At 48.8% G+C, this 57,671-nt stretch carries 57 protein-coding genes (1 of these 57 only partly in view); 31 read left to right on the forward strand and 26 right to left on the reverse strand.

What is annotated here, in order from left to right:
* Window positions 1-84: 84 nt before the first annotated feature.
* The 3 genes from uvrD to OCU49_RS23035 all read left to right on the forward strand — a co-directional run bounded on the left by uvrD (window position 85) and on the right by OCU49_RS23035 (window position 5,621).
* Entirely contained in the window at window positions 85-2,307 is a 2,223-nt protein-coding gene (uvrD, locus tag OCU49_RS23025) for a DNA helicase II (RefSeq protein WP_261842852.1), read from the forward strand.
* Between the two features lie 153 nt (window positions 2,308-2,460).
* Window positions 2,461-3,690, forward strand: coding sequence for a diguanylate cyclase domain-containing protein (locus tag OCU49_RS23030; RefSeq protein ID WP_261842853.1), 1,230 nt, complete (start codon window positions 2,461-2,463; stop codon window positions 3,688-3,690).
* 242 nt (window positions 3,691-3,932) lie between these two features.
* On the forward strand, window positions 3,933-5,621 hold the full coding sequence (locus OCU49_RS23035) for a methyl-accepting chemotaxis protein (RefSeq protein ID WP_261842854.1): 1,689 nt from the start codon (window positions 3,933-3,935) through the stop codon (window positions 5,619-5,621).
* A 65-nt stretch (window positions 5,622-5,686) separates the two neighbouring features.
* Here the strand turns inward: OCU49_RS23035 and OCU49_RS23040 are convergent, their stop codons facing one another.
* Window positions 5,687-6,091, reverse strand: a complete 405-nt coding sequence (locus tag OCU49_RS23040; RefSeq protein ID WP_261842855.1) for an acyl-CoA thioesterase — start codon at window positions 6,089-6,091, stop codon at window positions 5,687-5,689.
* Between the two features lie 356 nt (window positions 6,092-6,447).
* Here OCU49_RS23040 and OCU49_RS23045 point away from each other — a divergent pair, with 356 nt between their 5' ends.
* From OCU49_RS23045 to phoU, 5 genes are all read left to right on the forward strand, one after another.
* The gene (locus OCU49_RS23045) at window positions 6,448-7,422 is read left to right on the forward strand and encodes a PstS family phosphate ABC transporter substrate-binding protein (protein ID WP_261842856.1); all 975 of its coding nucleotides are present in this window, start codon (window positions 6,448-6,450) and stop codon (window positions 7,420-7,422) included.
* A 212-nt stretch (window positions 7,423-7,634) separates the two neighbouring features.
* Window positions 7,635-9,911 (forward strand): ABC transporter permease subunit, encoded by a 2,277-nt coding sequence (locus OCU49_RS23050; protein WP_261842857.1) that lies wholly within the window; start codon window positions 7,635-7,637, stop codon window positions 9,909-9,911.
* 29 nt (window positions 9,912-9,940) lie between these two features.
* Window positions 9,941-11,629 carry a phosphate ABC transporter permease PstA gene (pstA, locus tag OCU49_RS23055; protein WP_261842858.1) on the forward strand — a complete coding sequence of 563 codons (1,689 nt, stop codon included), beginning with the start codon at window positions 9,941-9,943 and terminating at the stop codon, window positions 11,627-11,629.
* Between the two features lie 21 nt (window positions 11,630-11,650).
* On the forward strand, window positions 11,651-12,484 hold the full coding sequence (gene pstB, locus OCU49_RS23060; RefSeq protein WP_272885303.1) for a phosphate ABC transporter ATP-binding protein PstB: 834 nt from the start codon (window positions 11,651-11,653) through the stop codon (window positions 12,482-12,484).
* Window positions 12,485-12,498: 14 nt separating this feature from the next.
* On the forward strand, window positions 12,499-13,242 hold the full coding sequence (phoU, locus tag OCU49_RS23065; protein WP_261842859.1) for a phosphate signaling complex protein PhoU: 744 nt from the start codon (window positions 12,499-12,501) through the stop codon (window positions 13,240-13,242).
* Between the two features lie 57 nt (window positions 13,243-13,299).
* Here phoU and OCU49_RS23070 read toward each other — a convergent pair whose 3' ends face one another.
* On the reverse strand, window positions 13,300-13,581 hold the full coding sequence (locus OCU49_RS23070; protein ID WP_261842860.1) for a hypothetical protein: 282 nt from the start codon (window positions 13,579-13,581) through the stop codon (window positions 13,300-13,302).
* 320 nt (window positions 13,582-13,901) lie between these two features.
* Here OCU49_RS23070 and OCU49_RS23075 point away from each other — a divergent pair, with 320 nt between their 5' ends.
* Window positions 13,902-15,419: a GGDEF domain-containing protein gene (locus OCU49_RS23075; protein ID WP_261842861.1), complete on the forward strand. Its 1,518-nt coding sequence runs from the start codon at window positions 13,902-13,904 to the stop codon at window positions 15,417-15,419.
* Between the two features lie 14 nt (window positions 15,420-15,433).
* On the opposite strand, the gene OCU49_RS23080 is transcribed toward OCU49_RS23075, so the two are convergent.
* Both OCU49_RS23080 and OCU49_RS23085 read right to left on the reverse strand, forming a co-directional pair.
* Window positions 15,434-15,604 carry a DUF6500 family protein gene (locus tag OCU49_RS23080; protein ID WP_336605357.1) on the reverse strand — a complete coding sequence of 57 codons (171 nt, stop codon included), beginning with the start codon at window positions 15,602-15,604 and terminating at the stop codon, window positions 15,434-15,436.
* Window positions 15,605-15,713: 109 nt separating this feature from the next.
* Window positions 15,714-16,289 (reverse strand): DUF1415 domain-containing protein, encoded by a 576-nt coding sequence (locus OCU49_RS23085; protein WP_261842863.1) that lies wholly within the window; start codon window positions 16,287-16,289, stop codon window positions 15,714-15,716.
* A gap of 201 nt (window positions 16,290-16,490) precedes the next feature.
* Between OCU49_RS23085 and OCU49_RS23090 the strand changes: the two genes are divergently transcribed.
* The 4 genes from OCU49_RS23090 (at window position 16,491) to phoR (ending at window position 20,110) form a co-directional block, all read left to right on the forward strand.
* Complete coding sequence (locus OCU49_RS23090; RefSeq protein ID WP_261842864.1) at window positions 16,491-17,045, forward strand: chorismate--pyruvate lyase family protein; 555 nt, start codon at window positions 16,491-16,493, stop codon at window positions 17,043-17,045.
* A gap of 5 nt (window positions 17,046-17,050) precedes the next feature.
* Window positions 17,051-17,929 carry a 4-hydroxybenzoate octaprenyltransferase gene (ubiA, locus tag OCU49_RS23095; RefSeq protein WP_261842865.1) on the forward strand — a complete coding sequence of 293 codons (879 nt, stop codon included), beginning with the start codon at window positions 17,051-17,053 and terminating at the stop codon, window positions 17,927-17,929.
* A gap of 102 nt (window positions 17,930-18,031) precedes the next feature.
* Window positions 18,032-18,727 carry a phosphate regulon transcriptional regulator PhoB gene (gene phoB, locus OCU49_RS23100; protein WP_261842866.1) on the forward strand — a complete coding sequence of 232 codons (696 nt, stop codon included), beginning with the start codon at window positions 18,032-18,034 and terminating at the stop codon, window positions 18,725-18,727.
* Between the two features lie 51 nt (window positions 18,728-18,778).
* Window positions 18,779-20,110, forward strand: coding sequence for a phosphate regulon sensor histidine kinase PhoR (phoR, locus tag OCU49_RS23105; protein ID WP_261842867.1), 1,332 nt, complete (start codon window positions 18,779-18,781; stop codon window positions 20,108-20,110).
* 78 nt (window positions 20,111-20,188) lie between these two features.
* Here phoR and mltA read toward each other — a convergent pair whose 3' ends face one another.
* Genes mltA through OCU49_RS23120 form a run of 3 tightly spaced genes read right to left on the reverse strand, consistent with a single transcriptional unit; the run spans window position 20,189 to window position 22,398 of the window.
* Entirely contained in the window at window positions 20,189-21,325 is a 1,137-nt protein-coding gene (gene mltA, locus OCU49_RS23110) for a murein transglycosylase A (RefSeq protein WP_261842868.1), read from the reverse strand.
* Between the two features lie 33 nt (window positions 21,326-21,358).
* Window positions 21,359-22,150 carry a sulfate transporter CysZ gene (gene cysZ / locus OCU49_RS23115; protein ID WP_261842869.1) on the reverse strand — a complete coding sequence of 264 codons (792 nt, stop codon included), beginning with the start codon at window positions 22,148-22,150 and terminating at the stop codon, window positions 21,359-21,361.
* A 23-nt stretch (window positions 22,151-22,173) separates the two neighbouring features.
* Complete coding sequence (locus OCU49_RS23120) at window positions 22,174-22,398, reverse strand: hypothetical protein (RefSeq protein ID WP_261842870.1); 225 nt, start codon at window positions 22,396-22,398, stop codon at window positions 22,174-22,176.
* 234 nt (window positions 22,399-22,632) lie between these two features.
* Here OCU49_RS23120 and OCU49_RS23125 point away from each other — a divergent pair, with 234 nt between their 5' ends.
* Window positions 22,633-23,568: an NADP-dependent oxidoreductase gene (locus tag OCU49_RS23125; protein ID WP_261842871.1), complete on the forward strand. Its 936-nt coding sequence runs from the start codon at window positions 22,633-22,635 to the stop codon at window positions 23,566-23,568.
* Window positions 23,569-23,663: 95 nt separating this feature from the next.
* Here the strand turns inward: OCU49_RS23125 and OCU49_RS23130 are convergent, their stop codons facing one another.
* The 3 genes from OCU49_RS23130 to OCU49_RS23140 are packed head-to-tail and all read right to left on the reverse strand — an operon-like array spanning window position 23,664 to window position 24,980.
* Window positions 23,664-24,095 carry a hypothetical protein gene (locus OCU49_RS23130; protein WP_261842872.1) on the reverse strand — a complete coding sequence of 144 codons (432 nt, stop codon included), beginning with the start codon at window positions 24,093-24,095 and terminating at the stop codon, window positions 23,664-23,666.
* A 31-nt stretch (window positions 24,096-24,126) separates the two neighbouring features.
* Entirely contained in the window at window positions 24,127-24,384 is a 258-nt protein-coding gene (locus OCU49_RS23135) for a hypothetical protein (protein ID WP_261842873.1), read from the reverse strand.
* Entirely contained in the window at window positions 24,384-24,980 is a 597-nt protein-coding gene (locus tag OCU49_RS23140; RefSeq protein ID WP_261842874.1) for a YjaG family protein, read from the reverse strand. Before OCU49_RS23140 ends, OCU49_RS23135 begins: the two co-directional genes overlap by 1 nt.
* 210 nt (window positions 24,981-25,190) lie before the next feature.
* Here OCU49_RS23140 and OCU49_RS23145 point away from each other — a divergent pair, with 210 nt between their 5' ends.
* The 5 genes from OCU49_RS23145 to OCU49_RS23165 all read left to right on the forward strand — a co-directional run bounded on the left by OCU49_RS23145 (window position 25,191) and on the right by OCU49_RS23165 (window position 30,480).
* Complete coding sequence (locus OCU49_RS23145; RefSeq protein ID WP_261842875.1) at window positions 25,191-25,742, forward strand: TRAP transporter small permease subunit; 552 nt, start codon at window positions 25,191-25,193, stop codon at window positions 25,740-25,742.
* Window positions 25,742-27,121 (forward strand): TRAP transporter large permease, encoded by a 1,380-nt coding sequence (locus tag OCU49_RS23150; RefSeq protein WP_261845282.1) that lies wholly within the window; start codon window positions 25,742-25,744, stop codon window positions 27,119-27,121. The genes OCU49_RS23145 and OCU49_RS23150 overlap by 1 nt, the downstream gene beginning before the upstream one ends.
* A gap of 21 nt (window positions 27,122-27,142) precedes the next feature.
* On the forward strand, window positions 27,143-28,309 hold the full coding sequence (locus OCU49_RS23155) for a hypothetical protein (RefSeq protein ID WP_261842876.1): 1,167 nt from the start codon (window positions 27,143-27,145) through the stop codon (window positions 28,307-28,309).
* 152 nt (window positions 28,310-28,461) lie between these two features.
* Window positions 28,462-30,003, forward strand: a complete 1,542-nt coding sequence (locus OCU49_RS23160; RefSeq protein WP_261842877.1) for a hypothetical protein — start codon at window positions 28,462-28,464, stop codon at window positions 30,001-30,003.
* 21 nt (window positions 30,004-30,024) lie between these two features.
* Window positions 30,025-30,480, forward strand: a complete 456-nt coding sequence (locus OCU49_RS23165; protein WP_261842878.1) for a DMT family transporter — start codon at window positions 30,025-30,027, stop codon at window positions 30,478-30,480.
* A 53-nt stretch (window positions 30,481-30,533) separates the two neighbouring features.
* Here OCU49_RS23165 and OCU49_RS23170 read toward each other — a convergent pair whose 3' ends face one another.
* Window positions 30,534-31,664, reverse strand: coding sequence for a TRAP transporter substrate-binding protein (locus OCU49_RS23170; RefSeq protein ID WP_261842879.1), 1,131 nt, complete (start codon window positions 31,662-31,664; stop codon window positions 30,534-30,536).
* Between the two features lie 247 nt (window positions 31,665-31,911).
* On the opposite strand from OCU49_RS23170, the gene OCU49_RS23175 reads away from it, so the two are divergent.
* Entirely contained in the window at window positions 31,912-32,793 is an 882-nt protein-coding gene (locus tag OCU49_RS23175) for a MurR/RpiR family transcriptional regulator (protein ID WP_261842880.1), read from the forward strand.
* 226 nt (window positions 32,794-33,019) lie between these two features.
* Window positions 33,020-33,226 carry a PA3496 family putative envelope integrity protein gene (locus tag OCU49_RS23180; RefSeq protein ID WP_261842881.1) on the forward strand — a complete coding sequence of 69 codons (207 nt, stop codon included), beginning with the start codon at window positions 33,020-33,022 and terminating at the stop codon, window positions 33,224-33,226.
* Between the two features lie 89 nt (window positions 33,227-33,315).
* On the opposite strand, the gene OCU49_RS23185 is transcribed toward OCU49_RS23180, so the two are convergent.
* The 8 genes from OCU49_RS23185 to OCU49_RS23220 all read right to left on the reverse strand — a co-directional run bounded on the left by OCU49_RS23185 (window position 33,316) and on the right by OCU49_RS23220 (window position 41,856).
* Window positions 33,316-33,741: a GFA family protein gene (locus tag OCU49_RS23185; protein WP_261842882.1), complete on the reverse strand. Its 426-nt coding sequence runs from the start codon at window positions 33,739-33,741 to the stop codon at window positions 33,316-33,318.
* Between the two features lie 26 nt (window positions 33,742-33,767).
* Entirely contained in the window at window positions 33,768-35,258 is a 1,491-nt protein-coding gene (locus tag OCU49_RS23190) for an FMN-binding glutamate synthase family protein (protein WP_261842883.1), read from the reverse strand.
* A 299-nt stretch (window positions 35,259-35,557) separates the two neighbouring features.
* Window positions 35,558-36,739: a M24 family metallopeptidase gene (locus OCU49_RS23195; protein ID WP_261842884.1), complete on the reverse strand. Its 1,182-nt coding sequence runs from the start codon at window positions 36,737-36,739 to the stop codon at window positions 35,558-35,560.
* Window positions 36,740-36,766: 27 nt separating this feature from the next.
* Window positions 36,767-38,113 (reverse strand): TRAP transporter large permease, encoded by a 1,347-nt coding sequence (locus tag OCU49_RS23200; protein ID WP_261842885.1) that lies wholly within the window; start codon window positions 38,111-38,113, stop codon window positions 36,767-36,769.
* Window positions 38,114-38,164: 51 nt separating this feature from the next.
* Window positions 38,165-38,680 (reverse strand): TRAP transporter small permease, encoded by a 516-nt coding sequence (locus OCU49_RS23205; RefSeq protein WP_261842886.1) that lies wholly within the window; start codon window positions 38,678-38,680, stop codon window positions 38,165-38,167.
* Window positions 38,681-38,782: 102 nt separating this feature from the next.
* Window positions 38,783-39,817 (reverse strand): TRAP transporter substrate-binding protein, encoded by a 1,035-nt coding sequence (locus OCU49_RS23210; protein WP_261842887.1) that lies wholly within the window; start codon window positions 39,815-39,817, stop codon window positions 38,783-38,785.
* A 55-nt stretch (window positions 39,818-39,872) separates the two neighbouring features.
* A complete protein-coding gene (locus OCU49_RS23215) occupies window positions 39,873-41,033 on the reverse strand; it encodes a M20 aminoacylase family protein (RefSeq protein WP_261842888.1) in 1,161 nt (386 codons plus the stop codon).
* A gap of 61 nt (window positions 41,034-41,094) precedes the next feature.
* Window positions 41,095-41,856: a maleate cis-trans isomerase family protein gene (locus OCU49_RS23220; protein ID WP_261842889.1), complete on the reverse strand. Its 762-nt coding sequence runs from the start codon at window positions 41,854-41,856 to the stop codon at window positions 41,095-41,097.
* A gap of 245 nt (window positions 41,857-42,101) precedes the next feature.
* Between OCU49_RS23220 and OCU49_RS23225 the strand changes: the two genes are divergently transcribed.
* On the forward strand, window positions 42,102-42,590 hold the full coding sequence (locus tag OCU49_RS23225; protein ID WP_261842890.1) for an Lrp/AsnC family transcriptional regulator: 489 nt from the start codon (window positions 42,102-42,104) through the stop codon (window positions 42,588-42,590).
* 110 nt (window positions 42,591-42,700) lie between these two features.
* On the opposite strand, the gene OCU49_RS23230 is transcribed toward OCU49_RS23225, so the two are convergent.
* The 5 genes from OCU49_RS23230 to OCU49_RS23250 form a co-directional block, all read right to left on the reverse strand.
* The gene (locus OCU49_RS23230; RefSeq protein WP_261842891.1) at window positions 42,701-43,891 is read right to left on the reverse strand and encodes a diaminopropionate ammonia-lyase; all 1,191 of its coding nucleotides are present in this window, start codon (window positions 43,889-43,891) and stop codon (window positions 42,701-42,703) included.
* 321 nt (window positions 43,892-44,212) lie between these two features.
* Window positions 44,213-45,091 (reverse strand): AraC family transcriptional regulator, encoded by an 879-nt coding sequence (locus tag OCU49_RS23235; protein ID WP_261842892.1) that lies wholly within the window; start codon window positions 45,089-45,091, stop codon window positions 44,213-44,215.
* A 157-nt stretch (window positions 45,092-45,248) separates the two neighbouring features.
* Window positions 45,249-46,580: an MFS transporter gene (locus OCU49_RS23240; RefSeq protein WP_261842893.1), complete on the reverse strand. Its 1,332-nt coding sequence runs from the start codon at window positions 46,578-46,580 to the stop codon at window positions 45,249-45,251.
* A 223-nt stretch (window positions 46,581-46,803) separates the two neighbouring features.
* Entirely contained in the window at window positions 46,804-47,121 is a 318-nt protein-coding gene (locus OCU49_RS23245) for a hypothetical protein (RefSeq protein WP_261842894.1), read from the reverse strand.
* Window positions 47,122-47,171: 50 nt separating this feature from the next.
* Window positions 47,172-47,867, reverse strand: coding sequence for a Crp/Fnr family transcriptional regulator (locus OCU49_RS23250; RefSeq protein ID WP_261842895.1), 696 nt, complete (start codon window positions 47,865-47,867; stop codon window positions 47,172-47,174).
* 118 nt (window positions 47,868-47,985) lie between these two features.
* On the opposite strand from OCU49_RS23250, the gene OCU49_RS23255 reads away from it, so the two are divergent.
* The 5 genes from OCU49_RS23255 to OCU49_RS23275 all read left to right on the forward strand — a co-directional run bounded on the left by OCU49_RS23255 (window position 47,986) and on the right by OCU49_RS23275 (window position 51,462).
* Entirely contained in the window at window positions 47,986-48,321 is a 336-nt protein-coding gene (locus tag OCU49_RS23255) for an HdeA/HdeB family chaperone (RefSeq protein WP_261842896.1), read from the forward strand.
* Window positions 48,322-48,444: 123 nt separating this feature from the next.
* Window positions 48,445-49,200, forward strand: coding sequence for a carbonic anhydrase (locus OCU49_RS23260; RefSeq protein WP_261842897.1), 756 nt, complete (start codon window positions 48,445-48,447; stop codon window positions 49,198-49,200).
* 56 nt (window positions 49,201-49,256) lie between these two features.
* Window positions 49,257-49,643, forward strand: coding sequence for a fluoride efflux transporter FluC (locus OCU49_RS23265; protein WP_261842898.1), 387 nt, complete (start codon window positions 49,257-49,259; stop codon window positions 49,641-49,643).
* A 14-nt stretch (window positions 49,644-49,657) separates the two neighbouring features.
* A complete protein-coding gene (locus tag OCU49_RS23270) occupies window positions 49,658-50,794 on the forward strand; it encodes an Aq_097 family APC-type transporter (protein WP_261842899.1) in 1,137 nt (378 codons plus the stop codon).
* A 29-nt stretch (window positions 50,795-50,823) separates the two neighbouring features.
* Window positions 50,824-51,462 (forward strand): MarC family protein, encoded by a 639-nt coding sequence (locus OCU49_RS23275; protein ID WP_261842900.1) that lies wholly within the window; start codon window positions 50,824-50,826, stop codon window positions 51,460-51,462.
* Window positions 51,463-51,538: 76 nt separating this feature from the next.
* On the opposite strand, the gene glmS is transcribed toward OCU49_RS23275, so the two are convergent.
* The gene (gene glmS / locus OCU49_RS23280; protein WP_261842901.1) at window positions 51,539-53,377 is read right to left on the reverse strand and encodes a glutamine--fructose-6-phosphate transaminase (isomerizing); all 1,839 of its coding nucleotides are present in this window, start codon (window positions 53,375-53,377) and stop codon (window positions 51,539-51,541) included.
* A gap of 26 nt (window positions 53,378-53,403) precedes the next feature.
* Window positions 53,404-54,786: a bifunctional UDP-N-acetylglucosamine diphosphorylase/glucosamine-1-phosphate N-acetyltransferase GlmU gene (gene glmU, locus OCU49_RS23285; protein ID WP_261842902.1), complete on the reverse strand. Its 1,383-nt coding sequence runs from the start codon at window positions 54,784-54,786 to the stop codon at window positions 53,404-53,406.
* A gap of 154 nt (window positions 54,787-54,940) precedes the next feature.
* Between glmU and OCU49_RS23290 the strand changes: the two genes are divergently transcribed.
* The 4 genes from OCU49_RS23290 to OCU49_RS23305 all read left to right on the forward strand — a co-directional run.
* Entirely contained in the window at window positions 54,941-55,681 is a 741-nt protein-coding gene (locus OCU49_RS23290; protein ID WP_261842903.1) for a TrmB family transcriptional regulator, read from the forward strand.
* 396 nt (window positions 55,682-56,077) lie between these two features.
* Window positions 56,078-56,539 carry a BufA2 family periplasmic bufferin-type metallophore gene (gene bufA2, locus OCU49_RS23295; RefSeq protein ID WP_261842904.1) on the forward strand — a complete coding sequence of 154 codons (462 nt, stop codon included), beginning with the start codon at window positions 56,078-56,080 and terminating at the stop codon, window positions 56,537-56,539.
* Window positions 56,540-56,800: 261 nt separating this feature from the next.
* Entirely contained in the window at window positions 56,801-57,661 is an 861-nt protein-coding gene (gene bufB / locus OCU49_RS23300; protein ID WP_261842905.1) for an MNIO family bufferin maturase, read from the forward strand.
* Window positions 57,658-57,671: the 5' end (the start) of an HvfC/BufC N-terminal domain-containing protein gene (locus OCU49_RS23305; protein WP_261842906.1), read on the forward strand. The gene runs 778 nt beyond the window's last position; 14 of the gene's 792 nt are visible here — the first part of the coding sequence; its start codon is at window positions 57,658-57,660; its stop codon lies off the right edge, out of view. Before bufB ends, OCU49_RS23305 begins: the two co-directional genes overlap by 4 nt.

A 57,671-nucleotide genomic window follows, 5' to 3' on the forward strand; every position in this document is an offset into this window, starting at 1 on the left:
ACTCGCGCCCATTAATTGGTCTGTTATAATCCGGCACTGATTATTTATACAGCAAATTCTGCATCAGCATAGACCCGGGCGCTTATGGACGTATCACACCTGCTTGATTCACTTAACGAAGCTCAGCGCGACGCAGTTTCTGCGCCGCTTGGTAACCTGCTGGTCCTGGCCGGCGCGGGCTCAGGTAAAACCCGGGTACTGGTACACCGTATTGCCTGGCTGATTCAGACCGAAGGTTTGTCGCCTTATTCTATTATGGCGGTAACCTTTACCAACAAAGCTGCGAAAGAAATGCGTGGCCGGATTGAAGAGCTACTCGGACTGAACCCCAGTGGTATGTGGGTAGGTACATTCCACGGTCTCGCGCACCGTATTTTACGGGCACACTGGCGTGATGCAGGCTTAACTGAAAACTTCCAGATAATGGATTCGGACGATCAGCTCCGGCTGGTAAAACGCCTCAGTAAAGAAATGAATCTGGATGACAGCCGCTGGCCGGCCAAACAGTTTCAGTGGTACATCAACGCTCAGAAAGATGACGGCCTGCGCGCCGCACACATTGACCCGGGCGGCGACCCTTACGCTCAAATGATGGTAACCATGTACGGCGCTTACGAAGAAGCCTGTGAACGTGGTGGTATGGTCGATTTTGGCGAACTGATCTTACGCTCCCTGGAACTGCTGCGTGATCGTAACCCTTCCCTGCTGAACCATTATCAGGAACGCTTCCGGTATATTCTGGTCGACGAATTTCAGGATACCAACACGATTCAGTACGCCTGGCTGAAACTGCTATGCAGTGAAATGGATCCGCGTAAGCCTCAGCCTGAAAAACTAATGGCCGTTGGTGATGACGACCAGTCTATCTACGGCTGGCGTGGCGCTAAGATTGAAAACATTCAGCGCTTTAAAGACGACTACAACGACACGACTGTTGTGCGTCTGGAGCAAAACTACCGTTCTACCCGTAACATCCTCAGCGCGGCAAACGCTGTCATTGTTAACAACCAGGGGCGCTTAGGTAAAGAGCTCTGGACGGAAGGTACTGATGGCGAGCCCATCTCAGTGTATGCGGCATTTAACGAGCAGGATGAATCCCGTTTTATCGTCGACCAGATAGAAAGCTGGGTACGCGACGGCAATATGCGCAGCGAGTCAGCGATTTTATACCGCTCCAATGCCCAGTCCCGGGTACTTGAGGAAGCCCTCATCCGTGCGGGAATGCCTTACCGGATTTATGGTGGCCAGCGCTTCTACGACCGTCTCGAAATTAAAAACGCGCTCGCTTATATGCGTTTACTCAGCAACCGCGAAGATGATACTGCCATGGAACGCGTTATAAACGTTCCTACCCGCGGTATTGGCGGAAAAACAATCGAAGAAGTGCGCTTGCATGCCCGTACTGAAGGCGTATCCATGTGGCGCGCTGCTAACGAAGTGGTTGAGTTAAACAAGCTATCTGCCCGCGCTGCAAACGCCCTGCAAACCTTTATTGATCTGATCAACGAACTCGACCAGAACACCCAGCAGACAGAACTGTATGAACAGACTGAGCACGTCGTACAGTGCTCAGGCCTGATTGAGCATCACCTGAAAGAAAAAGGCGATAAAGCCCAGGCTCGGGTAGAAAACCTTGAAGAATTAGTCAGTGCGGCACGTCAGTACCTTTCCACCTGGGAGCCGGATAAAGAAGAGAACACCAATACTACGCCCCTGGCGGCCTTTCTTGATCAAGCTGCTCTGGATGCCGGTGACACTCAGGCCGATGAACATCAGGACAGCGTGCAATTAATGACACTGCACTCAGCTAAAGGTCTGGAATTTCCATTGGTGTTTCTGGCCGGTATGGAAGAAGGTCTGTTCCCGCATAATATGTCGATTGAAGAACCAGGCCGCCTGGAAGAAGAACGACGCCTTTGCTATGTCGGCATTACCCGCGCAATGCAACAGCTGTATCTGACCTATGCAGAATCCCGTCGCCTGCATGGCAATGAAACCTTTAACCGGCCATCACGCTTTATTCGCGAAATTCCAGAAGAGTTTCTGCAGGAAGTACGCCTGAATGCCAGTATTCGTCGCCCGGTTACCGCGCAACGTACACCTCAGCAAACGGCTTATTCGCAGGCACAACCGGATCAGGACATCCCCGCTATTGTGCTGGGTCAGCGTGTATCCCATCCAATTTTTGGTGATGGTATCGTCGTTAACTATGAAGGCCAGGGACCAAAAGCCCGGGTCCAGATTAACTTTGATTACGAAGGCAATAAATGGCTGGTTGTCGGTTACGCAAACCTCCAGCCACTCTAAGCTAACAATCCCAGCCGGCAATTCTGCCGGCTTTTTTATACATAGATTCCCTTATTCGCCATTAGTCGTAGTTTTTTTGTCTTTTCCCCTTTATTTTTTGTGGGTAATCAGGCAAAAAGGTATTAACTGAAACTGAATACTGGCAAAGGGAACATGGCCTCTTTCTTTCGTGGCTCCATATATGCAGCAACAGCAATGACCGGGTTACTCTGGTCAGCACTGCTGTGTATCTACAGCATGCTGATATGCCCTTTCCTGGCGGGCATGCAGGCGCCGGTATTATTCTGCCTCTATACCACCAGTATCGCCGCCGCCCTTTGCATTCAACCTGCCATTCATCAAGCTATTACCAACAGAACACGCCAATACTCTTCTACCATCCGATTCGGTCTCCAGCTGTTTTCATGGATAACGCTGGGGGCTGGCCTAGCTTTGTTTAACTATCTGGCATTCGATCTGCCATCCGGCAGTGGTGAAAAAGTAATACTAGGATTTGGCTTTTTAGGCGTCTACAGCAGCATCAGCCATTTACTGAAGCAACCGCTACCTCCCCTTAAACCAAAGCAGCTTCAGCGATACCGCAACCTGCTAGTCAGCGGGATATATTGCTTACCGGTTATCCTTGCCGGCATTACTATCTGGATTATCGCTACCCAACTGTCAGTAAACTGGTCAGGCCATCAACTGCCTGCGCGCTCCCTGGAGCAGATTATGCTGAACAGCGTGCTATTTATGTTACTGATAGCCCTTCTTATCAGTCAGAGCCTGTTCCAACTCGGTTTCAGTATGCTCAATACCCAAGCCCAACAATGGCTGGCAAACATAGATCAGCGCTCTCATCAGCTAAATCCCGCACATAATTGTGAGTTTAAATGTATCAGGCAACCCAAAGTCCAGATCCTCAACAATCCGGCATATCAGCAAAAAATCATCCACCGTTTAAGAACTCTCAAATATCAGGACCCGGTTACAGGCACACATAACACACGCTTTGTTAAAGACTTTCTGCATAGCCGCTGGCAGAAAGAACCAACCCTGCAGCTACCCTTTTTATTGATTCAGATCAAAGCAACGCACTCCATAGACAAGCTAAGCTGTCGTTGCGATTCAGATGAACTGCAATCAGAAGTAGCGCGGCGTATTCATCAGTTTTTAATGCCTGAGGATATTCTGGCCCGGCTCGATAACAATTGCTTTGCCGTTATACCCGCGAATCCCGACTTGCTGGTGGAGCGCACTATCACTCAGCATCTGAATCAGAACCTGCAAAAGGAACCACTGCTGCATTACAGCCATTCAGGTTACATTCAGTGTAAAATCAGTAGGGAAAACTTCCTTTCTAGTGCCACTTCAAGCAAGTTTTTATACGCCATTCCAGGCTAAATCAGCACTCTGATCCCCATTTTATGTACTTTTCTTATTCGTTTTAATTTTTAGCTAAGACCCTTATTTTACAAGCAACAAAAATCAATCAACCGTTTAAGTAGACTTAAAAAAGCCACATTTCGAACATAATCCCCACCACCTTCTGTAGCACGAGGGTTCCATTCTGCTGAATTCCAGGTGTAAGGTTGTCTGGCTGTTTCAAACAAGTTCCCCCGGCGAATAATCCAAGGAGTATATTCGTGTTAACTTCCTTACGTATATCATCGCGAATTTATCTTTTCGCCGCCCTTCAGCTGCTTTTACTGCTACTTATTGGCGGTATTTCCCTAACTCAAATGCAAAAAATTGGTGTCGAATTAATCGATATCGCAGAAGTAGACATTCCGATTACTAACGGACTCACCCACATTACTGAAATTCAGCTAGAACAGGCTATTATGTTTGAACGTTCGCTGGCCTTCGGTCTTGCAGTCGAAAGCGGTCTTGGCCAAAAAGCATCACTGCAAAAATCTGTAGCTAAGTTCACTCAACTAGCCAATAAAGCTGAAAAAGAGTTTCTTGAACTGGAGCACATGATTCAGGATGCAATCCAAAAAGCGCATTCTAAAGAAGCACAACAAAAATTCTCTGCTCTGCTAACTTCTCTGAAAAAGGTTGATGCTGAGCATCTTCAGTATAATCAGGAAGCCAAAAAAATTCTTAAACAAATGTCCAACGGTAATTCGGCTGAAGCTTTTAGCAAAGCTGAGGGTATTATCACACTGGAAGAAAACATCGACCATGCGTTAATCCGCATGCTAAATGATGTACAAGAGTTTACGCTTAAATCCGCACTGAAAGCAGAGCATGATGAGATTGCCGGACAGCAACTCATCACAGCTGTTTTTGCGATCAGCATAATCCTGGCCATTATTTTGTCAGTGATAGTTGCCCGCTCGATTACCAGCCCAATTAATAATATGCGTGATCGTCTGCAAGATCTTGCTAGCGCGGATGCCGACCTGACCGTTAAACTGCCAATAAATAAAACAGAAACAGGTGAAGCTGCCGAAGCATTTAATACGCTCATGGAAAAGCTGCGCGGTATGATCATTAGTATCTCCGACACCTCTAACGAACTATGTGAGCACTCCCGCGCCAACATTGAAGTCATGGCTAATGCTCAGAACAGCATTGAATCACAGCAGCAACAAACCGTAATGGTTGCAGCCGCCGCTGAAGAAATGTCCGCATCCATACAAGAAGTATCCGGCAGTACTAACCGCGCCGCCGAGCTGGGAGACGTGATCAAAGATAAAGTGGCTTCCGGCATGACTGTCGCTCAGGAAAGCCAGGATATTATTCAGCGCCTGAGCGAAAATGTTGCAACTGCTGCTACTGACATTGAATCTCTGGCAACAGAAACAGATAAAATTGGCGAAGTTCTCGGCAGCATCCGCGGTATTGCAGAACAAACTAACTTGCTAGCACTGAACGCCGCAATTGAAGCAGCACGTGCAGGAGAATCCGGACGTGGATTTGCAGTAGTAGCTGACGAAGTACGGGCACTGGCACAGCGTACCCAAACTTCAACACAGGATATTCAGTCTTTACTGGAACGGCTGCAGCAAGAAGTCTCTCACGCTGTTAGTACTATGCAAATCGGTCAGGAAAATGCTGATATTTGTATCAATAAAGCAACAGAAACCGCAGACGCTCTTAACGAAGCAACGTCAGCGGTTCTTGAAATTGCAGCGCTGAACACACAAATTGCATCTGCAACCGATGAGCAAACTATCGTTGTTCAAGAGGTAAACCAAAATCTGAACAGCATTTCTGACGCAGCAGCAGAAACCGCTGATGGTGCAAGAATGACCACTAAAGCCAGCCAGGAAATCACTGAAGAGTTAATAGAGCTACACAGCTTTGTAAACCAGCTGAAAACCTGAGCATTTTTCTCCGCACAAAAAAAGGGCTTCATTACGAAGCCCTTTTTTTATATCTGTAATAACGCTTACTGACGCCCGAAGTCCAGCGCCCGGATATGGCCATGACCGTCGATCGCGACCTGTACGCATTCAGTTTCGCTCACTTTACGCATCTCACGGGTGTCCGGGGAAACGCCCCACACTTCGACCTTAATACGTAACGAGCTGGTGCCCTGCTCAAGCACCTGAGTGTAGAACCCAAGCACAGTGCCCTGTAATACCGGGGCCATGAAAGACATCGCACCGATAGATACCGTAGCCATTCGCCCTTCTGCCGCTTCTGCGGCACGAATCTCTGACGCTAATACCGCTTTAGAAGCAACCCAGCCGCCATAGATATCACCAAACATATTGGTCGCAGTGGCATCTGCCGGACAGCGAAGGCTTAACTCACCTTCAGGTTTAAGCACCTGGTCTTCTGCTGTAATCATGAACTAAATCCGCACTCAAAATTGATGTTATATTGGCCGCTATTCTACCAACCAAGCCTGCCGCGTCCAGTCACCTGAACGATAAATTATTCACTCCTGGTTGCACCCCGTCATCCTGACAGGCAATCTTCAACGGCCCTCTATTAAGCATATACCTAATAAGCCAGCTTGCTGCATATGAAGCGATATGAATATGTAACACACTGAACAATTTTCATACAGCTTATAACCGGATAAAAAGATTACAGGCTGTCATATTAGTGTCACACAGCCCATCTATAGTGCCCATCATCGAAATACAAATCAGCCACTCTGGCTTAAACGAATAAGACTCACACTCTTTTATGGAGCTAGTTATGAAACCAATGAAAAAGCTTTTTGCTGCCGTTGCAATGACCGCTACTTGCATGACTGCCAGTGCAAGTGACCTGCTTGATCCAAACCTGCCAACTTACACCAAAGCATCTGGTGTATCCGGCAACCTGTCCAGCGTTGGTTCTGACACTCTGGCAAACCTCATGACACTGTGGGCTGAAGAGTTCAAACGTAGCTACCCGAACGTTAACGTTCAGATTCAGGCGGCAGGTTCTTCTACTGCGCCACCAGCTCTGACTGAAGGTACTTCTAACCTGGGGCCAATGAGCCGTAAGATGAAGGACAAGGAACTGGAAGCTTTCGAAAAGAAATTCGGTTACAAGCCTACTCCTGTTGCAGTTGCTATCGATGCACTGGCTGTTTATGTACACAAAGACAATAATGTTACTGGCCTGACTATCCCACAGGTTGACGCTATCTTCTCTGCTACCCGTAAATGCGGCCTGCCAAGCGAAGTAAACAACTGGGGTGATGCCGGTGTTACTGGTTCATTGTCCGGTCAGGGTTTCCAAATCTTCGGTCGTAACTCTGTATCCGGTACTTACGGTTACTTCAAAAAGAAAGCACTGTGTAAAGGTGATTTCCGTAACAACGTGAACGAGCAGCCTGGTTCTGCGTCAGTTGTTCAGTCTGTTTCTACTTCCCTGAACAGCATCGGTTACTCCGGTATCGGTTACAAGACTTCTTCTGTACGTGCACTGCCACTGGCGAAGAAAGACGGTCAGCCATTCGTTGAAGCCACGCCTGAAAGCGCTCTGAACGGCACTTACCCTCTGGCCCGTGCACTGTACGTTTACATCAACAAGAAGCCTGGTCAGGCTCTGCCACCAATGGAGCGTGAATTCCTGAAGATGGTAATGTCACGTGTAGGCCAGGAAGTTGTTGTTAAAGACGGTTACATCCCTCTGCCAGCTAAAATGGTTGAGAAGCAGATGAAGAGCCTGGGCCTGAACTAAGCCCTTACAACTTCAGACCTAGAGGTCTGACTGATAAAAAAGGAGTCTTATGACTCCTTTTTTTGTCTCTGAAGGTCCAGAAAAATATGCCGATAAGATGAAACTTATTCGTTAGATTTTATATGTAACAGCTTTATGACAGCTCTGTAACATTACTGTAATAGAGCTGGTATATCTTAGCCGCCATTAATTCCGATAGTGCTGATAGAACCATGACTACAGATAATAGTTCTGCGATTCCAGACCTTGATTTCAATACGGCCTCTGCCAAGCGCAGCCGTAAATTTCGTGCGCTCAAAGACAAGCTGGCTTCCAGCCTGATTGGCTTTGGCGGCGTCAGTGTAATCATTGCCATTCTGCTGATCTTCTTTTACCTGCTGTATGAAGTACAGCCTCTGTTCAACTCTGCCAAGATCCACCAATGGCAGGACAATGAACAGGTAATAGAAGCTTACCCTGCCCCCGGTGAAGGTGAGACTCTCTACCTGACCATGGAAGAACAGGCTGAGATAGGCTTGCGGGTAACCGATCTGGGTCAGCTAAACTTCTTTGACAGCCGTACCGGCACAATGATGGAACAGGTTCAGGCAGATATTCCTGCCGACACCAGCGTTACCAGCTTTGCACTGGCGTCAGAAAGCAGCCGAATGTTTGCGTTGGGCCTGAGCAACGGTCAGGCACTGGTCTTCAAGCACGAGTACAGATCTGACTATCCGGACGGTAAGCGGGTTATTACGCCTTCTATCAGCTACCCACTGGGCGAAGCACCCATCGATGTTGCTGATGTCTCTCTGGACTTACTGGCAATTAACGGTGAAGAAAGCGACTTTCTGATCGTTGGCGGCGAGAAAAACAACCTGAATGCGGCAGCACTTTCGCTTTCAGAAAGCCTGTTCGGCGACGATGTTGAAATTGAAGTCAGCAGCCAGCACTTACCAGAACTGAATATCGACGCCACTAAAGTCCTGCTGATGCCGGATCGCCGCTGGATCCTGATTGCCGGTAACAATGGCAAAGTAGCCGTCCTGGACTTACAGAACAGCGAAGGGCCTGCAGTCAGCCAGCTGCTGGACGCTACCGACGGTAACATCACTACTTTTGATTTACTGCTGGGCGGTAACGCACTGCTGCTGGGCAACGACCTGGGTACTATCTCTCAGTGGTTCCTGGTACGTGACGACCAGAACCTGTGGCAGCTGACCAAAATCCGCGAATTTGAAGGTGCCGATGCTCCGCTGACTGACCTGACGACAGAACACCGTCGTAAAGGTTTCGCGACAATAGATACCGACAATACGCTGCGCATCTACAACTCTACTGCACACCGCACAGCCCTGTCGGAGAAACTGTCTGACACGCCAATCGACATGATTGCATTTGCGCCGCGGGCTAACGCGTTGCTGACAGAGCAGAACAAAACCCTGACGCTATACAAAGTTGAAAACGAGCACCCGGATGTTTCCTGGAGCGCGCTATGGGAAGAAGTTTGGTACGAAGGCTACGACGAAGCTAAGTACATCTGGCAGTCATCTGCTGCCAACAACGACTTCGAACCAAAATATAGCCTGATGCCTCTGGCATTCGGAACGCTGAAAGCAGCCTTCTATGCAATGCTGCTGGCAACGCCACTGGCTATCTGTGGTGCTATCTATACCGCTTACTTCATGGTGCCGTCACTGCGCCGTAAGGTGAAGCCGTTTATCGAATTGATGGAAGCACTGCCGACTGTAATTCTGGGCTTTCTTGCTGGTCTTTGGCTGGCGCCATTTATGGAAGATAACCTGCCGGGAATTTTCACTTGCCTGTTGTTAGTGCCCTTGGTAGTCGTTGCTTTCGGTTTCACCTGGGCGCAACTGCCACAAAAAATTCGCTTCATGATTCCGGACGGCTGGGACGCACTGTTACTGATCCCGGTGATTATTCTCACCACTCTGTTTGGCCTGTCCATCAGTACCGGTGTGGAAAGCCTGCTGTTCGGTGGCGACATGCGTACCTGGATCACTGATGACCTTGGCATCAGCTACGACCAGCGTAATGCTCTGGTTGTCGGTATCGCGATGGGGTTTGCGGTTATCCCAACAATATTCTCGATCACCGAAGATGCCATATTCGCTGTCCCTAAGCACCTGAGCTTCGGTTCACTGGCACTGGGTGCCTCACCATGGCAGACCCTGACCCGTGTCGTACTGCCAACAGCCAGCCCGGGTATCTTTTCGGCGGTAATGATAGGTATGGGCCGTGCAGTCGGTGAAACCATGATCGTATTGATGGCGACCGGTAATACGCCAATCATGGATATGAACATCTTTGAAGGTATGCGTACCCTGGCGGCTAACATCGCTGTGGAAATGCCGGAATCTGAAGTAGGTAGCTCTCACTACCGAATTCTGTTCCTGGCGGCCTTTGTACTCTTCCTGTTTACCTTTGCTGTAAACACCCTTGCAGAGCTGGTCCGCCAGAGTTTGCGTAAAAAATACGGTTCACTGTAACCCGAGTGTGACTGAGGATTTGAAGAAAAATGAACATCTCCTTTCGTGAATGGACAAAATCCGGCTCACCATGGGTATGGTTAAATGCCGGTGCTGTTGCCATCTGTATCATCATGGTTGTCGGCCTTCTGGCACTGATCGCTGTGCGTGGTCTGAGCCACTTCTGGCCAGCAGACATTATGCAGGCTAACAGCACAGTTAACGGCTCACAGACCCAGCTAATAGGTGAAGTCGTTCAGTCTGAAGACGTACCGACTATCCAGCTACGTGAAGCCGGTAATGACCTGCCAGGCGACCAGGAATTTATGCTTCGCAGCCTGATTAAGATTGGTAACCGTGACGTTAACCGCGCCGACTTTACCTGGGCTATCGACTATTACCTGTCTGACCGTGAATATCCGGAAATGCTGTTCGCTGCTGAACGTCGCGAATGGGGTAACTTCTATGGTTACCTGCGCGCACTGAAAGAAAACGGCGAAGTTGTTGGCAGTTATGACGGCTACGATAAGACAGCTGAGTACGAAGCACTGTGGACTGACTTTGAAAACCGGGTAGACCGCGCGCTGGATATTCAGGAAGACATTTACCAGATCGAAAAGCACCGTATCGGCGCAATTAACTACGAACTGGAACGCCTGCGTCTGAAAGGCCGCTCGCTGGAACTGGACGGTGTTACCGATCAGTCCCAATATGATCAGCTTGAAACTCGCCGTAACGAATTGAACGCAGAATACGAAGGCTTACAGCAGGAACTGCTGGACCTGTATACCCTGTTTAACCGTGACAGCTATGTTGCTGAAGTGGCTAATGGCCAGCAGGTTGAGATTGCACTGTCTAAAGTTGTACGCATCTTCCGTCCAAATAACATGGGCATAATTGAGAAAATCGGTCACTATTTCGCAAAACTGTGGGAATTCGTCAGCGAAGATCCACGGGAAGCAAACACCGAAGGCGGGATTTTCCCGGCAATCTTCGGTACCGTGATGATGGTTATCCTGATGTCTATTCTGGTAACCCCGTTCGGTGTTGTCGCTGCTGTCTACCTGCGTGAATACGCCAAGCAGGGTTTCGTTACCCGCCTGATCCGTATCGCAGTAAACAACCTGGCCGGTGTACCTTCTATCGTATACGGTGTATTTGGTCTGGGCTTCTTCGTTTACTTCCTGGGCGGCAATATTGATGACCTGTTCTTCGCGGAAGCTAAGCCATCTCCGACCTTTGGTACACCAGGTCTGATGTGGGCATCACTGACTCTGGCTCTGCTAACGGTACCTGTTGTTATCGTTGCTACTGAAGAAGGCCTGAGCCGGATTCCACGGGCCGTTCGTGAAGGTAGCCTGGCACTGGGCGCGACAAAATTTGAAACACTGTGGCGTGTTGTACTGCCAATGGCCAGCCCGGCAATGATGACCGGTGTTATCCTGGCAATTGCCCGTGCTGCCGGTGAAGTAGCGCCGCTGATGCTAGTTGGTGTCGTTAAGCTTGCACCAAGTCTGCCTCTTGACGGCAACTACCCATATATCCACCTGGATCAGAAGTTTATGCACCTGGGCTTCCACATCTATGATGTCGGTTTCCAAAGCCCGAACGTTGAAGCGGCACGTCCGCTGGTATACGCAACTGCTCTGCTGCTGGTTGTTGTAATTGCCTTGCTGAACCTTTCAGCCATTGCGATTCGCAATCACTTACGCGAAAAATATAAAGCACTGGAAATGTAAGCCGAACAGAGAATATTGACTATGACTACTGAAGTAAAAACCCACGCGATCGATATTTCGGCTATGCAGCGTCAAAACCAGACGCTGCGTCTGGAAGACGAAACAGTTGCCCTGACAGTTAACGATCTGGAGCTGTACTACGGCGACAAACGCGCGCTCCACGGCGTTAACATGACTATTCCTAAAAACCGGGTTACGGCTTTCATCGGCCCTTCCGGGTGCGGTAAGTCAACGCTGCTGCGTTGCTTCAACCGTATGAATGACCTGGTAGACACCTGCCAGATCAACGGCGAAATCATTCTGGATAACCAGAATATCTATGAACGTGCAGTTGACGTTGCTGAACTGCGTCGCCGCGTTGGCATGGTGTTCCAGAAGCCGAACCCGTTTCCAAAAAGCATTTATGAAAACGTTGCATACGGCTTACGTATTCAGGGCGTTACCAAGAAACGTGTTATCGACGAAACCGTTGAATGGGCACTGAAAGCATCAGCTCTTTGGGACGAAGTAAAAGACCGTTTGCACGAAAGTGCACTGGGTATGTCTGGTGGTCAGCAACAGCGTTTGGTTATTGCCCGTACAATCGCGGTAAAACCAGAAGTGCTACTGCTGGATGAGCCTGCTTCAGCACTGGATCCGATCTCCACTCTGAAGATCGAAGAACTGATTCATGAACTGAAGAAGGACTTCACCATTGTAATCGTTACGCACAACATGCAGCAGGCAGCACGTGTATCTGATTACACCGCCTTCATGTATATGGGCGATTTGATTGAGTTTGGTGTCACAGATACTCTGTTCACCAATCCGGAGAAGAAACAGACTGAAGATTACATCACCGGTCGTTACGGATAACAGAGGAATTCACCATGACATACGAACAGGATCACCACAGCACGCATATTTCCCAGCAGTTCAACGATGAACTGGAGCAGGTCCGTACCGAACTGCTGACAATGGGTGGCATTGTTGAGCGTCAGGTTACTGACGCGATTGAAGCACTGATCGAGGGCGATGCCGAACTGGCTGAGCAAGCCCGTAAGAATGATCAGATCATCAATGATATGGAACTGATGATCGATGAACAGTGCACCCGGATCATCGCCCGTCGCCAGCCAGCCGCTGCCGATCTGCGACTTATCATTGCTATCAGCAAAACCATCAGCGATCTGGAACGCATGGGTGACGAAGCTAGCCGTATTTGCCGCCATGCAATCGAACTGGCTGATGAAAACGGTAAAGGCCGTGGTTATCAGGAAGTTCGCCACATTGGCAATCTGGTTCGCCAGATGCTTCAGGACTGCCTGACGGCGTTTGCCCGCAGCGACGCGGAAATGGCCTACAAAGTCGCCAAGAAAGATAAGTCCGTGGATCAGGAATACCGCACAGCTATGCGTACTCTGGTAACTTTCATGATGGAAGATCCACGCTCAATCTCAAACGTCATGAACGTGATCTGGGTTCTGCGTAGCCTGGAGCGTATTGGCGATCACACCTGTAACATGGCGGAGCATCTGATTTATCTGGTAAGCGGCACCGACGTACGTCACAGCAGCCTCAGTGATATCAAGAAAACCGTACGTCAGCACGATGCTGACGAGAAAAACAGCTAACGTCAGCCATACTAAAAAAGGCAGCCAAAAGGCTGCCTTTTTTGTATCTGTTGGGGCTTAATCTTTTTCGATATGCAGAAAAATACGCCCGTTATTTTTCGGTTCGGCACGCATAATAAAGCCTTCAGCCTGAAAATGGCCGTAGTTCTTCAGGTCCTGCATCACATTCTCCGGTACCGAGCCGCCACACCAGCCTTGCACCATTTCCTTCATATAGCCAAGAAATAACGCGTCCAGTTCCCAAAGGTCACCCTGCATATCGCAGGTGGCAATGCCTTTCTTATCTGTCGCTCTCCGGTTTTGTTTTCCGGTTGCCTTCCCTCTGCGTTCGATCAGCACAGTATATTTCCTTCCCCTGTTAGTTGTCAGTCAGGTACAACTCAACTCCTGTTCCCCAGTATTCCGATACTGAGAAATTGTGCGAAAATTAATTCTAGCTTAATAATTCTCTATCTTGTAGTACGTTTATATCGAGACACACAAATAAGACGCACAGAAAACATAACGGATCTATTTGAAACATATAGCTTTCTGACAAAATGCTATTAAGTATGTGAAAAAGCTGGATTTTCTACCCAGCAGCCGATATAGATTAGAACTGAATGGCAATTTTGGCATTTAGTAACGGCAACCCTTCAATTTGAACGGCGGAAACATCCATGGCTGACTATATCGTTTACGGCGACTTAAACTGTCCTTTCAGCTATGCACTGCATGAATTACTCAGTAGCCACAATCTGTTGTCTCAGGTTGAATGGCGGCTGGTCGAGCACACCGCCAATATCAGCAGCTATGCCAGTGCCACAGAAAGCATGTCGGAAACGGCCAGCGACATCTTTGACATCCGTAACCGCATCCCGGATATATCCATCACCTTACCCCCTAACCGCAGCGACAGTTATTTTCCAAGCTTGTGCGTGATTGCGATTGAGCAAATGAAACCCAACGGGGTGTCCTGCTTTCGGCAGGCTCTGTACCGCAACCTGTGGATTGAAGGTAAGGACATTGCAGATACGCCAGTGATATTCAATGCGCTGGAAAGCTGTAACCTGACCACCGAGATTGAAGCGAACGAGGCCTGTGAAGCTATCCTGCAGGACTGGCAGGCACAGTGGGAAGCCGGTAACTTCGGACTGCGTACTCCGGCAATTCTCAGCAGCGATGGCCGGCGTATGGTGGGCTTACAAAACTACCAGAATATTATCGAATTCTTTCAGGGTCAGACCGTCGAAAGCCCTGATCACCAGCCGACATCACAACACAAAGAGCGCCAGACTATTGCCGTCTATGGACAGGAAGCCTGTAACAAGCTCTGGAATGTATTGTCGATGCTGCGGGATAACTACAATTTGCTATTGCCGCAGTCATGGCCGGCACTCAAAGAACAGCTGATATCGACCGACCACTGCCCGGATTTAGTCCTGATTCATCAGCCAGTAGAAGATAACAACCTGGCGGAACGCTGCCTCGAGCTGAACCACTACCTGCGGGAAAAACAGATTCCACTAGCCTGTATAGGCCCGGAACTGGACGACACTCTGGAAGCGTCTCTGTATGACGCCGGTACTGCAGACTATCTGCTTGAACATCGTAACCCGGCCATCATTCAGGCGCGTATCGGCATTCTGCTACAGCTGAAACGTTCTCATGATCTGCTCGCCCGCGCGGCCAGCATCGATAATCTGACCCAGGTATATAACCGGCGTGAATTCGAACGTACTCTGGAAATGGAATGGCGACGCAGCCAGCGCTCTAAACAGAGTCTGTCCCTGATCCTGCTGGATATCGATTACTTCAAAGCCTATAACGATCACTACGGGCACCTGAACGGTGACAACTGCCTGCGTCAGGTTGCTAAAGCTATTAAAGATTCAGCCCGGCGGGTACAGGATATTGTCAGCCGTTACGGCGGGGAAGAATTTTGTATTCTGCTACCGGAAACAGACCTGGCTGGCGCCCAAAAACTGGCTGAAAATATTCGCGATAACATTAACCGGTTGGCCATCCCTCACACCGGCGACCTCGCCGATAAAGTAACTGCCAGTTTAGGAATTTCGACGTTATTACCGGCGAATGGCAGCTCCCCCAGAGCCTTAATCGAACAGGCGGACCAGGCGCTATACAAGGCTAAATCTGCAGGTCGTAATCAGGTAATGGTGTTTAACCAGCGTCGTTAAGCCTGGTCACCAGCTCAGAGCGATTGTTCTACCATTGCTTTAATCTTGTGGGCTTTTTCAAAATGATCCAGCTGATGGCGCTGAATCCACCAGGTTGCGGCTTCCATCAGCAACTCAGGATCATCATTTTTATTGGCAAAAAATGCATAAAAAGACAGCCCTACATCTGTACCTTTTGACTGCATTTTTTTATTACATACCGCGATTATCTTCTGTCTTAACTCTGGTCGCATCGTTAAATACTGTCCCTGTTTTTCAATCTATATGCTTTAAGCCTCTCGACCTCAGCAAACTTCAGCAATAATCAGCAAAGGGCGGAAAACGTTTTATAAGCCCGTCCCGGCCAAGCTTTTCCAGCCGCTGGATATTTCGCTCAGGAATATCTTCAGGATTTTTAAAGCTGGTTAACGCCCGGCTCATTTGCGCCTCACGGATAATATGAAAAGTCGGATACGGCGCCCGGTTAGTCCAGTGACTGATATCATCAGCAGGCACCCCACCAAACAGATACCCCGGATGAAAGCTGGCCAGCTGCAATACACCTTCCAGTTCAGCTCTTTCTAACAGAATTTCGAACTCTGTCAGCATATCTAGATAATCGTAGAAATCAGCCAGCATATAAGGCGCGATGAGTAAGGTCGTGGAAATATCTTTTTCATCCGCCTGCATTAAGTTATCCAGCTCCTGCAGATAGTCCACCGTCAGCTGTTTCTCAGTGGTGGCTTCAGAAACAAAGAAACGCAAGCTCTGATCTTTTAGGACAGGAGCCGCAAAAGGGCATAAATTCAGTCCGACAACCATGCTGCGGACCCAGTCTTCGGTCAGCTGACGCACATCGTCAGGACGCTTATCTTGAAAAGTAGTATTCATAACCTACATGGTACCCAAAGCTGCGAACCAGCCCAATCCCCGGCGCATAAATTCCTGCGTCAGCGCAATGAAAAAACTGGCTTTAACAGATCAAGTCTATGATTCCGCGAGGTAAGTGATAACATAGCGGCTGTTTTAAAAGCGCAACTTACGTAACCTTCTTACGCAGCGCCAGTGAGACAAAGCCTTTGAGATTTTGCCGTGCCAATACCTTCAGCCCTGAATGACAACAGCTTCGACGTTCGCTGGTATACCCTGCGCCGTCCAGCCAGTACCGACGCACCTTTGTGCTGGCGCAAATGGTTGCTGGATCCGGGTTCGCTGACTCAGCGGCTGGTCAGTCTCAGCCAGGGCGATTTCCGGGTAGAAGTTATCCGCCAGGGCTGGTATCACCCCACCCGCTCAGAAGCTAAAGCACTTGGTATGCGGCCACGCCAGCTAGCTATTATTCGGGAAGTCCAGTTAATCGGTAATGGTCAGCCATGGGTATTTGCCCGCTCTGTCATACCGGCAACCACTCTTACCGGCAAACAACGGGAACTCAATTTTATTGGTAGCCGTTCACTGGGCACAATTCTGTTCCGGGATCCGACAATGCAACGGGGCCCTTTAAAAGTCAGCCGGCTCAAAATTCAGGATGGCGACTCAACCTGGGCACGCCGCTCCCTGTTTTATCTGAGTAATAAGCCGCTACTGGTATCCGAAGTATTCCTGCCAGCGCTACTTGAAGCACAAAATACAAATCCACAGGCCTAAGCGTTATGAGCAAACAGTTTTTCAGCAAAGACCGCCTCAATGCCTACGGCCAACTTATGCGGGTCGAAAAACCGATTGGCACTTATCTGCTCTTATGGCCGGCACTCTGGGCACTGTGGATTGCCGCTGAAGGTGTACCAAGCCTGCATCTACTGGTAATTTTTTGCCTGGGTACATTCCTGATGCGCTCGGCAGGCTGTGTGATTAATGATTTTGCTGACCGGAAAATTGATGGCCACGTAAAACGTACCGCCCTACGGCCGATTCCTGCTGGCAGAGCCACCGCTAAAGAAGCCTTAGCGCTGTTCTTTGTGCTTATTGGCCTGGCCTTTGTATTAGTCCTGTTTACCAATACTCAAACCATACTGCTATCTTTCGGCGGCGCTTTTCTAGCCGCCCTGTATCCCTTTATGAAACGCTATACTCACCTGCCACAAATTGTGCTGGGTATGGCTTTTGCCTGGGCAGTCCCTATGGCGTTCAGCGCCACCAGCGAGACTGTTCCACCTTATGCCTGGCTGATTTACACCGCTACTGTGCTCTGGACAACCGCCTACGATACTAAATATGCCATGGTAGACCGGGACGATGATTTGAAGATAGGCGTGAAATCCACTGCTATTCTGTTCGGTGATGCCGACAAATTTATTGTCGGCATTCTGCAGGTATTGACCCTGCTAACCTTTATTTTGCTGGGCCAGCAATTAGAGATGGGTAAATACTACTTCCTGAGTTTGCTGGTCATGACAGGTTGTTTTATCTGGCAACAATGGCTCATCAGACACCGCCAGCGGGATAAATGTTTTCAGGCTTTTTTAAACAATCACTATGCCGGCATGGCACTCTTTATCGGCATCGCACTAGACTATTGGCTAACAGTCTAATAATAACAGTGACATAAAGCTGTATTTGTCATATTTCTGTAACAGTTTAATAATCTAATATGCTCGTCTAAAGAAATGTCAAAACGAATAAGGTGATCGAGCATGTCATCCAATAAGCGAATACTGATCGTCGATGATGAAGCCCCTATCCGGGAAATGATAGCGGTTGCATTAGAAATGGCCGGCTACGAATGCATTGAAGCGGAATCCGCTCAGGCTGCCCACAGCATCGTTCTGGATGATAAGCCAGATATGGTTCTGCTGGACTGGATGATGCCAGGCATCAGCGGTGTAGAATTTGCCCGCCGGTTGCGCAAAGATGAAGTAACAGCCGATATTCCTATTATCATGCTAACCGCCAAAGGCGACGAGGATCACAAGATTAAAGGTCTTGAATCCGGTATTGATGATTACATTACTAAGCCTTTCTCACCCCGTGAACTGGTTGCACGTCTGAAAACAGTACTGCGCCGTGCAACGCCAAAAGGCATCGAAGAGCCTATCACTGTCGACAGCCTGACACTCGACCCTGTTTCTCACCGGGTAAGCTCTGAACTGAAACCTCTTGAACTCGGCCCTACCGAATTCCGCCTGTTACAGTTTTTCATGACCCATCAGGACCGCGCTTATTCGCGCAGCCAGCTGTTGGATATGGTCTGGGGTGGCAATGTTTACGTAGAGGAACGTACCGTCGATGTACATATCCGTCGGCTACGTAAAGCTCTGGGCGACCGTCATGAGTACCTGATCCAAACCGTGCGCGGCACCGGTTACAGATTCTCATCGCAAGTTGCTTAAGCCAAAGTATCCACGCTAAGCTGCCCACAGGCACCATTTAGGTTCGGTAGAATGTACAACAGTAACCATTCAATCTCTGGCAGTTTATTTTTAACCACCCTGATCGGCGTAGTGCTCGGTCTGGTGATTGGTTATCCGGGCTGGACAGTCGCGATTCTGTTGTTCGGCTGGGGGCTGGTACAGGTTAAAGAATTCGCCCGCCTGCAAGAATGGCTGACAAAAGGTGACCGTTCTGATGTACCGGAAAGCAACGGCCACTGGGGTGAGCTGTTTGACGAAATGGCCCGGGAGCAGAAACGTAATCAGTCCCGCAATCAGTCACTGCGTAACATCATAACCCGCTTTCAGCAGTCCTCAGCGGCACTGGGAGACGGTATTGTCATCATCGACAGGGATAACAACCTGGAATGGTGGAACCGTTCAGCAGACCGTTTGCTGGGCCTTAAGGTACAAACAGACCGTGGCCGTTCAGTCATGAACTTGCTACGAGACCCCCGTTTTATCCGTTATTACCGCAAAGAAAACTACGAAGAGCCACTGCAGTTATCGTCACCAATCGACGATCAGGTTGCGCTCGAGTACCAACTGACCAAATTCGGATTCGGCGACCGGATCCTGGTCGCCCGGGATATCACCCGTATTAACCAGCTGGAACAAACCCGGCAGGACTTTGTGGCAAACGCATCCCACGAACTGCGGACCCCTTTAACGGTTATCCGCGGTTATCTCGAAACCTATCTCGATCAGGATCTGCCGGCACCTCTGCGACGTGGTCTGAACCAGATGGCCAAGCAGTCTAAACGGATGGAGAATCTGGTATCAGGCCTGTTATTGCTATCCCGCCTGGAAGCCAGCCCACACATCTCTGACGAGCTGCCGTTACCTATACAGTCAATAATTAACAAAATCGCTGACGATGCCCGTAGCCTTGGCAAAGATAAAAATCAGACCATTAAGCTGGAAGTTGATCCTGACCATAATCTGCTGGGGCAGGAATCAGAGATTTACAGTGCTTTCTCGAATCTGGTATTTAACGCCGTTCGTTATACACCGGCAGATGGCAATATTACGATTCGCTGGTGGGTCGATAAAAATGGCGCCCACTTTGCAGTTAAAGATAACGGACCGGGAATCGACAGCATTCATATCGACCGATTGTCCGAGCGCTTCTACCGGGTAGATGAAAGCCGTTCATCAGATAGCGGCGGCACGGGACTTGGTCTGGCAATCGTTAAACACGTACTCAACCGTCACGGTGGCAAGCTGGCAATTAAGAGTACACTGGGTAAAGGCAGTACGTTTAGTTGTCATTTCCCTAAAGAGCTTATCAATCAGGTTAAACATACGGTTGCTGAAGAAATAGACGAGCTGGACGACGACTAAAACCGCTAATCCAGCGCATAAAAAAACCTGTCCGATGACAGGTTTTTTTATGCTCAAAACTGGACAGCTAACGTCTGACTATCGCGGCTTAGGTAACAGCGCAAATAACTCACCGGACTGCTTCATATGCCCCGCCAGTCGTTTTGCCCTTTCACCCCGGCCAAAGAATACATCAGCCCGTACCGGGCCTTTAATCGCTCCGCCGGTGTCCTGTGCCAGCACCAGCCGCTGATAATCAGAGTTATCAAACAGTGTCGTGCTCAACCATAACGGCGTGCCCAACGGTATAATTTTACGGTCAACCGCCACACTGCGTTCATTCGTCAGCGGCACATTCAGAGAACCCCGCGGGCCACTTTCAGTCTTGTCCGACAAATAAAAGAACACATAACTTGGATTTTGATTTTTCAGCCAGTCGGCCCGCTGTGGATTTGTCTCTAACCACTGATTAATCGAATCCAGAGAAATATCTTCCCGGGCGACTTCTCCGTTATCAACCAAAACCCGGCCAATCGGCTTATAGGCATGGCCATTCTGATCTTTATAACCAACACTCACCAGCTCTCCGGTATCCAGCTGAATCACACCTGAGCCCTGAATATGCAGAAAGAATGCCGCATTCGGATCATCAACCCAAAGCAACTCCTGGCCCGCCAAAGGCTGCCCAGGCCCGTCAATTTCCGCACGGCTGTAATAAGGCATAACCTGATCGCCAATTACCCTGCCACGACAACGGGCAGAACGGTCCGCACAACTCTTAACCTGAATACCCAGCATATCCGCAGGCTTCTGATAGAGAGGATATGAATAACGCTCCGATTTTTGCAGGCTGCCATATAATAGCGGCGTGTAATACCCGGTAATCAGACCATCTTTACGGCCTTCGGTACCGTTAATCCGGTACACCTGAAAGTGCTTTTCAAAGAACACCCGTGCCTGCTGATTGTTCGGGTTATCAAGCTGATCCGCCGCCGTACATATACGCTGCCAGTCAGCGGATTTCTTACGCAGTTTATTACATTGCAATAACAGCCCTGGCCAGACCTCGGCCTGCTGATCTTTTTGCCAACCGTCCAGTGACTGCCAGCTGACAGCCTCACCTATACCGGCTTCTTTAGGTGCAAAACTGCACCCAGCCAATGCGGTTAAAGCAACCAAAGCGGTCAGGCGTAATGCCTGCTGAACACGGTGTCTGAATACGATGCTTACTGCCATCGGTAATACCTGCTTATATTTGATTTATGCTTGTTAGGTTAGTCGCGGATCATTACCGGAGGAACGGCCCTGCTGTAACCCCAAAGGCTCATCGGCATACTCTTCAACCCAGTAGATAGTCGCACCAATAACCGCAGCCGGCATAATTAACAGGTTAACCAGCGGAATCATCATTCCCAGTGACACCAGACCACCAAAGCCTAACGACGTAAAACGCTTTTGTTTCAGCGCAACACGCATATCAGTAAAGCTGACCTTATTGTTATCCATCGGGTAATCACAGTACTGAATAGCCATCATCCAGCAACCGAACAGGAACCAGAGTATCGGGGCAACCAAACCCACCACCGGAATCATGGCAATTACGAGCAGTAATAAAAACCGTGGCAGGTAATACATCAGTTTCGAGATTTCCCGGCCAACTGCCTGCGGCACCATAGCAATAATCGCCGCCCAGCCAGTATCGGTGACCACCACACCCCGTAAACGTTGCTCGACTTTTTCTGACAGAATCCCATTAAAAGGTGCCGCGATAATATTCGCCACTACGCTGAAACTGAAATACACAATCACCAGCACTGAACCGGCCACCAGTGGCCAGAGCAAATAACGCAGGAAATCCAGCCATGCCCAGTCGGGCAGCATGGTGGACAGTAAGTAATCAATCCAGACACTCATCTGATCAAATAACAGCCAGATAGCCCCGGCAAACAGAAAAATATTGATCAGTAACGGCACCAGCACAAATTGCCGAATACCTTTTTCCGGTAACATACTGACACCGCGAATAAAGTAACCTGCACCGCGGAAAGGATTGCCCTTCATTCATTTACCTCTGATTAGATCGGTCATGCCATGAAATAGATGTAGAAGCGTATCAAGACCGCCGCTACCATCATAGATAAACCCGCCCGATTTATAATAAATTCACGTTTACTAAACGAAATCGTTGCCTGCCAGAAAACCAGTACCGATTTAAAATCGCCACTGCGCACGACATACATGCCAAGTGACACCAGAAACACAACGATGCCCGCCAGCATCAATATCTGTTCAGCAATTGCCAGGTACATTCAGACCTCCACAGTCCTTAGCCGTTCCTACTTATCAGCTAAATTATAAATTAAAATTTTTGCACATCTGAGTATATCTGACGGACACGCAGGGCTAACTTAACCAAAGGTCTTGGTCCCGACTGTTAAATCCGATGGAATCCCTGTGACAGTCACTGGTCTAAACTATAGGTTTATGGGACGGATTGTGGGAATATCCCGTTAGTTTAATTCAGGCAGCCAAAGGAGCACATCATGCAGGCATTTGTTATTCATCAGTTCGGCGGTCCAGAAGTATTACAGTACCAGCCCTTACCGGTACCTGAACTCAAGCCCGGTGAAGTACTGGTTAAAACAGCAGCAGCCGGCATCAACCCTATTGACTGGAAAACCTGTTCTGGTGGTGGTGCAAGCGCATTTATCGGTAACCTGCCTTTTGTACCTGGCTGGGAGTTTTCCGGCACTATCGTCAATGGGAATGGCACCCAGTGGCAAGCCGCAGACCCTGTATTTGGCATGATTCGCTTCCCTGAGCCTGCAGGTTGCTATGCCGAATACATCGCCGTACCGGCAGATCAGATAGCCCGCGTACCGGATATAGTCGAGCTTGAAGAAGCAGGCGGTCTGGCCACGGCCAGCCTCACTGCATGGCAGGCGTTATTCGATAAAGGTGAACTGAAATCCGGCCAGTGTGTACTGGTTCTGGGTGCCGCCGGTGGCGTTGGCCATCTGGCTGTTCAGCTTGCTAAATGGGCAGGCGCGCACGTTCTGGGCACTGCCTCAATGCACAATCACGAATTTCTTGGCGACTTAGGTGTCGACCGTGTCATTGATTACCAGCACAAACGCCTGCCGGAACACGCGAAAGACGTCGATCTTATAATTGACTGTATCGGCGGCGAAACAGGCATTGAAGCACTCCAGTGTCTGAAGCCAGATGGCAGACTGGTAACTCTGCCATCAGTGACAAAAGACATCGTCGCTGAAGCAGGCAAAGCACAGAACCGGTACGTTGAAGCTATTCGGGTTGCCCCGAGCGCCGCACAGCTGGAACAGATTATCGGTCTTTATGCGGATGATATTCTGCACTTGCAGATGAGTGGCAGCTACCGGCCAGATCAGCTGGATGAAGCTTTTGAACTGAGCGCCACCGGACATGTATGTGGCAAACTGGTACTAAGTTTTACATAAACGCAGCAAGTTGAAGCACTAGAACTAAAAACAACAAAGCCGCGTCAGGCTAAACCTGACGCGGCTTTTTTATACTGCAAGCTGTTTCTAAAACTTTAACTGCTACAAAGCTGCTGTTTTTGACGCATTAGCAAGCGACAACCGGCAGCATTCACCCCGGCAGCAAAGCAACTGTCTTTCATCCAGGCTTTGTCATCTTCACTTGGTTTTTCTGCGAATGCAGGTACTGCATCACAGAAGCCTTCACTTGGCAGGCTTTTCTGCCAACAGGCTTTAAGCAAAATGCCGTTATTCACGGTGCACTTGTATTCTGAGTCTTGGCATTGATCAAATGATTGCAACGCAGCTTCAAAACAGCCCTGTTGATCAGTATTTCCGCCAAGACTGGCACCTCGCTGCTGAAATGCCTGCTGCTCTACCTGACTTGCCTGATTCCATTCAGCCAGCCACTGCGGCCCTGCCAGCCAGGCCCAAAGCAGCCCAGCTACAATAGCCAGCAAGATCCCCAGCCAGATTTTTTTAGCCATTAATCATCCTTTATCGTCAGTGCGAAAAATCTTATCGGGCCTTTACGTACAGACCGTATAAACAGCAAGCGAGGCCAAGCACCGACAACAACATCACTGAATTCACCAGCGTTGGATTACGCTGACCAAAAGGCACAAATGATTGCTCAGTTTCGCTACATGTCTGTGCATATGCATCAAATGAAAGCCCCTGTGCCATGCACTCACGCATCAGCGTCAGGTCTTGCCAGAACAAAGTCATTAACACCACACCGGGCAAAATAAGTAATGCCAGTCCCAGCTTAAGCATTAGTCGTCGCTCACGCCGATATTACTGACACCTTCATTAGCGGCCAGTTCACGCAGTTCTGCTATGAATTTAGCATTCGGCTGTTTAACACTTTGCAATCTACGAATGACTTCTTCCTGGAAAGCGTCTTCCTGCAGGATCATGTCGTGATTGCTGATCAGACGCATCACTTCTTCATCAGAAAGCTGAGGCTCGGCCGTCACTTCAACAAAGGTCGCCACACATTCCAGCGACAGGTTACCAATATTTGCCGCTTCAGCACTGCTGTTATCCAGCAGACAGCTAACACATGAAAAGAGCGCAACCATGGCATCCAGCGCCGGAGAGGCACCGTACATATCGAATTCATCCAGATCAGGCATATTCGCTTCGATATTGCCAAGTTGAACTTCAAAATTCATCTTCGCGCCGGTATTACCAAGGTGATTCCAGACACCATCGAGAATTTGCCGTACCTGATCCCGGTCGCCAAACTCCAGTAAGCGGGAAAACAACGCAAAATTCGGATACATACGCTCAGTCAGCGCAACAGAAAAGGCCGTCAGCTGCCAGCTTTCCAGTGCCTTAATCTCTTTTTCCAGCATCCACTGTGACATAGCAGAATTCTCTTTGATTTAAAGTCACCTATTGTACGGGTATTGGTAAATTTTGCAGCTTTTCAACGCTAAAACAGCGACATTTCCATCCTCTAATTGCGAATTTTATCCACCACTGGCAACCACTTCTTTTAATAACCAAGATGCTTAATATTATTCAGTTTTTTCTTGTTATACTGGCCCGTAAATTTCCCAAAAGATGCGCACCCTATGAATAATAACTTCATGGTTAAAGCCATAAACTGTCTCGACGGTCTGAGTGAATGCATCGGCCGTACTATTTCCTGGCTGACACTGGCGATGGTGCTAGTCACCTTTGTTGTCGTTGTTATGCGTTATGTGTTCGAAACCGGCAACATCCAGTTACAGGAATCTGTGATCTACATGCACAGTTTTGTTTTCCTGCTGGCGGCTGGCTATACCCTGAAGCATGACGGCCATGTCCGGGTGGACATTTTTTACCGACCGCTGGGCGAACGCGGTAAAGCAATTATCAACATCATAGGTACCCTGCTACTGCTATTCCCGGTAGCAGGGTTTATTTTATGGATCTCCTGGGATTACGTAGCCTTCTCCTGGAAAAACCTGGAAGGTTCGCAGGAAGCTGGCGGAATTGAAGCACTGTTTATCCTCAAAACCACGCTTATTATCATGCCGACACTCATGCTTTTACAGGGACTTGCAGAGCTGATGCGCAGCATTTTGGTTCTTACCGGCGACGGCCACCTGCTAGAAACAGATGATCTGGAGCACCCGTTATGATCGTTGAATTACTGCCTTTACTGTTATTTCTGGGCGCTATTATTGTTCTGCTACTGGGCTATTCGGTTGCTTTCTCTCTAGCGGGTACCGGCTTAATATTTGCGGCTATCGGCATTATGACCGGCACCTTTGAACCACAATTCCTTGAAGCAGTACCCAACCGTATATTCGGCATCATGAACAACACAGTGCTAATTGCTGTACCGCTGTTTGTCTTCATGGGGGTCATGCTTGAACGATCTAAAATCGCCGAAGACCTGCTGGACACTATGGCTGCCCTGTTCGGCCCACTGCGCGGCGGTTTAGGAATCTCCGTTACGGTCGTTGGTATGTTACTGGCCGCCAGCACCGGTATTGTCGGTGCAACGGTAGTTACTATGGGCTTACTGTCCCTGCCAACAATGCTCCGCCGGGGTTACGACCCGGGCGTTGCTACGGGCACAATCTGTGCGTCCGGTACCCTTGGACAAATCATTCCGCCATCCATCGTACTGGTATTACTCGGCGACGTTATTTCATCCGCTTATCAGCAATCTCAGCTGGATCGTGGCATCTTTTCACCGGACACAGTCACCGTTGGCGATTTATTTCTCGGCGCGCTGATTCCGGGTCTGATGCTAGTTGGCGCTTATATTTTGTATCTGGTAGGTAAAGCTATCTTCCAGCCACATACCGTACCGGCTATTCCCAAAGAAGAGCGTGCCGCCATGGACAACATGCTCAAACGGGTATGTTCAGCACTATTGCCACCGATACTGCTGGTAGGCTTGGTATTGGGCTCGATTCTGGCGGGCTGGGCAACACCTACTGAAGCTGCTTCTGTTGGCGCAGTTGGCGCGATGGCTCTGGCACTGATGAGACGTTGCCTGACACTGGGTATTCTGCGTGAAGTCATGCAGACCACTACTCAGGTAAGCTCGATGGTATTCATTATTCTGGTGGGCGCATCGATCTTTTCACTGGTATTCCGTGGTTACGGTGGTGATGATCTGGTACGGGAATTTCTGACCGACTTACCTGGCGGTGTTTTCGGCGCTGTTCTGTTGGTTATGCTGGTTATTTTCCTACTCGGCTTCTTCCTGGACTTTATTGAAATCACCTTTGTTGTTGTACCAATTGTCGCGCCAATTCTGTTATCGATGGGTCTGGACCCTATTTGGCTGGGCATTATGATTGCAATTAACCTGCAAACATCGTTCCTTACCCCGCCATTTGGCTTTGCCTTGTTCTATTTACGTGGCGTGGCACCAGCAAGTATCACGACTATGCAGATTTATCGCGGGGTAATCCCGTTTATAATGATTCAGTTACTGGCACTGATGGCTATTGCACAGTGGCCGGCACTGGCAACCTGGCTACCAACGCTTGTTTACGGATAAAAACGTCTGAGGGAAAAGGACATGACTTCTAAAGCTACCGGCATTTGTATACTTTTCGGCCTGTGTTTCAGTCTGATGAGCCACGCGGCTAACACCGATGCCTGCTTAAGCAGTTTTAAAGCTGGCCAGCTGGATGAAGCACGCTTGCAGTGCGAAACACTGGCCAATCAGGGTTACCCTGAGGCGAATTTCATCATGGCCCGCGTTCTGACAAATACGCCGCCGGTAGATTTCGCTAAAGTTATTTACTGGCTGCAGCGGGCAACTGAACTTGACCATGCAGAAGCCGCTTATAATCTTGGCATTGCATATCAGACAGGTACAGGAATTCCCAAAGACCTGCCTCTGGCAGTCGAAACCTATCAGCGCTCAGCGGCACTGGGCAATGCGAAGGCACAACGTAATCTGGGCCTGATGTATAGCGCCGGTATTGGCATTAAGCAGGATTATCAAAAAGCATTTCAGTTTTTCACCGATTCTGCCAATGCTAATGAAGCAACCAGTCAGTACAACCTTGGCATTATGTACCTTCAGGGTACAGGTACCGAGAGAAACACTAACCAGGCACGCCATTGGCTGACCAAAGCGGCAAATAACGGTGACAGTAATGCCCAAATGACACTCGGCGTGTTGTTGCAGGAAGCCGATATCAACGCCAGCCTGCGCTGGTATAACCAGGCAGCAGAACAGAATAATCCTTACGCACTCTACAACCTGGCAATTCTCTATTGGCAGGGAGAACAACTTCCGCAAGATCTGGAAAGAGCCGGCTACTTTGCCCGACTTGCGAATCAGCAGGGTCATGAAAAAAGCGCTGAACTGCTTAGCCAGATTAATGACCAGACAGCACTCACAGCACAAACACCGACACAAGTATCCACGAATACAGGCTTACGCAATACCGCCTGGATTATGCAGCAACCGAAGCGGGAATACTTTGCGCAGTTAACTCAGCTCAAAACACGGCAGGAAATTCAGCCCTATATTCGCAGCAACAGACTGACTGGGCTGGTGGATTATTTTCCGGCAAAAACTAAACTGGGCGAAGTGTTTATCATTATTTTCCGGGGTGGCTTTGATGGTGTTGAAAGTACCAAAGCGGGCCTGAGCGCTAAAATTCCCGCTAAAATCGGCAAACATGCATGGATACGCACCTTTGAATCCTTACAAAACGGCATAAAACAATAAACACGGATTTCTTACCGGGGTATAATGCCCCGGCTTGATCTGCAGGGACGCGATACAAGGCGTCATGGCACCAGACGTGATTTCCTGCAGTTTATCCTCCTTGCTGCTTCATCTTCTGGCCCTAAACATAGGTTTTCTGGAGTAGCGCAATTATGCGTCTTTTAAGGTCTCTTGTTGCAGTCATTGCCCTGCTTCCGGCACTTTGCACCGCAACAACACCGCCGTCTCAGGAAGCCTGCAGGGAAGCTTTTCAAACCAACGCCATCATTGATGCTCTGGCAATCTGCGAGCCGCTGGCCGAACAGGGCGATGGCGAAGCAGCATTTTTTGCCGCCCGTACTTACAGCCTGCATTTTGATGATTTTCAGAGCCAAACCAAAGCGCTGAAATGGCTGCAAGTCGCCCGTAATGCGGGTTTAGCTGAAGCCGGTTATTATCTTGGCATGGCCTACCAGCACGGTCAGGGCACGTATATTGATCTCGAAAAAGCCATCAGTGCTTATCAGTTTGCAGCCGACAGAAATAACCCCAATGCCCAGCGCAATCTCGGAATGCTCTACAAAGAAGGCAACGGCGTCGCCAAAAATGGTGCAAAAGCATTCGACCTGATCAGCCGCTCTGCAAAAGCAGGCATCATTGACAGCCAGCTAACGGCCGGGGTTATGTTACTCCGCGGTGAAGGTGTCGAAAAAGATGAACGCCTGGGGCATAGCTGGATTAAACAGGCAGCAGTTGCCGGTAATCAGGATGCTCAGTTGGCATTAGGTATTATGTATTCAGATCTGGATATCGCCGCCAGCATCAACTGGTATGAACAGGCCGCCGCACAGGATAATCCGTACGCATTATATCATCTGGCAATCCTCTATCTGAAAGGCATGCGCGTCCCTCAGGATTTGTATAAGGCCCGTGAATATGCCCGTCAATCGGCAGAACTGGGTCATCTTTCCAGCTCAACATTACTTCAGTCTATTGATGAGCGTCTGGCACATACTTCTCCGGAAGAAACCGCAAAAGCAGCGCAGGAAGCCGCCCGGCCGGTATTAACTGAAAAGCTTAAATCTGAACTGATTCCGCACAGCCAGAAAACGCCGAAAGCGAAAGTTATCCAGCAACCAAAAGTTGCTGTCAAAACCATAGCCGCACCAACTCCGGCCAAAGCCCCTAAACCAGCAACAGCCGCGAAGCCTGCCAAGGCTTCAACATCCCCGACACAAACACTGCCTGCAACTGCAAAAATCACAATCAAAAAACAGAACTCTGCCAAAGTAGCTGAAACCCAGGTAGCAGCCGATACATCGCCTAAAGTCTCCACCAGCAATCTTACCTCCGGCAAACGCATTACCAGTATTACCAAGGCACCGGTCACTGCTACACCACGCAGATACGGCTTACAGAGCCTCGACTGGATATTGCTACAGCCCGCCAAGGAATACCTGACGCAGCTGGTACAGTTAGCAACACTCGCTGAAGTTGAAGCCTATATTCGTCAGTACAAACTGTCCGGTAAAGTCATTTACTTCCCTGCCCGCACACAGCTGGGAGATGTTTACATAGTGCTGTTCAGAACCGGCGTTACCCGTATTAAACAGGCACGTATTATTACCCGGGATGTATTACCGGCAAGCATCGTTAAGAATGCCTGGATTCGCCCTTTCGAATCACTGCAAAAGGCCGTCAAACCTACAGAGTAAGCCTTAGGATAAGGATCGCATATGCAATACGGATTGTTACTACTCGCCATTGCCGCAGGCTTCATGCTACCGATTCAAGGAGCACTTAATGCCCGTTTAGGCGGTTTAATGGCGCATCCCATGCAAGCCACTCTGATTTCTTATATCGGTGGCCTCATTGCCTGTTTACTGGTGCTGTTCTTTGTACAGCGCAGTGTTCCGGAAATTCGTAAACTGACAGAGATAAACTGGTACCTCTATTGCGGTGGTTTTCTCGGGGCAGTATTTGTCAGCTCAATGCTCTACCTGATGCCAAAAATTGGCATCGCAAACATGCTCGCGGCAGCAATTGTCGGGCAGCTGATCATGTCGACACTACTGGATCACTTCGGCGTCTTAGGTAATCCGCAAATCCCTGCGAACGTATCACGCATTATTGGCATTCTTCTGCTGTTACTGGGCCTCTACTTCATTCAGCGTTCTAAAGCCGTCATTTAACTTACAGACACAAAAAAGGCCGCGTATGCGGCCTTTTTCTTTAGGGTCATAAATTACAGTGAACGTGCATTCAGATATGCCTGCTCAGAAACGGCATGCCATTTCTTCGCCTGATCACGGAATTTAACGAACGAATCAAAGACTTTCTTCGACATTGGATCTTTCGCTGCTTCTTCAGCAACGACCTGATCAGAAAGGTCTTTCATCTGCTTCAGAACTTCATCCGGGAACTTACGCAATTCAACATTATGCTCATTCACCAGTTGTTCCAGCGCATGGTTGTTCTTCGCAGTGAAGTCAGCCAGCATATCCTGGTTAGCCACTCGAATAGCATTACGTACGATAGACTGCAGATCAGCTGGCAGTTTCTCAAATGCTTCCTGGTTGATGAATGTTTCCAGCGTTGTACCTGGCTCATGCCAGCCTGGGTAGTAGTAGAATTTCGCTGCTTTATGCAGGCCAAACGCCAGATCGTTATACGGACCTACCCACTCAGTCGCATCAATTGCACCAGATTGCAGTGACGGGAAGATTTCTCCGCCTGGCAGCAGTACAGGAGTACCACCGGCACGCTTAAGTACTTCGCCGCCCAGACCCGGAATACGCATCTTCAGGCCTTTCAGGTCTTCTACGCTATTGATCTCACGGTTAAACCAACCGCCCATCTGAACGCCAGTGTTACCTGCAGCGCCCGGAATCAGACCAAACTCAGCATACACTTCTTCCCACAGCTCCATTCCGCCGCCGTGATACAACCAGGAATTCATTTCCTGAGCAGTCAGACCAAAAGGCACTGCAGCAAAGAATTGTGCTGCTGTAGATTTACCCTTCCAGTAGTAAGAAGCGCCGTGACCAAGTTCAGCAGTACCACGGGAGACCGCATCAAAAATTTCCAATGCGCCAACCAACTCTTTCGCACCGTATACTTTTACAGTAATACGGCCGCCGGACATTTCACCGATCAGTTCTGCCAGTTTATTAGCACCGGTACCCAGACCCGGGAAGTTCTTTGGCCAGGTTGTCACCATTTTCCATTCAATTGGAGCAGGCTTTTCAGCCATTGCCGGCGCTGGCGCAGCTTCCGGTTTGCAGTCAGCAACCGGTGCTTTTTCTTCAGTACAGGCTGCTAAACCAACCGCTGCAGCGCCCAGACCAAGGACTTTAACTATCTCACGACGTTTCACATTGTTCTCCCTTTCGATGTCAGTCTGCACAGCTGACCAAACACACCAGTCACACAGCTGCAGGCAGACCAAATTATGCAGTTATTATTATTCACCCAAGGAAAATAGCACGCAGCCATATTTGCTGCAATTTCAATCAGTAACCAAAGTACGAGCAGACCTTCTGGGGTTTTTCACCGATAGATTATAGAATTACGTTTTTATTGATATACTCCCTGAACACCCATCATCCTGACGAGGTCGGACGTTGCAGTCTCTGAATCTTTTAAAATCGATCGCTGATGCCAAAAGCAATCTGCGTAAATCAGAACAGAAAGTTGCTGATTACGTACTAGAGAACCCTTCAGAGGTTATCCATATGCGCATCGTCGACCTGGCTTCAGAAGCGAATGTCAGTGAGCCCACCGTTGTACGTTTTTGCCGTGCCTTAAACTATGACGGCTTTCAGGACTTTAAGCTGACACTTGCGCAGGGGCTGGCCAGCAACGCCAATTTCGAGCAGTTCTCCCTGAACAGCAAAGATACTGTTAGCGAATTTAAGCAAAAGATTTTTGATTCAACGGTCGGCAACATGATGCGGGTCCGTGAAGAACTGGACTCTGACACGCTGGAATCAGCCATCAATGCGATTGCCAAGGCTGGCCGGGTAGAACTTTATGGTTTCGGTGCATCCGCGCCGGTATGCGATGATGCTCAGCATAAATTTCATCGTCTGAAAATCTCATCATCTGCTTATTCCGATCCGCATATGCAGATGATCTCTGCGACCACACTGAGCACCGATGATGTGGTTATCGCTATTTCCCAGACAGGCCGTACGAAAGACTTGTTGCATGCAATCAAGCTGGTAAAAGCCGCTGGCGCGACAGTTATCTCGCTCTGTCCAAGCAATACTCCGCTGTCGGCACTGGCCAACATTTCTATCCATATTGATCTTGAAGAAGACAAAGACCTCAGCACACTGATGTCTTCGCGGGTAGTTCACCTGGTTGTTATTGATGTACTCGCGGTGGGCGTTGCCATGAAACTTGGCCCTGGCTTACTGGATCATCTTAAGACTATCAAACGCAGCCTGAAAAGCCTGCGTCAGAATGATAAACGCCTGCCTATTCGAAAGCCCGGACTGTAACTGTACAGCCATCTGCGCGTCATAATACTTTCACTTCACCTTGCTAACCTGCCGGAAGCTAATGAGCACCGGCTTTCAGTACGCCTGAGAACTGGTGTTTGAAAACTGTACAATAATCGTATTAAACTATTGCCGTGCATGTCAGCAAACCTTTCTCTGGTACCTGATCTATACAATCACACCAGAGGGCTGGGTTGCTTAGAAAAAGAGTATAGGAGCGAGTGCTATGCAGATACGTAAGAGTCAGGATCTGAACGAACTGCAAACGGAAATCTTCGACCTGATGGTAGGTATTGAAGAAGAAGAGCAACAGGAGCGACAGAAAGTCGCCAGTAAAAAATCACTTCTTGCGCGTCGCGCAATCGAACATCACCGCGAACAAAAAATATTAGTCGGTGAAATAGACGACGAACACTGGTTTGACGATTTGTAACCAGGTCAGTTTTAAGCCGCTGTATACTGCGCGCTCAAAAAATCACAGCCCCGTTACTGCGGGGCTGCTCTCTCATATGATAAAGCCAATTAGTTACTCTCTGGAGCAAACATTGCAATAACTTCAGCTTCAGTCATGCACTTAGTGTCATTCGAAAAGCCATAATAATCAGGCTTCTTATCGATAAAGATCTGATGATCCAGCACTAACCCTTCGGTCTCTGCAAATAATCCCGCCGGCATAATATACTGACCGGTTTGACGCATCCGCCAGAACAAATGTGTACCGCATCGCTGGCAGAATCCCCGCTCCGCCCACTCAGACGACGCAAAAGTAGCCAGACTGTCGCCTTTTACCTCAACATCAGTACCACAATCGACAGCCAGTAACGGGCCACCACCCCATTTCCGGCACATACCGCAGTGACACACGCCTACCTGAGCATCCAGCTGGGCAACTTTCACGGTTAGCTCACCGCATAAACAACTGCCGTGCTGATCAGTTAACTTCGACATACCTATCTCCCTGTTCGCTGACGGGTTCAGTTTTCAGGATAGAGAATATTTAACGGCACCGAGCGGCCACCTTCCAGTACGACAGCAGCATGTTCGCGCTTTAATTCCCGTGGCTCTGATACCCCACAAGAATGTGCGATCATTGCCACCTGATGAACCAGATTGTCATGATAATTACGCACCCGTACCGCCTTATCTGTCGGCACCAGCCCGCGTTGCAGGTCTTTATTATGGGTGGTAATCCCGGTTGGGCAACTGTTCTTATTACATTGCAGGGCCTGAATACAGCCCAGCGCAAACATAAATCCACGGGCACCGACAACAAAATCCGCCCCCAGACATAGCGCTGCGCCAACATCTGTCGGATTTATACACTTACCCGAGGCGACAATCCGAATCCGTTCACGCAAACCATGCATCACCAGTTTGTTAACCAGCAAAGGTAAGCTTTCTTTTAGTGGTAAGCCAACACTGTCCATCAATGGCATAGGTGCCGCACCGGTACCACCGTCACTGCTGTCGATCGTAATAAAGTCAGGAGCTTGCTCTACACCTCTGGTAATTACCGCATCACAGAACTCATCCAGCCAAGTAGTGGAACCTAATACCAGCTTAAAACCAACCGGTTTACCGGTTACTTCGCGGATATGATTGACCATATCCAGTAAGTCATCAATAGATGCAATGTCCGGATGGCGGTTAGGACTGATTGACGCTTCCCCTTCAGGAATACCACGAATAGCTGCAATTTCAGCGCTGACCTTTTCAGCAGGTAACATACCGCCTTTACCGGGCTTGGCCCCCTGACTCAGCTTTATTTCAAACATTCGGACCTGTTCAACCGCCGCCTTTTCGCGGAGCTTTTCATCACTCAAACGACCGTCCAGATCCCGTACACCGTACTTTGCAGTACCAATCTGGCAAACGATGTCACAGCCACCTTCTAAATGGTAAGGCGAAATACCGCCCTCGCCGGTATTCATCCAGCAACCTGCCTCGCGGGCACCATTGGCAAGTGCCAGTACCGCTGGTTTAGATAGCGCACCAAAGCTCATACCGGAAATGTTGAAAAATGATTTGGCATCATAAGGCGTCGTACAATGAGGCCCTATCCGCAATGACCGGGTCGTCACCGCATCTTCTGTCAGCGTTGGGAAAGGACAATTCAGGAAATAATAAGTACCGGGAATACGCAGATCACGGGTTGAGCCGAAGGCGATGGTATCCTCAACATTCTTAGCCGCACGATACACCCAGCTACGCTGAGCACGGTTAAACGGCATTTCTTCCCGGTCCTGGGCAAAGAAATACTGCCTGAAAAACTCACCTAAATGCTCAAAAACATAACGAAAACGGCCAAACAGAGGGTAGTTACGGCGGATTGTCTGGGTCGTCTGATGTTTATCAATCTGATAAATAACCACACAAGCAATTAAACCCGCGATAAAAATAAATAACAGGATACCACCCAGGATTGCGACAAAGTTGATCGCAAAACTACTTATCGGATCAAGCATAGAAAGTCCTCACCTTATTATTTTTCTAACTGGCGTTTTATTTTTTACCTTACTCTTTTTTACCCACTTGAGCGCTCTATCACAAGGCTTATCAGCCACTTATGCCTCTCAAGCTGTGTAAACCATTGTCTTCTACCTTTCCGAAACCAAGCTGAAAATCGCTGCTAAACCCCAAATATTACTGCGGTCTTAAACATACTTTCCCACTTTCATGACTAACAGCAATGGCTGACGCTAAAAATCCTACAGACAAAAAAATGGCCCTGTATTACAGAGCCATTCTTGTTTTGCCGTTCCGCTTAGCGATCAATGACCGGTAAGGTTGGCCAGGCACGTTTATGTAACATTTCACAGCCATCAGCCGTAATCAGAATATTCTCTTCGTGCACCATCATTTTACCCGGCGCAAAGGTCATACCCGGCTCCAGCGTCAGAATCATGCCTTCTTTGAGTTCGACATCTCCGCCCTCAACATTTGATGGCCACTCTGTCAGCTGCATACCTAAGCCATGGCCCATACGGCCAACATCATTGCCCAGCGCACCGGCTCCTTCCAGAACACTCCACATTGCCTTCCAGACATCACCGGTGGTTCTCCCCGGAGCAGCTGTACGCAAACCGGCTTCCGTCGACTCATAAACCGCTTCGTATGCCATATGCGTATCCTGATCAACCTGACCAAACGCAAAGTTACGATCGTAATCGCTGAAATACCCGTCGAAATTGGCGCCGGTATCGATGATCAGTACATCACCACGTTCCAGCAAGCGGTCTGTTGGTCCCATAATGATATTGTCATAGCCCCCCTGACCAGATGCAGATATCAGATACGGGCAGGCATCCGCACCCAGACGCAACATTTCGATATGCATGGCCTTGCAGGCTTCCCGCTCAGTCATACCCGCTCTCAGGTTAGCGTACAGATAATCAAAACCTGCCGCTGTGACTTCGCAGGCAAAACGGGTTTTAGCGATCTCCGCCGGAGACTTAACGCTGCGAACTTCCCGAACCAGCTTCGCAACATCAACCATTTCATGCTGGCTGAGCATGTCCTGGAGCATCTTAAAGTTTGCCGCAGGCATGCGCAGGTGGGTTTCCGGTCCAAGCATCGCACCAATCTTCATGGACCGCTTAGATACATCAGCTAATGCACCTGCCAGCTGACTGATACCATCGTCTTCCGGACGTGGTGCCGGCCAGCTACGTACATCTTCCACCCAGGTATCATCAAAACCTGCCACGCCGATTTCAGGTACAACCGCGATAGGTAAACCTTCAGCCGGAACAACCAGAAACCATGGTCGCGTCGGACTTTCCCAAAACTGTGATTTAAAACCACTGAAATAACGAAACTCAGGTTCCGTGGATAAAAATACCGCATCAACACCTTGCTCATTCATTAACTGTTGCAGCTTGGCAGTACGGTTTTCAAACTCACTACGCTCAAAGCCGCGTGGTGGTGCAATCAAAGTATTGGTCATAAAAGTCTTCTCAAAATACCGACTAAATCAGTCGCCAAATGCCAGATCACGCAGTAACAGCGCAATTTCCGGGAAAAATATCAGCAAAGCAGACATAAAAAACAAAATCAAAATAAACGGCAAAGTACCGCGAATCACTTCCAGATAAGGCTTATTAAAAATAGCAATTGCGGTAAAAATGTCACAGCCAAAAGGTGGTGTCGCTGAACCAATCGCCATTTGCAGTGTGATCATGACACCGACTAAAACCGGGTCTAATCCAACATCACCAATAATTGGCACAAAAATCGGCGTCAGAATAACCAGAACTACCAGTGAATCGACGAACATACAGCCGACAAAAAACGCCAGAGCAATGACAAAGAGCACATACTCTTTAGACGCATCTTCCAGATTCAGCGGTGCCAACAGCTCCTGAGGAATCTGTTCAAAAGAAATGTACCAGGAGAAAGCCTGCCCCATGCCTACCAGAATAAATACTACCGCAGTGATCAGACCAGTGCTCAGTGCAGCATCAATAACATCCCGGTGGTCAAGCTCCCGGTATATAAAGCACTCAACGATGATCGCATACAACACAGAGAAGGACGCCGCTTCAGTAGGCGTGACAGCTCCGGAATAAATGCCGCCAACAATCAGCGCCGGAAAACCCAGGGGTAATAATGCTTTCTTAATAGACTGAAACTTTTCACTCCAGCTGGTCTTTTCGACCAGAGCGATAGTATCAGCGTGATACACGCTGTATGCGTAACAATACGTTGAGAACAGTATCGCCAGCACAATGCCAGGACCAATACCGGCAATAAACAACTCACCGACACTGGTATTAGCCAGGGTGCCGTAAAGGATCAAACCAATACTGGGTGGAATTAAAAACGCTATGTCGCTGGCATTAATGATCAGGGCCATAACAAAGCTGTCTTTGTAGCCAGCCTGCAGCAGTTTCGGTCGCATAATCTGACCAACCGACACTACCGTTGCCTGCGTAGAACCGGATACTGAACCGAACAGCGTACAGCTGATACAGGTAGTAATAGGTAAACCACCACGGCGATGGCCAACAAAAGCTTCAATCAGCCCCAACAGGTTATGGGCCGTATGGCCACGGGTCATAATGTCTGCAGCCAGAATAAACATCGGTACAGCAATCAACGCATTCGGTGATATACCAGTCACCATTTGCTGAATAATTACGCCGGTATCTATACCGGAAAAGTGTACCAAACCAATCAATGCACCCACTGCCAGCGGCACAACCATCGGGAAACTCAGAAATAACAGGATTACCATTGCCGACACCAGCGCAAAGGTAACTACATAGATGTCCAGCTCACCGGCTATCACATCAGATAAAAACTCAAAAATCCCACTCATATCATTCACCAGCTCTACATATTCAGCGCTTAAATTCAGAAACGGCAGTGATCAGTTATCCATCACTTCGTGCGACAGATAGATCTCTGCATGGGTCAGATTCATAAAGAAGGCGATCAGATACTGAATGCCTGCAATACTCAGTCCCAAAGGAATTACCGAATAAATGATATAAACAGGAAATTGCAGGGCCGGGCTTAAGCGATTGATATCCTTAAGATCCTGCACATAAAACACCGCTTTGTAAGCCAGATAGAACATCAGCGAAGCGGTAACGATAGAAATGAGAATGATGAGCGCTTTTTTGGCTTTAAAGCCCAGCGAATCATAAAGCGCCGTCATGCGAATATTCCGGCCTTTACGGACCGCATACGCAAAGCCAATAAAGGTAATAGCAACAATCAGAAACTGATTTAGCTCTTCAGCAAAGAACAGGCTCTTACCAAAAAAATATCGTCCAATAGCATTAGAGACAGAGTTAGCCATCATCAGCAGAATTGCTCCACTGACAACCCACTTCTCTATCGACTCAGTCAGAATACTGACATTATGAAATATCTTTTTCATAAGCACACACCCTTGCAACTGTCCGGCCTTCCCTTCCCGGGCACATCTTTAAACGCATCCCGCCGGAATACTTTGCACTCCGGCGGGCTGAAGAACGACCGATTAAGAAGCGTCTTTCACTTCCTGAATCAGGTTTTGCAGAATTTTCTTCGCACCGTCACGGGCAGAAGCTTTATCCGCATCGTCATACGCGTTTTCAACAACGTTGTAGTAAGTCTCGTGCAGAGAAGTACTCAGATCTTTGAAGCGGCTACGTTCTTCCGCTGTAAGAGTTACAACTTTGATGTCAGGACGTTCAGCCAGGATCTTATCCATGTTTTCCTGGTTGATCTTCAGCTGGTAATCATGTGCAGCCTGTTCAGCAGCAGCAATCGCTGTGTGAACCATTTCCTGCTTCTCAGCAGACAGACCGTTAAACCACTCGCTGTTAGTAGATACAGTACCTACGTAAGGCTGCTGGCCAGGGAACATCAGGTAATCCTGAACTTCATGCCATTTAGCGTTGTAGATGAAGTAGATAGGGTTAACCATGCCATCAACTGTTTTCAACTGCAGCGAACCGTATACTTCACCCCAGGACAGTGGTGTTGGTGTAGCACCGAAAGTCTTGTAGGTTTCAACTGGAATAGTAGAAGTGAAAGTACGGATTTTCTGACCAGCAAAATCTTCAGGGCTACGGATTGCTTTGTTAGCACCCCATACCATTTCACCTTCAGAAATCATGGTTAACAGCTTCAGGTTTACGTTTTCAAAACGGTCTGCCAAGTCGTTATAAATAGTCTTGCTGCCCGTCAGTACTTTACGTACTACATCAGTATCAGTACCCATTACGTACGGTACGCTGATCGCCTGTACTTCAGGTACATAAGAACCCAGGTGGCCAGTACCTACAGATACAAACTGCACAGTGCCTTTAGCTGTCAGCTCTACGATATCGTTTTCGGTACCCAGCTGGCCATAGTAATAAACCTTAACGCGGATATCGCCGTCAGATTCTTTTTTAATCGTGTCAGCAAACGTTTGTGCGAAGATATCCTGAACGTCTTTCTTGTCTTCTTCAGACGCGAATTTCCAGGTTTCTGCACTTACACCAAAGCTGATGCCCAGCGCCAATAGAGCCGTTAATAATTTTTTCATGCTTATATCCTCAAATTTTATTCTTAGAGTTAAGGTAAAGGTTTGGAAGAAAGAGTTATTTCAAACGGTCATTCACCAGCTGGATCCAGTACTGCGCGCCATCGCCAAGAATACGGTCATTAAAATCGTACTCTGGGTTGTGCAGCGCACAGCCACCCACTGACTCCACGCCATTGCCCATCAGCGCGTAACAGCCGGGCTTCACCCGAAGCATGCTGGAAAAATCTTCTGAAATAGTTAGGGGTAAACAATCTGTTTCTACATTCTCAGTGCCCAGAACGGTGCGGGCCGCCTGAATAGCGTACTGAGTCTGTTCAGGATTATTTACGGTGGGGTAAAAGGTATTGATCAGTTCGAATTTATAACTGGCACCTGCCGCCTGGCAGATACCGGCAACGATACGTTCCATGCTCTGTTCAATACGTTTCAAAGTATCTTCTGTAAAGCAGCGGCAATCGCCTTTAATCACCACCTGTGAAGGTATAACGTTGACCGTGCCATTGGTCACAAACTCAGTGGCAGACACCACTGCGGTTTCTTCAATCGCACTAAGGTTACGGGACACAATCGTCTGTAAGCCCAGAATCACTTGCGAACCAACCACAATCGGATCAACTCCACGGTGTGGCATCGCCGCATGGCCACCCACACCGTCAATCACAATTTCAAAGCTGCTTTCGCTGGCCATTAACGAACCAGGACGAACGGTAAAGCTGCCTTCTGGCAAGCCCGGCATATTGTGCAGACCGTATACTTCATCAATCTGAAAGCGTTCAAACAGGCCATCATCAATCATTGCCTGCGCACCACGGCCATGCTCTTCATCCGGCTGGAAAATAAAATGTACGGTGCCGTTAAAATTACGGTGCTCTGCCAGATAGCAGGCAGCGCCCAGCAGCATTGCCGAATGACCATCATGCCCACAGGCGTGCATCTGGCCATCATGCTGGGAACGGTGCGAGAACTGATTTTCTTCATGAATGAACAGCGCATCCATATCCGCCCGCAGGCCAATGCTGGCGGAGCCGTCACCGCACTTCAACACACCAACAATGCCCTGTTGCCCGACATTACGGGTCACTTCAATGCCAAACCCTGCCAGCTTTTCGGCAATGAAATCTGCGGTTAATGGCAGATCAAATCCACACTCCGGAAAGCGATGCATATGCTGACGCCATTCGGTCATCCGGGAAATCAGGTTCTGATCTAAAGACATGTTAAAAACTCCAAAAACAAAAACGTATTACAGTAAAAAACTAAAGATTCTCAGCAAATTCTTACTTCAGATGCTCGCCCAGTAAGCGTCCAAATCCGGGGACGCCTGCGTCATAGCCAGCCAGCTTCAGACTGTGCCAGGCCAGCGCCTGATTACTGCTGACAACAGGAATACCCAACGCCTGCTCAACGGTTTCCAACACCAGAGAAGCACGCAGTGCGGTACAGGAAATAAACATCAGATCAGCATCAGGGTCACAGTTTTCAATCGCGGCATCGGCAATATCCTGAGGTGTGATATAGGTCATCGCGGTATCGTCTTCAAAACCAAACCCTGCGATATTCAGCACGTCACAACCCTGATCACTGAAGAAGGCTGCAACTTCAGCATTTACCGCTTCGGTATAGGGAGTGAGAATAGAAATGCGTTTAGCAGAAAAGCATTCGAAAGCCGCCAGCGCGGCAGTAACCGGATTGGTCACCGGCACACCCGGACGGGTTTCATGTATTAGCTGAGTAATTTTGTCGACCCCGATAGCAACCGTACCGGAGGTGCAGGCATAGATAATGGCATCCAGCTCAGTACCCGGCAGAATCTGATCGGCTGCAGCACTGATACCTGGCGCCATAGTGCGCAAATTTTCAATCGTCAGCGGATTAACATTACGTACCCGGGTCGTAAAAAAGCCAACATCCTGCGGATACATTCGCTGTAAGTCCGCTTCAATGTTGAAGTCCGTTGCCAAAGAAATAACCCCAATGCGCCCGGCGGGCGAAAGAGTTTCCAATGGCAGACGGGGATTTACCCTGGTCGATTTAAGCATCTTGTTACCGCAGCTTCGGATCAGACTGTTACACCTAAATCCGGGTTATTTTTATTGTTCAGGCTATACATCCATATTACGGCTCCAGGCTGCATAATTTCCTGTAATAGCAGTATTTCAATGAGGCTTCACCGCAAAATCTTCCAAATATTGCTGAAATTCACCACTTTCCTGATTCCATAGTTTTCGCTTCCCCGCTGGAGTCTGTATCCTTAGGTAGAACGCAAAGTAAGCGGAAACACGATATGACCAAAACAGCCCTGGCCAGCAACATAGACAGTTTCGATCGTAAAATTCTGGAGATTATTCAGATATCCAACCGCACCACTTCTGATCAGATAGCCGAACAGGTCGGCCTTTCACCTGCTGCAGTTCAAAGACGCATGAAGCGAATGCGTGAGCAAAACATCATCAAAGCAGACATTGCAGTCATTAACCCGAAGGCAGTTGGTCGCGGTGTAACACTGCTGGTTCAGGTGACTCTTGAACGGGAACGGGCTGATTTACTGGATGCATTTAAGAAAGAGATGAAGGTAAATCCTGCGGTTCAGCAGTGCTATTACGTCACTGGCAGCGCCGACTTCATATTAGTCATCACCGCCGTGGATATGGAAGATTACGAAGCCTTTACCCGGGAAGTCTTTTTCGACAACCACAACATCCGTAACTTTCAGACCAATGTTGTGATGGATGCCGTTAAAACCGGGCTATCCGTACCAATGCTCGAAGAATAAGCCGTTTAAGACACATAAAAAAGCCCGGATACCTAAGGTATCCGGGCTTTTGAGTGCTTCATAAGGCAAGCTGATAAAAGACTTCTACTGCCTTCCAGCCTGCTAAAAACTTAGCCTACTAACTGCTGATACAACTCTGGATCTGTCGCACCTTCAGTACCGATCACCAGTACCTTACTCTGTGCATTCAGCCCTGTTGCCTCAGCCATATCTGCCTGCTGACGTGCAATAATTGCTGTCGCCAAACCTGGTACCGCAGACTCACCCGCTTCAATTGCCGGATCAGTCTCATAGCCTTTTGCCAGCATACGCATAGTTTCTGCAACGGCTTCTTCACTCAGTGTCATGAAGTCATCAGCACCGTTACACAGAATCTGCCAACCCAGTGCAGACACTTCACCGCAAGCCAGACCGGCCATCAACGTATCCAGATCACCATCAACCACAACTGGCTCACCTGCTTCTGCACTCAGCTGCAAACAATTAGCCTGCTCTGGCTCAACAATGATGAAACGTGGACGACGCTCGCCCCACAAATCCCAGAAATAACCAGCAACAGCTGACGCCAGACCACCTACACCACCCTGTACAAATACATGGGTAGGAATATCACCCTTCAGCTGCTCAACGATTTCAGACAGCATCACTGTATAGCCCAGTGCTACGTCCTTAGGAATTTCCATGTAGCCTTCATAGCTAGTATCAGACACGATAATCCGGTCATTCGCTTTAGCATCGCTGTCAGCCTGACGTACAGACTCATCATAGTTACCGGTAATACGGATCACTTCAGCACCGAATGCTTCCATTGCCTGTTTACGGCCTTCAGATACATCGCGGTGAATGTAAATCACACAACCACAACCAAACATCTGCGAACCCCAGGCAACTGAACGCCCGTGGTTACCGTCTGTTGCGCAGCTCACAACAATTTCTGCCAACTCTTCTTTTAAGTGGCCACCCAGCAAATCACTGATGCTTGGGCGTTTGCCTAAGCGTGCTTCCAGTACGTTCTGTAACTGACGGGCAACCGCATAAGCACCGCCCAACGCTTTGAAGCTTTTCAAACCAAAACGCTGTGACTCATCTTTATACCAGACAGACTCAACACCGATAGCCGCGGCCATAGCACTCAGAGAATGCAGTGGCGTTTCTGCATAAGCAGGCCAGGTTTTAATGTCTGCAATTGCTTCTTCAGCGCGGGCAACGCTGATCACATCGCGCTGCTCTGCAGAATAAACGTTTTCGCTGCTGGCGGCCGGGTTAGCAAAATGGCTCAGGGTACCGTTGAGTTGTAACATAATCGTCGCTGCCTTTTTGTTGCAGTAGCTTCCTGAATGACACAGCCAATAGCATTATATTCAGGACGTCACTGCTGATCTTATATTTACCGGTTGTACCGGATGACAAATTCACCCGCTCACCAAATCCAATTTATGTAAAAACCGGTACGGGGAAATGATTATGAAAAGTTTACGGAACAACAGTGCGGAGATTCCTATCATTTAATCCACAAAGAGAAGGATTTCAGCGCAATACTTAGATTAGTGAGGTGAAACCTCATTAAGACAGAAAAGGCTACCGGTACTACAGAAACACCGGCAGCGAGTGGAAAAAGTCATTTATGCTGGCTGTAAGGGTACAAAAATATCCGTTAACAACTCTGTAGGAGCAACATCCCGGGGGTTATTCAGATACTCTTCAAAGCATGGCTGATCCGCCGGTAAGCGACCTGACTGGGGTAGCCAGACGCCATATAACCACTGATATGCACTGGCCATATTCGAATAAGGCCCTTTATGACGCAGTACCGCATAGTCGCCGGCAACCAGAGTCTGACGGGAGAAGCCTGCCGGCAACGCCACATCTTCCAAGCCACTCAGGCAAGCCATAGAACGTAAATCCGCTTCGTTCACACTGGAAGGATCATCAAAGTAAATCCCCAGCATCCGTACCGGCATCCGCTCAGCATGTTGCATAAAAAACCAGCCAAACAGCTTCTCAAAGGCGTTACCTATATTCATATACGATCCGTGATGTTGCAGACCCGTGAGTACAACTGTTGGCTGTTGAGTAATAGTTACATCGTGCATATTCATTGTATCGGTCTCCATTACGATACCTGCCACAGCCTGTGAAGCCGCAGCAAAAGCCGTATGGCTGCCGTCCTGCCGGTAACGGGCCGGAGGCATACCATACACCTCGCTGAAAGCACGATTAAATGAAGATAAGCCCGCATAACCTGAGCCAGCAACTATCTGTTCCATCGTTTGATCAGAATTTACCAGCTCGCCCGCAGCCCGGTGCAAACGTAACCGTTTCACCGTAACAGCCATGGTTTCGCCATACACACTCTGATACAGCCGATGCCAGTGATACGGCGACAAACAGGCAACATCTGCCAACTGATATAAATCCAGCGGCTCATCTAAATGCGCATAAATATAGTCAAACACTTTGGCAAAGCGTTGTTGATACAGCTCATCCCGGCGTTGGTTCATCTACGCATATCCTCATTAACCGCTGGCTGCAGGATGCAGCTTTAACTGTCTTTCAGCGACCGGCTCAATCTAGCACCACCCGGTTTTGCAATTCTTGCGGTTTTAGCACAACAGGACGAATCAATGCGCATCTATAGAAAAAAATAAAAGCACAAAGCTACTCAAAACGGTCCGGGGGTGTTGGTTTTACCCCCGCAGACGTATCTTCTTCAGATTCTGCGACGAGATCTTCAGCGGCTATTTCAACCGGCTGAGACTCAGCCTGTACCGCCCGATAAAGCTCACCGGAGGTATAGTAAGATCCAGGGCGTGGAACAAACTGTGGCTTGGCACGTTTACGCTGATAATGCTGTGCAGATACTCTGCCCAGGGTAAACAAAGACAGCAAACCCGCAGCAATTGCCATAAAGATAAACAGGCCCTGAGGCCCAAACCAGCTGATGCCATTACTGCTTAACAACGGACCTGCAATCGCGCCTATGCTGTACCCCACCATCAGAGCACCGGCTGTTTGCATACGCCTTTCAGGCTTGGCCCAGTCATTCGCGTGTGCCGCCGCCAGTGAGTAAATCGTAAACGCCAAGCTGCCATATAAAAAGCTGCTCGCCAGCAATAGCTCCGGCCGCAGGTAAAACTGTACCTGCGCAGCAATGGCCCCGCAGATCAGTACCACCAGCCCGGCAACAACAGCTATTACTTTGCGCCGCTCAATACGGTCAGAGAGTTTCCCGATTGGCGTCTGCAGCACCAGGCCCCCACAAATCCCTAACGCCATAAACCAGGAGATTTGCTGCGAGCTTAAGTCAACCTGTAAGGCAAACAAAGGCCCCATGGTATTAAACGAGGCACTAAGAAATCCGGCACAGGCAGCCCCCAAAAAACCTACAGGGGTAGTACGCAAAGTCGGCATGATTTTCAGTGGTTCAGGGGGATCCGGCTGAGGTTCCGCAGTGCGGGTCAGCGCTACAGGCACCAAACAAAACGAAAAACAAATTGAAGCCATCACAAACAGCTGATAACCACTGGGATCCTGTAATAGCAAAAATAGCTGAGCACCGCCGGCTCCCAGATAGTTAACGATCATGTAGATCGCCAGTAAGCCACCCCGGTGCTGATTGCTGACACCGGCATTTAGCCAGCTTTCGGTGACCATCAGTAAGCCGGCCATCGCAAAGCCTGATACGAGTCGTAAACCGAACCAGAATACCGGATCGGTCCAGAGCATGTGCGCCAGCGGAATAATAGAAATGATGGAAGCAAATACACTGAAGGTACGAATATACCCCACCCGGTCAACCAGATAACCGGTATACCGCGCACCAAAGAACAGCCCGACAAAGTAGCCACTCATGATGATACCGGTCAGCTCGGTGGAAAAACCTTCCAGATTACTACGCAAGCTCAGCAGCGTCATGAACAAACCGTTGCCAATCAGCAAGCAGCCGTGACTCAACAGTAATGCAGAAACCCGCTTCAGTAACTCGCCCATGATGGCCTCAGTTTTGTCGGTGCAAAATCATCCTTTGACCGGGCTATTCTGGCTCAGCCATTCTGGTTTAACCAGTACTTTTTAATAAGATGCTTGCCTTTCCGGGCCGGTCTTTTCGCGGCTATCTACTCCCCTTCATAGACATTCTGAAACAGCATTAACGAGAGACAAAAGCCGCCCGTTAGCGACACTTATCAGCAGTTCGCTATAGACGGCTTACTCTTCAGAAAACTAAGGGTATTGCCTGCTGTTCGGCACTCAGTGTAAAGCCTGCACAGGCTTCATCGTGGGGAATAATCTGTACCAGTTCAGCCTTATGTAAACCTGCTTTACGACAAATATCATAGGCCTGAGTAATGTTTTTACAGGTCAGTGCGTCACCATGAGAGTTCTCCAGCAAACCTTTCATAGGTACGTGATTATCATCACCGGGATATTCATACTGACACTCAATTACCATAGGGCTGCAACCGGACTCAATAAACCTCAGATTAGTAATAGCACCGGCATGCGCCAGACGGGTAAATTCGGATAATTGCATAATAGCCTCCTTTTGACAGTGTCTACGTTGGAGGCAAGTTGCCGGATCAGTCAGCGCAAATCTTTACAGGCAATCTGCTGTAATGCATCACGGTTCATGATTTCAAAGACCCCGGCATGCTGCTCAACCAGACTGTCATCTTCCAGCTCACCAAGGGCGATACTCGCCGTTGGCCGGGACATACCTGTCAGTTTAGCTAAATCTGCGTGGGTCAGCTTCAGCAAATTTACCGCTGCAGCATTGCTCGCTGCCGCGGCACGGTTTTTATCATCCAGCTCTAATAATTTACGTGCCAGACGGCTGCGGGCATCTTTAAAGACTAAATCTTCAATACTAAATCTGGCCCGGTCTGAGCGCTTTTCAACCTGCTGACTAACTTCCAGGCTGAATTCGCCGGAACGGTGCATCACTTCCAGAAAGACATCTCTGGATACTTTCAGAACTAACCCGGCCTCAACTACTTCCGCAAAGCTACGCCGCTGACGTTCTCCCAGCACTGCCAACTCGCCAAAGATCTCCCCCGGCTTAATAAAACCAAAGGTAAACTCGCCGCCATTCGAAGAGGTTCTGAAAATTCTCACCAGCCCCTGCTCAAGCAAATACACAGCGTCCGCTTCCAGGTTCGGTGTGAATACCATCTCTCGCGGGGAAAATTCCAACACTCTTGATGCACAACGCAAGGCTTCCTGATCCTCTGCCGATAAACGGTCCAGCCAGTTGAGTGATTCCAGATGCCAGTGACTCAATTTATTTCTCCGTGTTAGCTATCTAACAGATTGCTGAATAACGCCAGCCTAGGATAGCGCCTCAGGCATCAGAATGTGAATACAAACTGATGCTATCCAATGTAAAACGCTATATGGAATGAGTGAGATTGTGATGAACCTGAAAAGTTTTGCTGCCCCACTGACTGCTGTTTTGCTCAGCACCGGTGCAACTGTAGTAATGGCCGGCGAAGAAGAAACCGTAAGTATTGTTGATACTTATACCTGTGAACAACTGGTTGACCTGGAATATGAAAATGTTCCAACTGCCGTTTACTACATAGAAGGCTTCTCCGATTCCGGCGATGTGCCGGTTGAAGAAATAACCGAAGAAGACTTTACCTCTGTACCTGTCGAGCAAGTCTACAACTACTGCTACGCAAATCCGACGATTGTTGTCAGCGATGTCATCGACCAGTTTGACGACGAAGCTTAATCAACAAAACGTCTAACCCCGTTTGCCTGTCAGGCGCGATCCCCGGATACAGGGGAATTCGTATCCGGAACCTCTTCACCCCGAGTGCGTTCTGACAGGCACCTAGCTATTAAAAGGTATTCCATGACAGCTTTCAGAAAATCCCTGCAAATATGCAGTATCAGTCTTTGTAGTGCAGGCCTGTTAAGCACGCCTGTCCTGGCCAGTGAGGCTGTACAGTGGGATTATGGTAAAGAACGCGGACCAGACCAGTGGGCAGTGTTGGACAACGCTTATCAAGCCTGTGGCAATGGTAAAAATCAGTCACCGGTTAATCTGCAAAACAGTTTAGAAACTGATCTCCCTGCACTTACATTCAACTATCAGCCAGGTGCAGAGAAAGTCTTCAACAACGGTCATACCGTCGAAGCTGATTACATGCCCGGCAGCCAGTTAACCTTGAACGGTAATAGCTATACACTGCGCCAGTTCCACTTTCACAGTCCCAGTGAGAACACGCTTAACGGTCAGGACTTCCCAATGGAAGCCCACCTGGTACACAGCGATAAAAACGGCAATCTGGCAGTTGTCGCGGTAATGTTTGAAGTCGGCGCAACCAATCCAGTCTTATCACAAATTTGGCAACAGCCACTCACCGCCGGTGAAATCAGTGAAATGGAAGCCGCGGTTAATGCCACAGGTTTGCTACCGGCACCAAAGGATTACTTCCGCTACAACGGCTCCCTTACCACGCCCCCCTGTACTGAAGGTGTCCGCTGGTTGGTAATGAAACAACCTATGACACTGTCTCAGCAACAACTGAGCAGTTTTCAGGGCATGCTAAGTGGACCTAACAATCGTCCAGTTCAGCCGCTAAACGCCCGTCAGATTCTCAAATAACTACACCCTCACCGCCGGACTTAAAAACCGGCGGTGAACCTATACCGGTCACTCTCATGAATCCAGCTATGCTCTTCAGTCTCGCTTCCGGTGCAACCCTGGGAGCATTACTGCGCTGGTGGCTAAGCATTAAGTTCAACCATTTCAATGAGCAGCTGATTATCGGGACGCTTCTGGCAAACATGGCCGCCTGCTTACTGCTTGGTTTTTATCTTGGCAGCGGTACAGAAAAAAGCTTTATATCTCCATTGCTAAAGCTGGCATTTGTCAGTGGCTTCCTTGGCTCTCTTTCGACATTCTCCACGTTTATTGGCGAAACCCATCAACACCTGATACTTAGAGACTGGTTCAAATTCTGGCTGAACTTTAACCTTCAAATCGGTCTAGGTATTGGTATGTTGCAGCTGGGTAAAAGCCTCGGTAGCCTATGGCGATGGACCTGAACGGATAATCAACCATGCAATTATTTTCTCGCCTTCCCTTCGAACTTTTGGCAACACCGCTGGCGTCAATTTTTGGCAGTGGTTTTCTGGTCATAGTGCCGGTGCTAGCGCAGAGTGCCGGACCTTACATGCCAGTGGCAATGGCCGCGGTCTGTTTACTGGCCTATCTGGTGGGTAGCATTATCCGTCACAACATCCGTGTTGCTGAACCGCTTCTCGCTGAAGGGTCCGACCAGGTACTCAAAGTGATCGAGCGCAGTGCGGATATCAGTATTGTTATCGCCTACGTCATTTCCATCACCCTCTACCTGCATATACTCGCTTCTTTTGTACTCGCTGGTATTGGTCAGGACACTCCCTTATATAACAACCTGCTGACCTCAGCGGTGATTATCTTAATTGCAGGTGTAGGTATATGGCGCGGCCTGGGGGTGCTCGGCTTTATGGAAAAATGGGCACTTTATGTCACCTTTCTGCTCATTGCGCTGGTGTTGGCAGGATTCGGGCTGTTTGATTTTCAAGCCTGGCAACAAAACAACTTACAGCTGCCGACGGTCGATTTTTCAAACCTATGGTATACCTGCAGTATCATTGCCGGCACCCTGATTGTGGTGCAGGGTTTTGAAACGCCACGCTATCTGGGCCAGCAATATGCCGCAGACTTACGGATACAGGCATCACGACAGTCACAAATTATATCCAGCATTATCTATATCCTGTTTGTATCCTTGGCAATGCCGCTGGTTCCTTCACTTAATGGCATCTTCGACGACCATAGCCTGATTACTCTGGCAGGCTTATCGGTATTCGGTTTTCTTCCCGCCGCAGTGATCTTCGCAGCAGTACTGAGTCAGTTTTCAGCCGCCGTCGCAGACACGCTGGCTGCCAGTGGCAACCTGGATGAAATTTCTGCCAAGCGCATCAGTGCGCCGGTCAGTTATCTGCTCATCGCTGGCTTTGCATTACTGCTCACCTGGAGCGCCGATACCTTTGAAATTCTTGCGCTGGCCTCCAGAGCCTTTGCCGCCTATTACGGCTTGCAATGCCTGGTTGCCTGGCGAGCGAGTGAATCAGCACAGGTAAAAGCAGCCAGCCTTATACTCGCGGCAATCATGCTTTATATTGTTATTTTTGCCGTACCCGTTGGTTAAAATCACCAGATCTAATAAGAGAATGTTTTATGGAAAACATAGTGTTACACGCAGCTACGGTCTTCATGGGCTTTTTTGCCATCATGAATCCAATTGCCAATGTTCCGGTCTTTCTGGGGCTGACCAGCAATGATGACACCAAGACAACCCGGGCGGTTGCATTCCGTTCGTTGTTAATTGCTTTCATCGTAATTGCAGTCTTTTCTGTTGCAGGCAAATATATCTTCCAACTGTTTGGCCTGAGCCTGCCTGCTTTTCGTATTACCGGTGGCATTCTGGTATTTCTGATCGGCTTTCATATGCTGCAGGGCAACCAGTCTAAAGTGCAGCAGCCTAATGAATGTAAAGATGAGTCAAAGGCCAAAGAAGCAGCACTTGGTGTTGCCGTCTCGCCATTAGCCATGCCCATTCTGGCAGGCCCGGGCACTATAGCGACAGCAATGAACTTCGCTTCGGGTGGCGGTGTAACCGAATTAATCACCACCATCGGCATGTTCGCTGTACTCTGCATTATTACTTATGTTTTCTTTGTTTCAGGTGAAAGATTAGTTCGCTTCATTGGTGAAAACGCTCTGCAAGTCGTTACCCGTATGATGGGTCTGATTCTCGCGGTAATCGGTACGCAAATGGCGATTGAAGGTATTCAGGGCGCCTTTAAGCTCACCTAAATTATTAGTATCTGAAAACAAAAATGCCGGCTATATAAGCCGGCATTTTTATGACTGCTAAATACACTTAACAGCTTTATTCCACCGTCACCGATTTCGCCAGATTTCGCGGCTGATCAACATCAGTACCTTTCAGAACTGCTACGTAATAAGACAGCAATTGTAATGGAATCGAATACACAATCGGTGCCATGTCTTTGCAAACATCAGGAAGGGTCAGCAGATAACAGCTGTCATCACCATCTTCAATCTGTATCCGGCTATCGGCAAACAGGAATAACTGGCCGCCACGGGCGCGGACTTCTTCCAGATTAGCCTGCAGTTTTTCCAGCAAAGAGTTATTTGGCGCAACCGCAACAATCGGCATATCTTCATCTACCAGTGCCAGCGGGCCATGCTTAAGCTCACCGGCAGGATAGGCTTCAGCATGAATATAAGAGATTTCCTTTAGCTTCAGCGCACCTTCTACTGCTACCGGAAACATAGTACCGCGCCCCAGAAACAGAGAATGGTTTTTATCGACGAAACGCTCTGCCATCTGCTGAATATCCGCATCCATCTTCAGCACTTCATCACACAATGCAGACAAACCTTCCAGCTTTTCGATCATATCCGCTTCAGCTGCTTCGCTAAAACCAGTACGACGCGCCAGAATAAGAGTAGTCAGCATCAGGGCAACCAGTTGACTGGTAAAAGCCTTAGTTGAAGCCACACCAATTTCAGGCCCCGCATTGGTCATCAGACACAAATCTGACTCACGTACTAAAGAGCTGCCAGGTACGTTACAGATGACCAGCGACGCCAGGTAGCCCTGTGTTTTAGCATCCCGCAGTGCGGCCAGCGTATCTGCCGTTTCACCGGACTGAGAAATAGTCAGGAACAGAGTTCCCGGCAAACAAACCGTGCGGCGATAACGGAATTCACTGGCTACATCTACCATGCAAGGAATTCCCGCATGCCGTTCAATCCAGTATTTCGCCACCATACCTGCATTAAAGCTGGTACCGCAGGCAACGATCTGAATACATTTAACCTGATCAAATAGCTCGCTGGAATCAGCACCGAACACCTGTTCCAGCACTTTACCTTTACTGATACGGCCTTCCAGAACAGCGTCAATTACCTTTGGCTGTTCGTAAATTTCTTTCAGCATGTAATGACGATATTCACCTTTATCGGCAACATCATGGCCATGCTCAAACTGCTGTACTTCACGGGCAACGTTCTGACCATCAGTATCTTCAACTGCAATTTCATGCAGACTGATAACCGCCAGATCACCTTCTTCCAGATAAATAAAACGGTCCGTAACCTGGAGCAGTGCCAGCGGATCGGAGGCTATGAAGTTTTCTTCCACGCCAACGCCAATCACCAACGGGCTGCCCATACGGGTAGCAATCAGACGATCAGGCTGTTGCTGATCAATAACAGCCAGTGCATACGCGCCATGCAGACGTTTAACCGTGCTTTTAACAGCAGCAAGTAAGTTATCGCCCTTGCTGACAGCACGGTGAATCAGATGGGTCACAACTTCAGTATCAGTGTCCGACAAAAACTCATAGCCGTCTGCCTGTAGCTCTGTACGTAATGCGGCATGATTTTCAATGATGCCGTTATGCACGATAGCAATGCGGTCACCGGATAAATGCGGGTGCGCATTTCGCTGTTCCGGCTTACCATGAGTGGCCCAACGGGTATGCGCGATACCCAGAGTTCCCGGCAGCGACTGCTGTTGCAAGGCATTATCCAGTTCAGCAACTTTACCCAGGCGCTTCAGCGCCGCCAGGCTATCATCAGCTGCGTTATACACTGCCATACCGGCTGAATCATACCCCCGGTACTCAAGACGTTTCAGGCCTTCCAGCAGGATAGCCGCTATATTTCGACTGGCAATTGCGCCAACGATTCCACACATATCATCTATTCCTTTTGATGCAGTTATTACTGGTCTTTAGCGGCTTTCTGGTCCACCGGACGCTGCCAGTTTTTAATATTTGTCTGACGGGCACGGGTCACCGCCAACTCTGCATCATTTACATTTTTACTCACTGTTGAACCGGCACCTACGGTGGCGTTTTCACCGATTTTAACCGGCGCTACCAACGCGGTATTTGAGCCAATAAAGGCACCGGCACCAATCTCAGTCTTAAATTTATTTACACCGTCGTAATTGCAGGTAATGGTACCGGCACCAATATTGGCACCAGGTCCAACATCCGCATCACCCACATAACTAAGGTGATTTACTTTACTGCCTTCACCAATGTTGGCTTTCTTCGTTTCAACAAAGTTGCCAACTTTAGCACCCAGTGCCAAACGGCTACCAGGACGCAGGCGGGCAAATGGCCCGATATCAGAATTACCAGCCAGCTCAGCCTGCTCCAGTATCGAGTTCGCCTTAATATGGCAACCATCGCCGATCACTGAGTCTTCAATGACACAGCCAGACTCGATTGTGACCTTATTACCCAGGATAACCTTGCCTTTAAACACAACGTTGATATCCAGACTGACATCCGTGCCAACGGTCAGTTCACCACGCACATCCAGGCGCGCCGGATCTGCCAGAGTAACCCCCTGCTCCATCAGCGCACGGGACTGCTGTAACTGATACCAACGCTCCAGTTCAGCCTGTTGCATGCGGTTATTAATGCCCTGTACTTCCTGCTCAGTGTCTGGCTGGATAGTTTTGACATTCATACCCGAGGCCGCTGCCATCGCGATTACATCCGTCAGATAATATTCGCCCTGCGCATTATCGGAAGATAACTGAGGCAGCCATTCATGCAGTTTGCTGGCTGCAACTGCCAGAATACCGGTATTTACTTCAGTAATTTCCAACTGATCCGGATTTGCATCTTTATGTTCAACAATCGCGCTCACACGGGCCTGTTCATCACGTACGATACGGCCGTAGCCTGTCGGATCATCCAGCTTCACCGTCAGCAAGGCAAAATCACCCTGCTCAGCAATTTCTACCAGACGTGCCATTGTTTCAGCTTTTGTCAGCGGCACATCGCCATACAGAATCAGCGCCACTGAATCCGCAGCAATATTTGGCATCGCCTGGGCCACAGCATGGCCAGTGCCTAACTGTTCAGCCTGAACCGCAAATGTCAGTTCCTGACCAGACAGTTCTGCTTTTAAATGCTCTGCACCATGACCAATCACCACATGGGCATTATTCGCAGGTAACTGGTTCGCTGCATCTATTACCCACTGCACCATCGGCTTGCCGGCAATCTTATGCAGAACTTTAGGTAATGAAGACTTCATGCGGCTGCCCTGACCGGCAGCAAGAATAATAGTATTGAGGGTTGTCAAAACAGAGGCATCCTTGAAAGAATTTTTTTACTGGGCCAGGTCAATTCCAATTGACATAACCTTATGAATGATTGCACTTTAAGCGATACAGAAACAGATGCAATACAAATTGTCACAAAAAAAATGACAAATAAACTGGCAGATAATACCGGCTATGAATGATCACATCTTCGAACTGCTCGACCTTTCCAAACGGGAAGTCAAAATTTACCGGGCCCTGTTAGCACTGGGGCCCAGCTCAATTCGGGTAATTGCTGAGAAATCCGGCATCAACCGCGGCACCACTTACGAATGCCTGAAAGCATTACAAAGCAAAGGTGTCATTAGCTATCTGCCAAAGGGTAAACGACGTCTGTTCTCCCCGCGGGAGCCTGACGTACTGTTGCAGCTGGCTCAGGATAAACAACGTAACCTGGATCAGGCCATTGATCAGCTGAAGACCCGGGTAATTCCTGACATGCATCATCTGATGCCTGATTTTAACGCTGCCAACGTCAGCTATTATGAAGGCGATGCCGGAATAGAATGGGTATTACGGGACATTCTCAGCACTGTTTCTGCACAGGAAAACAAACAATATTCGATTTTTTCATCCAAGCCTATCCGGGCACATCTTTACCGGCCTTTTCCAAACTTTACCTTGCAACGTATCCAGCGCGGTATTGAAGTGAAGGTAATTGCCATCGGTGACGGCGGTGAAGATGCCGAATTAAGCGAACGTAAATGGATTAAAACTGACGGCCCGGTAGATGCTGCTTATATCGCTATCTATCCACCTAAGTGCGCGATCATTTCATTAGCATCGCATAACTATCCAACAGCCGTTGTGATCGATTCAAAAGAAGTCGCAGCGGCGCAACAAATCATTTTTCAGACCTTATGGGGGCTGTTATAACCGTAAAATATTTTCAGGTTCAGCCTTGTCTGAACCTGAAAAAAGCGAGATTTTCAGCTTCGGCTCAATATAAACATAAAAAAATACAGATTATTTTTCGCTCATTTCTATACCTTAAAACTTCCCTACAGGCATTCAGGAACGCTCTGAACCGATAGCTCTACAACCCCTGCTATAGCTGAAATTACAGCATAATTTAACCTGCCATATTTAGACTGACTGCTATACTCATTTTCGTTGTTTGAAAAAATTTGGCTGTACAAAGAATCACTTAGAGTGCGTGTTTTCAGTTTTGTTTCATATAAGCGGACTAATTTTATATGGCACTGTGTGCACTCCAATATCTCGCTTCAATTGGAATCCAAGAAGCGTCTATTACCGTCAGGAGATTTAAAAATGAATAAAAATATCAAACCTATGCTGAGTGGCGCTTCTGTTGCATTTGCGGCTGCTGCACTGGCTGGCTGTTCCGCAACTGCTGCTACTAACGATACTGCTAGCGCAGATGCAAACACTACCGATCTGGTACATTGCGCAGGCGTAAACGTATGTAAAGGTCACAACGACTGTGGCGGTGCGAACAACGCATGTGCTGGCCAGGGTTCTTGTAAAGGTACTGGTTTCGTAGGTATGCCTTCTAAAGCTTGTGCCGACATCGGTGGCAAGGTTCAGGACGACTGGCGTGGTGAAGTGGCTAAGGCTGACTTAGTTCACTGTAACGGTGTTAACGTTTGTAAGGGTCACAACGACTGTGGCGGTGCGAACAACGCATGTGCAGGTCAGGGTTCTTGTAAAGGTACTGGTTTCGTAGCAATGGGCGCTAAAGCCTGTGCTGATGTTGGTGGTAAAGCTTCCTAAGAAGTTTCCCACAGGGGACAACATCTAACCCCTTCGGGGGTTTTGGTTATGCGGATTATTGAAGTCTTTATCAGGTTCACCTCGCAGGGCGAAAGCCCACTGATGTTCTGGCTTCAGTAATCCGCGTATTTCGTATCAGGCCCTGCCATTCGGCATCTTCTGCCGCTCCGGCACCTGATAACGAAGATTGCGCAACATCAGTATACCCCACTGTTATTTGTGCAATAATCTGTGAATCGCTGCTATTTGAAGGACCCTCTCATGTCTAATGACTTTCTCGGCTTTGGCTTAGGTCTGCGAACTGACCACTTCCATGACGTACTGGAAACCAAGCCTAAAAACATAGACTGGTTTGAGATTATCTCGGAAAACTTCATGGTTGATGGCGGCAAGCCAAAATACTACCTGCACGCAATTCGCGAACATTACCCTATGGTGATGCATGGTGTATCTATGTCTCTGGGCTCAACTGACCCACTGGATATGGATTACATGAAACGCCTCAAGCAATTACACGATGAGTTACAGCCAGAATGGCTGTCAGATCATCTCTGCTGGACTGGCATCAACGGTATCAACACCCATGACCTGCTGCCCGTACCTTACACAGAAGAAGCCCTTGATCTGATGGTAGAGCGCATCAAACAGGCTCAGGACTATATGGGCCGGCAAATTCTGCTGGAAAACCCATCCAGCTATATCAGCTTTGACGAGTCAGCTATTCCTGAATGGGAGTTTCTCAGTGAGCTGACCCAGCGTGCCGATTGCCATATCCTGTTTGACGTAAACAACATTTATGTCAGCGCCCGTAACCACGGCTTCGATCCGTTGGAATACATAAAGAAAACACCGGTTGACCGGGTGAAGCAGTTCCACCTCGCCGGACATACAGACTACGGCGATTACATCATCGACACCCACGACCATGACGTACCTGATCCGGTCTGGGAATTGTATAAGGAAGCCCTGCTGCACTTTGGCCCGGTCAGTACGATGATCGAGCGCGATGGTAACATCCCACCCTTCGAAGACTTACGTGGTGAACTGCAAATTGCCCGTAGGATAGCCAATGAAACCCTTAATCCCGAACAGCTGAAGCCCCGCTATCAGGAGGCTGTATGAGCGAGCTGCA

The sequence above is a fragment of the Aliamphritea ceti genome (assembly GCF_024347215.1).
In the GTDB taxonomy this organism is placed as follows: domain Bacteria; phylum Pseudomonadota; class Gammaproteobacteria; order Pseudomonadales; family Balneatricaceae; genus Amphritea; species Amphritea ceti.

Bases quoted from the DNA above. Each gene is read 5' to 3' on its own strand.
- uvrD (WP_261842852.1), top strand. From the start codon at position 85: ATGGACGTATCACACCTGCTTGATTCACTTAACGAAGCTCAGCGCGAC.
- OCU49_RS23030 (WP_261842853.1), top strand. From the start codon at position 2,461: ATGGCCTCTTTCTTTCGTGGCTCCATATATGCAGCAACAGCAATGACC.
- OCU49_RS23040 (WP_261842855.1), bottom strand. From the start codon at position 6,091: ATGATTACAGCAGAAGACCAGGTGCTTAAACCTGAAGGTGAGTTAAGC.
- OCU49_RS23045 (WP_261842856.1), top strand. From the start codon at position 6,448: ATGAAACCAATGAAAAAGCTTTTTGCTGCCGTTGCAATGACCGCTACT.
- OCU49_RS23050 (WP_261842857.1), top strand. From the start codon at position 7,635: ATGACTACAGATAATAGTTCTGCGATTCCAGACCTTGATTTCAATACG.
- pstA (WP_261842858.1), top strand. From the start codon at position 9,941: ATGAACATCTCCTTTCGTGAATGGACAAAATCCGGCTCACCATGGGTA.
- pstB (WP_272885303.1), top strand. From the start codon at position 11,651: ATGACTACTGAAGTAAAAACCCACGCGATCGATATTTCGGCTATGCAG.
- phoU (WP_261842859.1), top strand. From the start codon at position 12,499: ATGACATACGAACAGGATCACCACAGCACGCATATTTCCCAGCAGTTC.
- OCU49_RS23075 (WP_261842861.1), top strand. From the start codon at position 13,902: ATGGCTGACTATATCGTTTACGGCGACTTAAACTGTCCTTTCAGCTAT.
- OCU49_RS23080 (WP_336605357.1), bottom strand. From the start codon at position 15,604: ATGCAGTCAAAAGGTACAGATGTAGGGCTGTCTTTTTATGCATTTTTT.
- OCU49_RS23085 (WP_261842863.1), bottom strand. From the start codon at position 16,289: ATGAATACTACTTTTCAAGATAAGCGTCCTGACGATGTGCGTCAGCTG.
- ubiA (WP_261842865.1), top strand. From the start codon at position 17,051: ATGAGCAAACAGTTTTTCAGCAAAGACCGCCTCAATGCCTACGGCCAA.
- phoB (WP_261842866.1), top strand. From the start codon at position 18,032: ATGTCATCCAATAAGCGAATACTGATCGTCGATGATGAAGCCCCTATC.
- phoR (WP_261842867.1), top strand. From the start codon at position 18,779: ATGTACAACAGTAACCATTCAATCTCTGGCAGTTTATTTTTAACCACC.
- mltA (WP_261842868.1), bottom strand. From the start codon at position 21,325: ATGGCAGTAAGCATCGTATTCAGACACCGTGTTCAGCAGGCATTACGC.
- cysZ (WP_261842869.1), bottom strand. From the start codon at position 22,150: ATGAAGGGCAATCCTTTCCGCGGTGCAGGTTACTTTATTCGCGGTGTC.
- OCU49_RS23120 (WP_261842870.1), bottom strand. From the start codon at position 22,398: ATGTACCTGGCAATTGCTGAACAGATATTGATGCTGGCGGGCATCGTT.
- OCU49_RS23125 (WP_261842871.1), top strand. From the start codon at position 22,633: ATGCAGGCATTTGTTATTCATCAGTTCGGCGGTCCAGAAGTATTACAG.
- OCU49_RS23130 (WP_261842872.1), bottom strand. From the start codon at position 24,095: ATGGCTAAAAAAATCTGGCTGGGGATCTTGCTGGCTATTGTAGCTGGG.
- OCU49_RS23135 (WP_261842873.1), bottom strand. From the start codon at position 24,384: ATGCTTAAGCTGGGACTGGCATTACTTATTTTGCCCGGTGTGGTGTTA.
- OCU49_RS23140 (WP_261842874.1), bottom strand. From the start codon at position 24,980: ATGTCACAGTGGATGCTGGAAAAAGAGATTAAGGCACTGGAAAGCTGG.
- OCU49_RS23145 (WP_261842875.1), top strand. From the start codon at position 25,191: ATGAATAATAACTTCATGGTTAAAGCCATAAACTGTCTCGACGGTCTG.
- OCU49_RS23155 (WP_261842876.1), top strand. From the start codon at position 27,143: ATGACTTCTAAAGCTACCGGCATTTGTATACTTTTCGGCCTGTGTTTC.
- OCU49_RS23160 (WP_261842877.1), top strand. From the start codon at position 28,462: ATGCGTCTTTTAAGGTCTCTTGTTGCAGTCATTGCCCTGCTTCCGGCA.
- OCU49_RS23165 (WP_261842878.1), top strand. From the start codon at position 30,025: ATGCAATACGGATTGTTACTACTCGCCATTGCCGCAGGCTTCATGCTA.
- OCU49_RS23180 (WP_261842881.1), top strand. From the start codon at position 33,020: ATGCAGATACGTAAGAGTCAGGATCTGAACGAACTGCAAACGGAAATC.
- OCU49_RS23185 (WP_261842882.1), bottom strand. From the start codon at position 33,741: ATGTCGAAGTTAACTGATCAGCACGGCAGTTGTTTATGCGGTGAGCTA.
- OCU49_RS23190 (WP_261842883.1), bottom strand. From the start codon at position 35,258: ATGCTTGATCCGATAAGTAGTTTTGCGATCAACTTTGTCGCAATCCTG.
- OCU49_RS23195 (WP_261842884.1), bottom strand. From the start codon at position 36,739: ATGACCAATACTTTGATTGCACCACCACGCGGCTTTGAGCGTAGTGAG.
- OCU49_RS23200 (WP_261842885.1), bottom strand. From the start codon at position 38,113: ATGAGTGGGATTTTTGAGTTTTTATCTGATGTGATAGCCGGTGAGCTG.
- OCU49_RS23205 (WP_261842886.1), bottom strand. From the start codon at position 38,680: ATGAAAAAGATATTTCATAATGTCAGTATTCTGACTGAGTCGATAGAG.
- OCU49_RS23210 (WP_261842887.1), bottom strand. From the start codon at position 39,817: ATGAAAAAATTATTAACGGCTCTATTGGCGCTGGGCATCAGCTTTGGT.
- OCU49_RS23215 (WP_261842888.1), bottom strand. From the start codon at position 41,033: ATGTCTTTAGATCAGAACCTGATTTCCCGGATGACCGAATGGCGTCAG.
- OCU49_RS23220 (WP_261842889.1), bottom strand. From the start codon at position 41,856: ATGCTTAAATCGACCAGGGTAAATCCCCGTCTGCCATTGGAAACTCTT.
- OCU49_RS23225 (WP_261842890.1), top strand. From the start codon at position 42,102: ATGACCAAAACAGCCCTGGCCAGCAACATAGACAGTTTCGATCGTAAA.
- OCU49_RS23230 (WP_261842891.1), bottom strand. From the start codon at position 43,891: ATGTTACAACTCAACGGTACCCTGAGCCATTTTGCTAACCCGGCCGCC.
- OCU49_RS23235 (WP_261842892.1), bottom strand. From the start codon at position 45,091: ATGAACCAACGCCGGGATGAGCTGTATCAACAACGCTTTGCCAAAGTG.
- OCU49_RS23240 (WP_261842893.1), bottom strand. From the start codon at position 46,580: ATGGGCGAGTTACTGAAGCGGGTTTCTGCATTACTGTTGAGTCACGGC.
- OCU49_RS23245 (WP_261842894.1), bottom strand. From the start codon at position 47,121: ATGCAATTATCCGAATTTACCCGTCTGGCGCATGCCGGTGCTATTACT.
- OCU49_RS23255 (WP_261842896.1), top strand. From the start codon at position 47,986: ATGAGTGAGATTGTGATGAACCTGAAAAGTTTTGCTGCCCCACTGACT.
- OCU49_RS23260 (WP_261842897.1), top strand. From the start codon at position 48,445: ATGACAGCTTTCAGAAAATCCCTGCAAATATGCAGTATCAGTCTTTGT.
- OCU49_RS23265 (WP_261842898.1), top strand. From the start codon at position 49,257: ATGAATCCAGCTATGCTCTTCAGTCTCGCTTCCGGTGCAACCCTGGGA.
- OCU49_RS23270 (WP_261842899.1), top strand. From the start codon at position 49,658: ATGCAATTATTTTCTCGCCTTCCCTTCGAACTTTTGGCAACACCGCTG.
- OCU49_RS23275 (WP_261842900.1), top strand. From the start codon at position 50,824: ATGGAAAACATAGTGTTACACGCAGCTACGGTCTTCATGGGCTTTTTT.
- glmS (WP_261842901.1), bottom strand. From the start codon at position 53,377: ATGTGTGGAATCGTTGGCGCAATTGCCAGTCGAAATATAGCGGCTATC.
- OCU49_RS23290 (WP_261842903.1), top strand. From the start codon at position 54,941: ATGAATGATCACATCTTCGAACTGCTCGACCTTTCCAAACGGGAAGTC.
- bufA2 (WP_261842904.1), top strand. From the start codon at position 56,078: ATGAATAAAAATATCAAACCTATGCTGAGTGGCGCTTCTGTTGCATTT.
- bufB (WP_261842905.1), top strand. From the start codon at position 56,801: ATGTCTAATGACTTTCTCGGCTTTGGCTTAGGTCTGCGAACTGACCAC.